The sequence below is a fragment of the Clostridium beijerinckii genome (assembly GCF_008705175.1).
GTDB lineage: Bacteria > Bacillota > Clostridia > Clostridiales > Clostridiaceae > Clostridium > Clostridium beijerinckii.
Genome location: NZ_CP043998.1, coordinates 477,672 through 535,342, shown reverse-complemented (window position 1 = coordinate 535,342; position 57,671 = coordinate 477,672). Strand labels below are relative to the sequence as shown.

Genomic DNA, 57,671 nt, shown 5'->3' with positions numbered 1-57,671 from the left:
ATAAGCCTTGATATATTTCTTATCATCTCATTAAAAGAGTTTGATAAATCCATAAATTCATCTTTTGTATATGTGACCATAGATACTGTTAAATCTCCCTTAGAAGCCTTTTCAAATACTCCTTTTAGTTTTTTTATATTTTCCGCTATACCTCTACTTAATAATAAGGATAAAATTATTGAAATTAGACTTATAACTAAAGTTATAATTGATGTGGTAGTTAATATGGAATTCGTATCATTAATTATTTCTTTTTCATCTAATGTAGCTACTAATTTCCAGCCTGTAGCCTTATTGGTTTCATAAACTCCAAACCTCTTTACATTATTATCTTCATAAGTTACAAATCCCTTATCTTGAGTTTTTACATCTTGCCAAAATGGTTGTTTAGATGCATTATCACTACCGATTAAATCTTTATTAGGATTAACTATCATATTTTTTCCTTCAATGTCAGAAATAAAAATATATCCTGTATTTCCTATTTTCTTTGTTCCTATCTTTTCTAAAAGAGTATCAACTGAAACACTCATTGCGCAGACACCTATTACATTTCCATCCCTTTCTACGGCTTTTGCTATAGCTACAACATTTTTTCCCGTTTGAGCATCTTGAAATGGTAAAGTTATTATTACTTGATGATTACTCTCAAGCGCTTTCTTATACCAATTTTTCTCTTTTGGATTATAACCATAGGGCATTTTTTCATTGGGGTATATTTCAAATTTTCCATCTTCTGTTGCAAAATATACACTATAAATATCTCTATTACTTTCTTTTACATTCTGTAACATTGCTGCTGTAAATGAATATGCTTCCTCCTTATCAGAATTAATAAAGTTATAATTACTTGATAACATGTTAGTCATGCTGCTAAAACCATTAAAATAATTATTAATTCCATCATTCATCTCTAAAAGTGTTTGCTGACTTGTTGTCTTTAATTTTTCGGTGAGAATTAACTTAGCTTGTTTATTAGAACCATATCCAAGAATAATTAATGGTATTATACATATTCCGAACAAACTAATAACCAGCTTAGTTCTAATACTATTTAATTTTAACTTATGTAACTTCATTTTTAACCTCCTTGTATAATCTAGTTGTAACATTTGATAGAAAACTATTTATCTTTCTAACGAACATTACACCTCTTATTATTTTTAATATTCTAATTTATTACTTTGCCTACGCCCCGATAGGGAATATGCATTTCATATCTTAAATAGTTTTTTATTTAAATTCCTTAAAGGAATCTAACCAAGTTTTATATAGTCTAGTATAATACTCCTGAATAGAAGATAGATGTAAACCTCCTGGGAGGTCTTTTAGAACCTATACCCGTAAAAAAGCGTATCATTTCATCAGGTAGAATTCTATGTTTAGCTGGTTGGGTTTCCCTTCGGGAATTACCCGTGTCACAAACAAGGTTATAAGCTATCTGACAGAGTGGAAGTTCTATTCTATATCTAAAATTTAATTTAAGGAGATATATACAATGTCTAATTTTTTTTATAGTCCTGTAATAGGAATTGATGTTTCAGCTGATTTTTCATATACTGCAATACTCGCACCGAATGGTGATATTTATAAGAAGTCATTTAAAATAAAGCATGATCTCAATGGCTTCAACCACTTAGTTAATGAAATAAAAAAAGTGGAAGAAGAGTTTAACATGAAAACTGCAATTTTCATGGAGTCCACTGGCGTGTACCATTTATCTCTTTTCCACTATCTTAATAAATATTTCGATAACACATTTGTTATCAATCCACTCGTTACTAAGTCTAACAAAAATGGTGACATAAGAAAAGTGAAAAATGATAAAAAAGACGCTTTATCTATTGCAACAATAGGAAAATTTCAAAACATTAAGTTATCACAACAACTTAGCCTTGATATTTTTCTTCTGAAAAATCTTTTAAGAGAGTATTACAAAACTTACAGATACTAGCTCTACTTTTAAGAAAAAATTATCCGCTGATTTAAGAGTTATTTTTCCTGGCTATAATACTATATTTTCAGATTCAACATCTAAAAGTTCAATTGAGCTTTTAAGTCAATATCCAACGCCACAATCAATTTTAGATGCACCTAAGGAAAATATAATTAAGATTTTCCTTAATAGCTCTAAAAAGGGCATTATCTGGTCGGAAAATACATATTCCAAATTATTTAAGGTTGCTAATGAAGCTAAAATAATTGGCTTACCGTTAGACGGTTTAGCCGTCAAAATAGCCAGCTCTATAACATTAATAAAAACTATTCAATCAGAGATTGATACATTGCTACAGAAAATTAACAATTTTATACAGTCTGAAACTTTTCCTGAATCTATTAGAGCTAATATTGAACTAATTGATTCAATTCCTGGCATAGGGCAATTAACTGCTATTACTATAATAGCTGAAATAGGTGATATTGATGGTTTTCTTAAGCCCAAACATCTTGTAGCTTTCTTTGGTATTGATAGCTCAGTTAATCAATCAGGTAATTTTAAAGGCGATGATAATAAAATTTCAAAAAGAGGAACTCGAATCGGTCGAAGAGCATTATATTCTGTTGCACTAGCTTCAATCCGTAACAATCGTAATGGAGTTCCTATAAATAAAGTCCTATTAGATTATTATCAAATAAACCTTAAAGGCAAAAAGCCTAAAATCGCCTTAGTCGCTATAATGCATAAAATTATAAACTACATTTTTGCTGTTCTCCGAAATCAAACTCCGTTTGAGCAAAGAGATCCCAAAATACATAAGCAAATGTTCCTAGAAAATAACTCTTTAAACAAAGTCGCTTAATTTTATTCCAATTTCTGTAACCGTTCGTGTTTTGAAACGGTTTGTTTGCCATACTCTTTTTCCAAAAACTATTTTTTTGAAAATTAACTTGACTATTATTAGCTGGTCTTGATCTAAGTAAATTCTATATGATAAAAAAACCTCCGAGAAAACGGAGGCTTTTCATTTTTTAATTATTTTTTAATAAAGGTACCAGCCTTAATCTTATCAACTATCTCCAAATATTTACTCTTAATGTCTTGTGGCACTTTATCACTTAATGTACCAACACTTAAAGATCCATTTTCAATATTTCCATATATAGTTTTATTACCAAACTTGCCGTTTATAATATCATCCATACAAAGTTTTATCATAGCTGCATTATCTGTCACTACACTAGAAATTATTATGCCAGATTTATCATCCTTTACAAGATCACTTGGCTGACCAATATCATATGTATTTGATTTATTAGCTAATGCTTGGCGTGCTCCTGAATCAACAGCACTTGCGTCACCAAACATTACGTCTACATTCTTAGATGTTATCATAGAATTTGCAATTTCCATCCCCTTTGCAGTGTCACTAAATGAACCTGCATAAGCTGATGCAACTTGGATATTTGGATTAACAGCTTTTGCTGCTGCTTCATAGCTTTCAAGTTTAGTTTTTGTAGTATCTAATTCCATACCTCCAATAAAACCAATATTATTAGTTTTGCTCATAAGACCTGCAAGAGCACCTGCCATTTGACCTATTTGCTCTGCATCTGGTAAAAGAGAAACTATATTATCTGTTTCGACTGTACCATTTAATAATGCAAAATGTACATCCGGATAATCTTTGGCTACTTCCTTTACTGCATCTGAATATTGATTACCTGGTGCAAAAATCAAGTCATATCCTAAATCTGCATATGAACGTATGCTTTGAGCAAAATCCGCTGTCTTAAGGCCATCCGTATATTGAGTTTCAAAGCCCTTTTCTTTTGCAGCAGTAACCATCGCATTATAACATGCAGCTCCCCATCCCCCATCAGAAATTGAAGTATCAGAAATCATTGCAACTTTATAGGTTTTATTTTTTGCATCCTTTGAATCTTTTGTTGAAGTTTCAGTAGTTTTTGAACCTCCACACCCAGCTAGTAATGCAACTAATGTGCACATTGTTAATACTAATGATAATAATTTTTTCATATATTACCCCTCCATTTGTTTATTGCTTTTATCTATAATTATTGTAGGTAAAACCTATAATTTAGATTTCTTTTATTAACGTTCTTCTCTGAAATATGGTTTTCCATTTGCCTTTGGACCTACCTTTTTTATTCCAAAGAATGCCAATGCAAATAGTGTACAAAGATATGGAATCATTGCAAGCAGCTGATAAGGAGTATCTGCGCTAGCTACCTGCATCCTTAATTGAAGAGCATCGGCAAATCCAAATAATAATGCTGCTAACAATACTCCGCCTGGCATCCATCTTCCAAATATTACTGCTGACAATGCAATAAAGCCTCTTCCTGACACTACTCCATCGGAATATGTGTTAATATAACAAGTTGTAAGATAAGATCCTCCAATACCAGCTAAAGCTCCACATATAATGCTTGCAATATATTTCTGTCTAACCACATGAATTCCTAGTGATTCTGCCGCCTTAGGATATTCCCCTACAGCTTTAAAATTTAAACCTGCCTTTGTCTTATTTAAAAATATTGCAGTTATAGGCACCATTAAATATGTGAAGTATACTATAGGTGTATGATCAAATAATACTGTACCTATAACAGGTATATCACTTAACAAAGGAATAGACACCGCTTCCATTAAAGGGCCTTGTATTAATGATGAATTTATTCCAAAATATATCTTATAAATAAATGATGCTATAGCAGGTGCAAATATGTTAATCGCCATACCATAAACTATTTGTTCTGCACAAAGATGTATTACACAAAAAGCATAAATCATATTAACAAGTATTCCTCCAACTGCCCCTGCTAAAACTCCAATGTAAGGATTCCCTGTAGCATATCCTACTAAAAATCCAATAAGTGCACCAAAAGCCATAATTCCGTCAAGTCCAATGTTCACCAGTCCAGCACGTTCTGAATAAAGTTCAGCAATTGCTACCATTAAAATAGGAGTTGCCATACGCACTGTAGATAAAAGCAATTCTTGAATGAACGTTGCATTTAAAATGTCCCCCATTATCCTTCCACCACCTTTGTTTGTTTCTTTGAAGTTATATTAATAAAGAACTGTTTAACTTTTGGAAGATTAACAAGCGCACTTCCTGCAACTGCAAATACAATAACCAACGCTTGAATGATATCTATTACTGAAGTTGGCATACCAGTACCAACCTGCATTGTATTTGCTCCAGTACGTAATATTGCAAAAAGATACGCTACAAGCACAGTCCCTATAGGATTTAATTGGCCAATGAGTGCGATCGCCACACCGTCAAAGCCATATCCAGTTCCAAATCCAGACATTAGACGATATTGTACTCCGTGAAGTTCAACACTTCCACCTAGTCCAGCTATTGCTCCTGAAACTATAAATGACATTAACATAAATTTTTTAACAGAAAATCCATTATACATGGATGCTACTTCATTCATTCCCACTGCACGAAGTTTAAATCCTTTTGATGTGTAAAATAAAAAATAATATATTACAAGAGCTAAAACTATAGCAATTATAAAACCAGTATGTACGTTAGATCCAAACACTCGTCCAAGTTTTAAAGCATCACTGACAGCCTCTGTCTGAGGAACATTTCCTTCTCTTAAAGGACCTGTATAGAGATATCCCATAAAAAGTACGGCCACATAGTTGAGCATAATGCTAACTATCATTTCGTTTAATCCCCTTGTAATTTTCAATATTCCCGGAATAGCACCCCAAATTCCACCAGCTGCTGCTCCTAGCACTAAACTTAATATAATAAGCCAAACTCCTGATACACCTTTTAAAGTTACTGAAATCCATATACTAGTTACAGCACCAATAATAAATTGACCCTCTGCTCCTAAATTAAAGACACCGCATCTATATGCAAAGGTTGCTGCAAGTCCCGTAAAAATTAAAGGTATTGCTTTAACTAATGTCTTCCCAAAACTTGTTAAATTTCCAAATGCACCTTTAAATAAATACAAGAAAGCCTCTCCTGGATTTCCTCCAATAGTTGTAATCAATATTGCACCCACTATAAAAGCACATATTATTGAAATGATAGGTATAAACATTTTAATTAAGACATTTTTTAATTTCATACTAATACTTCCTCCATATTTTCATTAGTTTTTCCAGCCATGGCAAGGGAAATTTCGTTAATTGGAGGATTTTCGCCTGAAAATATACCAACAATTTTTCCTTCAAACATTACTAAAATTCTATCTGACAATTTTAATACTTCTTCAAAATCTGCACTTATAAGTAAAACTCCACAGCCTTTATCTCTAGAGGCTATCATCTTATCATGAACATATCTTGTAGCTCCTACATCTAACCCTCTTGTTGGATGTACTGCTACTAAAAGTTCTGGATTTTCTTCCATTTCACGTGCTAAAATAATTTTCTGCTGATTACCACCAGAAAGGTTTCTTGTTTCCTGTTCTACTGAATCACATCTAATATCATATTTTTCTTTCATCTTGTTCGCATATTTTGTAATTTCTTTTTTCTTTAAAAACCATCCTTTACCCAGAGAAAATTGTGATTTTTCTATATCTTTAAGTACCATATTCTCCTTAATGGTCATATTTCCAATAAGTCCCATCTTATTCCTGTCTTCAGGTATATGTGAAACACTTGAATTTATAAAATTTTCCGGTAAGAATTTTGAAATCCTCTTTGATTTCAGCAAAACTTGTCCATTATCTGGTGAAATAACTCCTGTTACCAGTTGAGCTAATTGAGATTGCCCATTGCCATCAACACCTGCAATGCCAACTATTTCCCCTTTACCAATAGTTAATGAAATATCAAATAATCCATTATGTTTTGATTTCTTATTATAATCTACATGTTCTATTGAAATAATATTTTCTTTTGTACTTTTAACTTTCTTATATTTACTCTGAACTAACTCTCGTCCTATCATGAGATTTGCAAGTTCTTCTGAGTTTGTATTATTTTTATCTAATGTTTTAATTGTTTCTCCTTGTCTAAGAATAGTTATTTTATCGCTAATTTCTAAAACTTCTCTCATCTTATGAGATATAAAAATAACAGACTTCTTTTCACTTATAAGCTTTCTAATAATTCCAAATAAGCCAACAACTTCAAGATCAGTTAATGCTGCTGTCGGCTCATCTAAAATTAATAACTCCGCTCCTCTGTATAATGCCTTAAGTATCTCAACCTTTTGCTGTTCACCTAATGATATTTCTGTTATTTGTTTATCAAGTTCTACCTTTAGTTCATACTTCTTCGCAAGTTCCATTATTTCTTTCCTAATAATGTCTTTTTTAATAAAAATAGATTTATCTTTTGTTATTCCTAATATTATATTTTCAAAAACAGTCATAGCCTCCACAAGCATAAAATGCTGATGTACCATACCAATTCCCATTTTAACTGCCTTTGCAGGAGAATCTATTTTTACTATATTGCCATTAATGTATATATTTCCTTTTGTTGGTTGATACAATCCCACAATAATATTCATAAGTGTACTCTTTCCTGCCCCATTTTCACCTAAAAGAGTATGAACTTCACCTTTGTGTATTATTAAATTAATATTATTATTTGCAAAAACATTGTTAAATTTCTTTGTCATGTTTTCTATTCTAAGAAATTCCACTCTATAATTCCTCCTATATAAATATTTTTCTAGTAAAATAAAAAAGTCTTATTCCATAAATTACGGAATAAGACTTCTCTGTCTAAATTAAATTATATTAATTTTTTTTACTTATACTAAACTATATCCACATTATATATTCTTTATTTTTTATTGTCAACATTTTTCAAATTAATTATTTTTTAATTATTTTAGTTATACTATTGATTTATAGCAACATCTTATATCAACTTTTGTGCTACAAATTCTTATAATATAGAAATGCACAAAATATGCTTAGTTAATACATCTTTAATTAATTTATGAAAATCAGGCCCCTCCGTGAAAACGGGTGGCTTACTCTGCGCCTATAAGGCTTTGTTGCTGGCCGTGCTACTCGCACGTTGAAAAATTCAACTTACAAGTTTGTTCATTTTAATGCTCTACGCGTCTCAAATGAATTTATTCTATTTACAAAGTTAGTTTTTTTCTACGCATAGCTAGAAACTTTCCGGAAGCACCGGTCTAACCGGTGGTATTCTTTATACAAAAAAATCGTAGTACAATGTACTACGATTTTTGTGGCAGGGGCAGTAGGATTTGAACCCACAACCAATGGTTTTGGAGACCACTACTCTACCGTTGAGCCATACCCCTAAGACAATAATGATTATATAACATATCTATAAAGAAAGCAACATATTTTTATAATTAATTATCGTGAAAATAAAACTACACTAAATATAAAATACTTTATATTTATATTCAAAATTTGCAGATTCTTTAGTGCAGTATATAATCACATCTAATAACAAAAGGATATATAACTCCAAAATAAGTAATTCTATTTTGCATTACTAGAATTTACGACTTCATTTGGTTTAGCCCATTTTGATAATTCTTTTATATTGTATAAAATCAAATCATCAAAGGACATATCTCCATAATATTTCCACAACTTTATAGTATTATAACCTGACAAATCCAATTTCGTTCCTTTTTCACCATCAACTATTATTATTATCTTTTTAGGATCTAAATTATTAATTTTTATGAACTCACTTAACTCATGATTATCAAGCTGAATAGTGTTTAAATTTAAAGACTTAGTTAAGTAATCAAAATCATTATTTAATGTAATAAATTTATATTCACTTAAGGATTTTATTTTCTCACTATATTCCTTTATGCTAGTATCAAAACTTTTGATAGCTTCATTATAATTTTCCTCATAATAATCTCTATTTTGAGGGTCTCTATCTTGAATAGCTGCCTTTACATTGTATAATGCTATTTTATACTCTTCTATACCTTCAAAATAGTAAGGATTTTCTTTAGTGTCATTATCATGCCCATAATTTAATAATTTTATGCCTCTAGCTAAATTTATTATCCCAAGGCTTCCTTTCTTCAATTCACTAATTAGTGAATCACTCCATGGTTCAAAAGATGTGCCAGAATATATAAATAAATCCATATTGGATATATTATTTAAAACATCTTCACTATATTTAAATTCACTAATATCTTTCTCATTAGTGAACATATACTCCGCATTATTCTTTTCCTTTATAATTTTTTTAACCATATAATATTGTGGTTTATTAACTGTCATTATATTTAGATATTTATCTCTGCTTTCAGTTCTATTATTCTCAGTATTAGCTAATAAAGGATTTGAAAAAAAACTCATACCAAAAGACAATGCTATGGTTATTATCACCATGGCAAAGGTAATTTTCTTCAAAGACAAGTCACCTCCAAAATTTAACTGACTTCATTTATAACTTTCTTTTTAATATGTACTGTAATTAATTTCTTAAGTTAATTATTAATTAACATTTATTAGGTTAAACATAAAATAATTCACTTTATATATATTGAGTTACATATGTTACCTCAGTAATTACTCTGTTAATTAAATTTTAGCATATACCTGTTCTTATTATACCAACTAATTTAAAATAAATATATACAAATTTATTACATTTTTTTGAATGCTTATTTCCTGTTTTATATAATTAAATTAGTTAATACATTATTAATTTGCTTTTATGCAATTTTGAGATAAAATAAAAAGATGAGAGTTTGTAGATTTAACAATTATTAGGTTCTATACATAATAACTATATGTAAGTTATTGATATAAAATTCTAATTAATAAGAATTAATTCTCACTTAAAGGAGGCACTTCATGGAATTTGAAATTTATAATGTAGATGATACTGCTAAATTAGGAATAAATTTAGGCAAATTATTAAATGCCGGTGATATAATCTGCTTAACTGGTGATTTAGGTGTAGGTAAGACTCATATTACAAAGGGCATAGCTAAAGGATTAGGCATTAACGATAATATTACTAGTCCAACATTTACTATAGTGAACGAATATGATAGCGGTCGATTAAAGCTCAATCATTTCGATGTTTATAGAGTAAGTGATCCTGATGAAATATATGCAATTGGATTTGATGATTATATATTTTCAGATGCAGTATCAATAATAGAGTGGGCAAATTATATAGAAGAAATTCTACCAAATGATTTACTTCATATAGATATAAAGAAAGATTACAGCAAAGGTGAAGATTATAGAAAAATCACGCTAAATGCTTATGGAAAAAGATATGATTATATAAAGGAGTTGAAAATATGATTATTCTTGCCGTAGATTCATCTTCTAAAGTGGCAACTGCTGCTTTGATGAAAGATGATAAACTACTTGGAGAAATTACATTAAACGATAAGAAAGAACACTCTATAATACTAATGTCTATAATTCAAGAGTTGCTAAACAATAACAACTTAAGTATTGATGATATTGATGGCTATGTTATTTCAAAGGGTCCCGGTTCATTTACTGGACTTAGAATAGGCATGGCAACAATAAAAGGTCTTAGCTTGGGAAGTAACAAGCCTTACATTAGTGTTTCTAGTTTAGATGCACTTGCATTTAGCGTATCTAATTTCAATGGTATAATATGCCCTATAATGGACGCTTTAAGAAATAGTGTTTATACTTCACTATATAAAGGAGAATATACTTGCTGCAATAACAATAATGCTTCAAATTTACCTATAAAATTGGAACGTCTATTAGATTATTCAGCATTGGATATTGATGAACTTATAGAAATAATTAAATCCAAAAATGAAAAAGTTATTTTTATAGGCGATGGTGTTGATAAATATAAAGATTATTTGATTGATAATTGTCCAAATTCATATTTTCCTCCTAATCACCTTAATTTAATTCGTGCCTCTTCATTAGGTGAAATAGGCAGTGCACTATTAAAGAACGGAGAATATGACGATCCAAATTCTGCTCCGGTTTATCTTAAAAAATCTCAGGCTGAAAGAGAATACGAGCAAAGGATGAGATTATAGTGAATATAGCTATAAATTTAATGAAAGAAGAAGATATAGATGAAATTTTAGATATAAGCTCGTTGAGCTTTTCTATATGCTGGAGCAAAAATTCTTATATGCAGGAACTAACCAATCCTGTTGCTAAATATTTTGTTGCTAAAGTTGATAATAAAGTTGTAGGCTTTGCTGGAACATGGATAGTATTGGATGAGGCTCATATAACAAACATAGCAACACATCCAAACTATCGAAAACAAGGGATAGCCTCTAAACTCCTAGAAGAATTACTATCTTATTGTAAATCTCAAGGGTGTGTAGCATATACTCTCGAAGTTAGAAAAAGTAATGCCGCTGCCAAAGCCCTTTATGAAAAATATAACTTTAAACAAGAGGGAATTCGAAAAGGGTACTATGAAGATAACAAGGAAGATGCTATTTTAATGTGGTTAAAGGAGTAATATCTTAATTACAAATTTCTGTGCTTAGGTAAACATATCAAAGAGACAATTCATGCAATCATTATGTTAAAATTGCATAAATTGTCTCTTTATACTTATCATCAATTTATATTTAGCCAAAAACTATCTCTAATAATTGATTTACTTATATTCTATATTAATTCAATTTCATTACTTTCTAACACATCTATAATTTGTTGATTAGGCTTTTCATCCGTTATTATAGCATTTATATCATCAATCATTGCAAATTTATAATTACCATCTACAAAAAATTTCTTGTTCTCCATAACTAAAAATGTCTTTTTACTAGATTGTATTATTGTGGCCTTAGTAATTCCATCCTCAATTTCAAAAGTAGTTATACTTTTGTCAAAGGCATCAATTCCACAACTTCCTATAAAAGATTTATCAAATTTATATTTTTTAATAAAATCATTAGTTGAAGATCCAATAAAACCATTAAGAGATTTATTTAAAACCCCAGCCGCAACTACAACAGTAATATTATTGGCTGCCTTTGCTAAAATATTTGCTATCTCCAACATATTGGTTACTACAGTTATTCTTTTTTGAGTTGTTAAAATAGATTTAGCTATAAGAATATTAATTGTTGATAAATCTAAAAATATAGTTTCCCTATCTTGTATTAGCTCTAAGGCTTTCTTAGCAATTATGCTTTTAGTTGAAATATCTATCTTCTCTCTTTCTGAAATGTCATACAACTGCGATGATTCCCTTATTTGAATCGCACCTCCATACGTCCTTTTCAGCTTTCCTGCATGCTCCAGTTGTTTTAAATCTTTTCTAATACAATCTTCTGTCACATTAAACTTTTTGCTTAAATCCTTAACTTTAACTTTTCCATATGTATTTAGGATATTTAATATTTCGTTTAGTCTCTCTTCTGTAAACATATCTATGCATTCTCCCATTTTTTATTATTTAGGACCTTGTGGTAAATAATTAATCTAAATATATTATAAGGGACTTTCAAAATATAATAAAATTATTTTGATAGCCCCTTATATCTATTGTTTTTAAATATTTTATTCTTATTTATAAATTTTCTAAAATAATTATATAGTCAAATTTAAATTAAAACAATATCTACTATTGTTCTTTTTCAAAATCTGATTTTGGAACTCCACATAATGGGCAAACCCAATCGTCTGGGATATCTTCAAATTTTGTTCCTGGTGCAACTCCATTATCTGGATCACCTGCTGCCTCATCATAAATATAACCACATACTGTACAAATATATTTTTCCATAAAAAAACCTCCCTTAGATTTGATAATTAAATATTAATAAATACATATCTTACTATGTTAATTTATCATCTTGTAAAATATATATCAATTAAGCGCTTCTGCATTTATTGCGATGAGCTAATTAGAACGATCTTTAGTTTAAAAGTTTCTATAATTATATCATTTTTGTGACTTCTTGCAGAGTTAATAATTTAACTACTACCTCTCTCTATTATTACTTGTTATTCCTTATGATATACATTTAGCCATCTATCTTGTTGCATTTCACATACTATCATAAGTTATTGTAATCTCATTTTTTTATATTCACTTGATCATTAAATATCTTTTTTAGTGTTTAAATATTTTCTATATATATAATACCAAATAATTCATTATTAATCAATAATTATTATTAATTAATTTTAATTTTCTATCATATGAATTTATTTTATAACCTTTTGAACAATAAATATTAATACATATAAAAACTATAATATATCTATCTGTTTAACGTTAATTATTTATATATTATTATAACCATTATGCCAAATTAAATCTAAATTATAAAATTTAAAAGGAGAAAGCACTCGTCTTTATGTGAATAGTTGCTATTAAAATTTGATCTGATATTAAATGAGTAATCATCTTTAGCTTATTTAATAATCATGTTAAAAATCAATTTAATATTAATGTTTATATATAACATTAAATTTATATACCAACCAATATACAATAAAAAGCTGTAACAAAATTCGAATTATTTTGTTACAGCTTTTTCTGCTTATATTATTTTAAAATTATACAATTTTTGTCTTATTTTCTGGACTGCCAAAGTTTGGTTCAACCTTAAAAATTGAAACAGATACTTTTTTGTATAGAATATATGTTAATACCGACACCATAACCGCCTTTACTCCATTGAAAGCTAGTAATGCCCAAACATAATTCTGTAACATATCCGCTGGCATCTTCATCCCATAAGCTGGCAATAATAAATATATGTTACCCACGATTCCCATTGCCTCCATTGCAATTCCACCTATTATCATTCCTAATATTGCATTTTTCTTATTCTTATTTCTATAGTAGATAAATGATGCTGGTAAAATTAATGCTGCTCCAAACAAGAAGTTTGCTGTCTCTCCAACAAAACCTGTTTGACTTCCTCTGATTAATGGAACCAAAAGATTTTTTATTAATTCTATTATCACCCCTGCTACAGGACCAAATCCAAAAGCACCCAACAATGCTGGTACATCACTTAGATCTATCTTAAGCCATGGAAACGCAGGTATTATTGGAAAATCAAAATACATAAGTATAATTGCAATTGCTGATAATAAAGAGATTTTGATTAATTTACTTGTTTTTTCATTCATATTCTTTGCCTCCCAAAAGATTATCTTCTTGGTGTAGCTTATTAGGAATTTAGTGTCAAAGTATTCTTAGTACATTAGTTACTCCTGAACTATTTGCAATACTTAATAAAAAAACAAAAAGCCCTGATGTAAAATACATCAGGGCATACATTCAGCAAGTAATAATAGATCAACTTTCAATTCCTAATAGGTTACCTTCTTTCATCCAGACTATACTGTCGGCCTCGGAGTTACACCGAATCTGCTTTCTTAAAAGCTCGCGGGCTATACCGCCGGTAGGGATTTACACCCTGCCCTGAAGATATATATTTTATTTTCTTTATTATATAACTTTAATCAATACTTTGCAACATCTATTTGAGCACTTTTTACATTTCTAAATTTTTAATAAAAAAAGAGTAAGATTTCTATATCTCACCCTCACCGCAAAATAATTATAATAAAAATTTAACCGTTTTATTATAATTATATTATTCTCCTATAAGCTTATCGGTTTTTAATATATGCTCTGTTAACCAATCATTTAAAAAATTCAAAAGTTTTATTAAACTTTCATCTTGATTTTCATCAATATTTTTATAATCGATTTCTTCAAGACTTTTAATAAATTTATCATGCTCAATCTTTTGAGTAAAGAGTCTTTTATAGTTTATACTTTTCATATATTCTTCTTCTGATTTAAAATGAAAAATTGTATAATCCTTCAGTTCGTCCATAATATGTATTATCTTATCATACTTATCAATTGCAAATTCATCTTTTAACAGCGTATAAGCTTGATCTGCTAATTCAAAAAGCTTTTTGTGTTGCTCATCAATCTGATCAATTCCGATTTTGTATTCTTCCTTCATTTCATACATGTATAATACCTTCTTTCTACTCATTATTTTAATCATACTCGGTTCATTTTTTATTAATATATCATTTTTTTAATATAAAGTCACTACACTTAGCCTTTTATTCAATAGATAAATTTCTAAATATAAATTGCAAATTGATATTATTTAACCCTACATTTTAAATAATATTAATAGTATCTGTTGCTTTCTAAAACAATCTGCCTTTTAACATAACTATTTTATAAATAGCTCAGAAAATCATTAATAAAAAAAGATTTAAAGCACTTAATCAATAAAATTAAGTGCTTTAAATCTTTACTGAAAATTATAAATTTTTAACTTTACTTATAACATCTGCGCAATATTCTTTTACACCTGTAACACCGTTGCTTTTATAAACTTTATTTAAATCACTACCTATACCGCTACAATCTGCTCCTGCTTGTATCCATTCACTTATATTATCTTTGTTTACTCCTCCAGTAGGCATAACGCTAAGGTCTGGGAATATTGATTTTGCTGCCCCTATAAATGCCTTTCCAACAACATTGCCTGGGAATACTTTGATAAATCTTAAACCTAATTTGTAAGCCTTATTTAACTCTGACATTGTCATTAATCCTGGAATTATTAATGCTTTTCTTTGATTTGCATAAGCAATTACATCTTCATCTATACAAGGAGAAACAATAAAATCAGAATTATTTTCGATACATGCATCTACAGCATCTTTTGTTAACACAGTTCCTGCACCAACACAAGCATTTTTATATTCTTCTTTCAATTCTTTTATTAACTTTGGCGCATTTGGCACACTCATAGTTACCTCTATAATTTTCATTCCGCCTTCGATTGCTGCTATACTTATTTCTTTTGCTTCTTCATATGTTTTAGTTCTAATAACAGCTACTGCCTTTTCTTCTTTTAATGTATTATAAATTTTTTCAAACATTATTTATTACACCTCATCTTTAATTTATTTTATTTAAAATTAATCTACATCATTCATAAAATACTTTATTAAATACAAATATATATTTCTTAACGTTCTATTTTCTTTGCTTGTCCTAAATGTACTAAAACATCATCATAGTAAGGTAGTCCCTCATTATCGCCTTCGACACCTACAACTAATGATCCAACTGCATTTGCAAATCTAACACAATCTTCTAGTGACTTACCTTTTAATAAGGCCGTTAAAAATCCTGCTGCAAATCCATCTCCTGCACCTACTGTATCAACTAAAGCTTTTGGCTTAATAGCTTCAATATCATAAATATTTTTACCATCTGAACCTATAGCTCCCTTGGCTCCTTTTTTAACTATCACTTTTTCTATTCCTTTGTTATGGAAAACTTTTATTGCTTCTTCTATATTTGTATCTCCCAATAATATCTCTATTTCTTCATCACCTATTAAAAGAATATCAACATAAGGTAAAAGTTTTTCTATATAGTCTTTTGCTTCTTCCTTAGTCCACATCTTTAATCTAATATTTGGGTCAAATGATATTATAAGATTATTCTTTTTAGCTAATTTTACTGCTTCTAATATAACTTCTCTATTATTTTCAGTTATTGAAGGAAAAACTCCTGTAATATGAAGAACTTTTGCATTTTTTATATATTCTTCATTCAATTTCTTTGCATCCATTGTACTAGTTGGAGATTTTTCTCTATAATAAAATGATCTACTTGATCCATCAGATAAAACTTCTCTAAAATATACTGAAGTTGGATATCCATCAACAAGTTGTGCCTCTGATGTATCTATCCCCTCACCTCTTACAATCTTTAGTATATATTTTCCGAAATCATCATTTCCCAATCTACTTATCCATCCAGATTTTAACCCTAATCTTGCACATCCCATTGCAACATTTAATTCTGCTCCACCTACTTTTCTTTTGAATGTGTCACAAAATATTATTGGTCCCTTTTCTTGAGGGCACATTGCAATCATTGCATCTCCTATAGTAATTACGTCCATAAATAAATACACCACTTTCACTATATATTTGTTTTTAACCTTACCAAATAAGTTAGAGATAGATTTCTATATTCATACTTTTGATAAGGCCATTTTTAAATTTTAGTCAATATTTATATATAATTTTGAATACTGATTATCTTACTAACCATCCTCCATCAACTGCTAGAATATGACCATTAACATAATCAGATGCTCTGCTTGCTAAAAACACTACCGCTCCCATTAAGTCAGATGGTTCTGCCCATCTATCTGCTGGTATTCTTCCCTGTATTTCTGCATTTCTTTCTTTATCTGCCCTTATTGGTTCAGTATTTGCTGTCTTTATGTATCCAGGTGCTATCGCATTTATTTGAATATTTTTACTCGCTAATTCATTAGCAAATGCCTTTGTTATACCTGCAACTCCATGTTTACTTGCTGTATATGGAGGCACGAACTTTCCACCCTGAAATGATAACATAGACGCTATATTTATTATTTTACCAGATCCTTGTTTAACCATTATTTTAGCAACTTCTTGGCTTAAGAAATATACAGCATTTAAATTAATATCCATAACTGCGTTCCAGTCTTCTTCTTTATAATCAAGAAGAGGTGTTCTTCTTATGGTTCCAGCGTTATTTACTAATATATCTACCTTCCCATAAAATTTCATCGCAGAATCAATCACATCTTTCCTTCCTTCTTTTTGTGTTAAATCTGCTTTCACGAATACCGCTTTTCTACCTTCTTTTTCTATCAATTCTCGTGTATCATCCCAATTATCACCGTGGGTAGAAATAACTAAATCTGCTCCTGCCTTAGCTAATGCAACTGCATATCCTTGTCCAAGACCTGTATTTCCTCCAGTAACTATTGCCACTTTTCCATCTAATCTAAAAAAGTCCATTGAAAACTGATTCAAAATGTTTTCCATTATCTATTCTCTCCTTTCCATATAAATATTTCCATCCTTACATGTATTATTAAATTTTTTCAATACACGCCATCGTTCCGTATTGTGGAACTCCGTTTCATTTATTATCTTAATTCTAATATCATCACTTACAATTGTCAATGATACTGGTATAAAAATAAAATTTTTAACTTTTTATTTGTTAAAATTAAAATTAAACATTACAATGTAGTATAAAGATAAAACTATTTAGGAGGATTTTATATGTCAGAGGATTTAAGCAATCCAAACTTAGTTCAATCGGTGGAACGTGCTCTTGATATACTTGATTGCTTAGCCGAATATCCAAAAGGATGTGGAATTGCTGAATTGTCAAAAAATTTAGGTTTAAGCAAGAGTACCATACATAGAATAATTACAACTTTAAAATATAAAGAATATGTTACGCAAAATGCAGAAAACGATAAATATCAATTAGGAATTAAGCTTCTTAACTTATCTTCTTCTATAACAAATAGTATGGATTTAATAAATGTCGCTAGGCCTCATATATATGACTTTGCTAATAAGTTTGATGAAGTCATACATCTTTGTATTCCTGACGAGTCATTTACTAACATAATTTATGTAGATAAGGTATCTTCCGAAAATACTAGTAGAAATATAGTAATGTCTTCTAGTATAGGAAAAAAAGCGCCTATTTATTGTACTGCTTCTGGTAAATTGATATTATCTCAATATTCTGATGATAAAATAAGAGAATTATTAAAAGATACAGAATTCATAAAATATGCAGAGAACACAATAACTGATATAAATGTTCTTATAGAAGAAATTCATGTTATAAGAAAGAACCTATATGCATTAGACAATATCGAATACGATACGGGTGTTATATGCATAGCTGTTCCTATTTTTGATAGAACCAATAAAATTATTGCTGCAACCAGTCTCTCATCCGTAACACTCTTTAATACTATGGATGATTTACTAAAATACAAAGAGGAATTTATGAATGTCGCTAAAAATATTAGTAGACTTATGGGATATGCATATTATACAGATATAAAATAAATTTTTTAAATAAAAAACTAATAAATTTCAAATATAAAAAGGCTGGAATTGAAATAAATTACATACATTTGCTTAAGTTTATAAATAAACATTACACAAATATATGTAATTCATTTCTATTTCACATAAATTAAATAACATGAGTTAAACTTAAATTTTTTTATACTTATTATCTATGCTTATTCATCTCTAAAAAAAGAATTTTATGAAAGTTCTAAATAAAACGGCTGTAAAACATTTTCTTTATTTCTTGTTGATAACATATTTTATCAGTGCTTCTGCTACCCCATCTTCATCATTAGTTAAGGTTACATCATCAGCATGTCTCTTCACGTCTTCCGGAGCATTTCCCATCGCTATTCCAACTCCTGCATACTCTAACATATCAATGTCGTTATAATTGTCTCCCATTGCTATTATTTCTGATTTATCTATACCGAATTTCTTTTGTAGACAGGTGATTGCAGATGTTTTTGATGCTTTTATAGGCATAATTTCTAAGTATGTCGACTTTGAAGGATATATATTTAAATCATTACCATAAATATTTTCTTTTAAGAAGTTTATTTCCTTTGGATTAGACATACATAAAATCTTACTTGGTCCTACTCCTTCTCTTTTCCATTGTTCTATTAATTTATTAAAATCAATAATATTAGGAATGATGTTAGTTATTTCACTTTCTTGTTTAGCCCAATAATCTAATTTTTCTATATACCATTCATCATCCTTATATAAACTCATATGAATGTTATTTTCACTTGTTAACTTATATATTTTCTCAAAATTAGAAACATCAATTGCCTCACTAGCCAATACACTATTATCCTTATCTAAGATTAAAGCACCGCTATAGCATATAATTGGTTCCTCTATTCCAAGTTCTTCTTGAAGAAACCTTATTCCTTTTGGCATTCTAGCTGAAACTAAAATTACAGGTATTTTCTTATTATTTGCAACTTTATTTATAGTACTTTTCACCTTTTCAGTTACTTCATGATTTGAATTTAACAAGGTTCCATCAATATCTAAACATATCATTCCAAATTTATCCATAGACTCATCCCCTAACTATTTATAATAAAACGTCAAATTACTTATAATTGCTTATTGAATTCAATATTTATAAGCAAATAAAACTCAATTTTATTCTCCTAAATAACACTACTTAAATTAATATGTTTTCTTTATATAATCACTAGACTTTTAGGATTAATTTTAATATTATGCAATTCCATAATGTTACTAAAAGAAGAAACCGATATTGGATCAACAATAATAATATCTGCCCGATCTAGGTTTAATCCTTTATAAAAGGCATCTTTTTCATACTTTTGATGTTCGGCAAGTAAAATAACCTTCTTAGCTCTTTTCACAATCTCCCCTTTAATATAAGCATCTTCTTCATTTTCATAATAAATACCATTACCTTTTATAGCTCCAGCTCCTATAAATGCCGCCTCAAACTCAATTTTGCTCAAATACTCATCATAATTCCTTCTATAGAAAAAGCGATTTTTCTTGTTAAATTTTCCATCAATCAAGTTTACTACAATACCATTCTTTTCCGAAAGTATATTAAAATTATCTATGGAATGAGTAAATATGGTCGCTTTTTTATCTAAAGATCTTGAAAGAAATTCAACACTAGTAGAAACATCAAAAAAATACGTTTTATTGTTATGAATAAATTTCATTGCCTTTTCAACAATCTTAGTTTTTTCATTAACATTTAATTTCAACCTCTCCTTATATGAAAATATATTGTCTTTATTAAAATTTTCATACCCTTCTTTCCCAATCATAAAATCACCCCTCATAAGTAATTATAAGTATATTTAATTATTTTTTCAATACTTATAAGCACTTTAATCATCATTCACCTAAAATACCTTATATAATAATTATTTAAAGAACTGAAACTTTACTTGAAACAATGTTATTTATTTGTCGTAAGTAAAAAAAGCAAATCTCTACAAATAGTTTACTATTTATAAAGACTCGCTCACCTATATTATTAAATCATATTATTTTTTAAGTCATCTTTTATAATCCTTCTCAATTTTAAGAAGCTTTTCCTTTATATTAAGACCACCAGCATATCCGACCAATTTACCATTAGCACCAATTACTCTATGACAAGGTATTATAATTGGAATTGGATTTTTATTATTAGCCATACCAACAGCTCTCGCCGCTTTCTCATTACCTACTATTTGGGCAATTTCACCATAACTCCTTGTTTCTCCAAAAGGAATCTCTTGTAGAGCACTCCATACTTTTCTTTGGAACTCCGTCCCCTTAGGTGCTAATGGTAAATCAAAACAATTCCGCTCTCCTTCAAAAAACTCTTCCAATTGTTTTATAGCTTTCCGTAATAACTCTGTTTCATTTCCTTCAACATTAAGTTCATCTTTGTTTACAAAACAAATTTTTGTAATTGCTGCCCCATTTTCCACTATACTGATTTTCCCAATTTTAGTGTTATAGTAATATACATTTTCCATAATACTCTTCCTTTTCTCAATATTATTTTTTTATATTACAATTAGAATAGGTGCTTCTTCACTCCTATTTTGCAAAAATTCTTTAATTATATAGTGAGAAATCCTGCTTATGTCACTAACATACCTGAACATACTTTTCATCTCTATATAAAAACTAATATCTTTTGATCAGACTAGAAACTTTTTTACTTAATATATTACCATAAAATTAAATTCAAAATAACATAATTAATTTTATAAAAAATTAATTATGTTATTTTGAACTTATATACCTTAATAATATATCTTCTATGAATAAAACCATATCAGAATAATTTTTTTAATTATAATTCTTATATTAAAATTAGTAAAAATATAATATAAACATTTAAATTTCTACTAATTTTTTACTGCAAAAAATCGGATTTTTGTATTGTACAACCTATAACAATATAGTATAATTATTATAGAAAATACTTAAGACTATGGTAGTCTTAGCAGTGTTATATATTAACTATGTTTAATTTATTAATTGAATAAGATTTTAGCAAAGGAGCTAGAGAATATTAAAATAATTCTTTAGCTTTTTATTTTTTTAATATGAATTTTTTGCCATATATGAATTTATATGGCAAAAAATTCTATGTGGCAATTTCTTATTTCTTGTTGACAATTTATCATTTATACTCTAAAATTTTTTTTAAATTATTAATGTTTTTAATTAGTTAATATTAATTTAAATAAATGTTGTGTATTCTGAAAGGGGATCTTATTAATGAACAAAATCAATGAAATTTTTGCTTCAAATGTATTCAGCGATGCTGTAATGAAAGAACGTCTTCCTAAAGCTACTTATAAAGCTTTAAAAAAGACAATTGAAAAAGGAACTACTCTTGAACCAGATGTAGCAGATGTTGTTGCAGCTGCAATGAAAGATTGGGCTGTTGAAAAAGGTGCTACTCACTTTACTCACTGGTTCCAACCTATGACTGGAATTACTGCTGAAAAGCATGATTCTTTTATAAATCCAACTTCTGACGGAAAAGTTATATTAGAATTCTCAGGAAAAGAATTAATCAAAGGTGAACCAGATGCATCTTCATTCCCTTCAGGAGGACTTAGAGCTACTTTTGAAGCTAGAGGATATACTGCATGGGATTGTACTTCACCAGCATTCCTAAAAGATGGTTCTTTATGTATACCAACTGCATTCTGTTCTTATAACGGAGAAGCTTTAGATAAGAAAACTCCATTATTACGTTCAATGGAAGCTTTAAACAAACAAGCTCTACGTGTTTTAAAAGCATTAGGTAATACTACTACTAAAAGAGTAATTACAACTGTTGGTCCTGAACAAGAATACTTCCTAATCGATAAGTCAATGTATGATGCTCGTAAAGACCTTATCTTAACAGGAAGAACATTATTCGGAGCAAAACCTTCAAAGGGTCAAGAACTTGAAGATCATTACTTTGGAACAATCAAACAAAGAATTTCTGATTTCATGAAAGAAGTAGATGAAGAACTTTGGAAGCTTGGAATATTAGCTAAAACTAAGCATAACGAAGTTGCTCCTGCTCAACATGAGTTAGCTCCTATATTTAGCACAACAAATATATCGACTGACCATAACCAACTTACAATGGAAATAATGAAGAAAGTTGCTGCAAAACATGATTTATATTGCTTGCTTCATGAAAAACCATTCGCTGGCGTAAACGGATCAGGTAAGCATAATAACTGGTCAATGGGTACTGATGATGGAATGAATCTTCTTGAACCAGGTAAATCTCCACACGAAAATCAACAATTCCTTTTATTCCTTTGTGCTGTAATAAAAGCTGTTGATGAATATCCAAGCTTATTAAGAGTATCAGCTGCTAATGCTGGAAATGATCATAGATTAGGTGCTAACGAAGCTCCTCCTGCTATAATCTCTATCTTCTTAGGCGATCAATTAGAGGATGTATTAGAACAAATTGAAAAGGGTCCAGCTACAAGTTCTAAGTCTGCAAGTGAATTAACTATTGGAGTAAATACATTACCTCCACTTCCAAAGGATGCAACTGATAGAAACAGAACTTCTCCATTTGCGTTTACTGGAAATAAATTCGAATTTAGAATGGTTCCATCTTCTGCTTCAATTGCTGGATGTAACTTTGTATTAAATACTATAGTTGCTGAAACTTTATCTGAAATTGCAGATAAACTTGAAAAGGCTACTGATTTAGATGCTGAAATCCAAGCAATCTTAACTGATATTGTTAAGAACCATAAGAAAATTATATTTAATGGTAATGGATATTCAGATGAATGGGTTGCTGAAGCAGAAAGAAGAGGTCTTCCAAATATTCACTCAACTGTAGAAGCTGCTAAAGCTATGATAGATGAGAAGAATCAAGCTGTATTAGAAAAGCATAGAGTTTTAACTAGAGTAGAATCAACATCTCGTTATGAAATCACTTTAGAAAACTACAATAAAATTATAAATATTGAAGCTTTAACAACACTTGAAATGGCAAAACGTCAAATTATACCTGCTGTAATTCAATATACTACAAGTCTTGCTGAATCAATAAACACAATAAAGGCTACAGGTATAAATGTAGATATTTCAGTTCAAACTGAATCATTAACTGAAATTTCAACTTTATTAGCTTCATTAAATAAAAATGTTTCACTTCTTGAAAAAGCAGTTGAAAAGGCTGATAACTTCGAAGGTGATATATTCGATTTAGGAATGATGTACAGATATGAAGTATTTGAACAAATGAATACTTTAAGAGCTGATGCTGATAAGCTTGAAACTCTAGTAGACGAAGAGTTCTGGCCACTTCCAACTTATAGCGATATGTTATTCAACGTTTAATATAAAATCTTTATATTAAATGGAGCGATTCTTTTTAGAATCACTCCATTTTATATATTATTACTAAGTTAATTTATATAATGTTATTATTAGAAAAGCTAAATGCTAATGACATTCTTCCATAAAATGCCGCCAACATTTAATACAATCATATTTCATTTGCTAGTTATAAAATTGTATAGTGCTCCTATGAGATTAGCATCATTTCTAAACTTACAGCCAACTACATTAGGTAGTGGTAAATCATCAATTTCAAAACTCTTGTGATACTTGTCCACATTCCTCTTAATATATTGTATCAATATCTCTTGACTACTTATCCCTCCACCGATTGCAAATATTTCCGGATCTAATATACACTGTAAATTAAAAATTTGTACTGCTAGCTTATAAGTGAAATCATCTAAAATTTCAAGAATATCTGGATCGTTGTTATTTGCATATTCAAATATTTTATACCCATCTAATTCATCTGGCTGAAGACTTTTTACCTTTGCAACTTCATTTATCAATGCTTTAGAACCACTTATAGATCCCCAACACTCATCCGTGTTCTCAGTATTATTTACATTTGTATTTATAAAACTAAACTCACCTGCAAAGAAGTTTTTTCCTTTATGGATTTTCTTATTTCGAACTATTCCTCCACCTACACCTGTTCCTAGTACTATTACAACTCCATCATCGAAATCTTTTAAACTTCCTTTCCAAACCTCTGCTAAAGCTGCACATTTTCCATCATTCTCTATTGTAATCTTTGTCGGACATCTTTCTTTAAGAATTTTTACAATCTCTTTACCTTCATTATATGATAGTGCACCACCTGTATAAGCATAGCCTTTTTCACTATCTAATACTCCTGGCATACTTATAGCCATTCCTTCTATATCATCTTTATATATATCATAGATTTCGCCTATTACATCTATAAAACTTTCAATTTTATCAAGTGGTGTTGGTTTTTTACCCCTTTCAATAAACTCCAAATCCTCTGTCATCAGTGCATACTTAATAGAACTTCCACCTACATCTAACACTAAATATCTCATCTCTACACCTCTCATTATTATACTTAAAATTTAATTCACCCAAACTCTATGTCCTAATACTTACCAAAATAACGTTTACTAAAATAATCATAGCATAATGTTAAACCTCTTTCAATTCAAAGTAAGTAACCTCAAATCATCTCAATTACCAATAAAAAAGCTCTCTCAACTTTTCATTAAGATAGCTTCTTCATTCAATTATGCATTATATATGTTTTAAAAGAGATTAACCCATTAAAATTTATTCTAAACTATAGCACTGCTGAATAAATAATCTTTAAATATAAATTAAATTATTTAAAAGTTATATATTCCTTTCATTTCAACTTAGAAACTTTTCTAATTTAAGTAAATCTAAAATTGTTAATTCTGTTCATTTTATATTCTCTAGGCGTCATTCCAAATTTTTTCTTGAATATCTTGTAAAAGTATGTTGGATTCTCATATCCTACAAACTCAATTATTTCAATAATCGAATACTCAGTTAATTTGATTAATTCAACTGCTTTGCTTAACTTTTTTTCTTTCAATAATTCTTTAAAAGTCATTTTAGTATGTATCTTTATAAATTTGCTAAATTTATAATCTGGTTGATTTAATTTTTCTGAGAGTTCTAGCAGAGTAGCTGTACTATAGAATTCCTCTATGTATTTAAGACTCTGAATTATCAACATCTTCTCATAGTTATCCACAGAATATGTCTCTATATCCTGTGAATTTTTTACTAACTCCACTAATAAAAGCCCTACTAGCAATTTTATTGTCGCTTTTTCATTATCGAATTAGTATACAGCTCAATTATTATTTTTTCTAATAACTCTTGAATATTTTTTCTTTCAGAAGCTTTAAAATATAGATATTCTCCTTCATCATAATCTGTATAAATACTTCTATCTACAGAATTCTCTCCATTTAAAATTCTTAATTCTTCATCTGTCAGAGCAATCAGTTTATCATGAATTTCTTTTAACATATGTTAATTCTTTTTTTCATTATCTCAAGCTTCATCAAAGTATTCTCTTTTCCATCTTCATTTACTTGAGGAAGGATATACACTTCATGGAAATCGCCACTTATCTTAATATTATTCTTATTTATATAATCAATAATTTTATTATAATATTTCTTATTTTCAAAACATCCACCTTCAAAATATATTGTTATATACTCTCCCTCTGGTAAGACAATTGCCCTTCCTTCATTTTTTAACATTCTTACATAATTATTTGTCATTATATTCTTATAAACCATCTTTTCTTTTAACTCATCATAGGAAACCATTGAAGATAATTCATAACTTAATTTTTCTAGCTGATTTTCACTATTAGGCATTACTTTTCTATAATTAATTTCCAATTCATCAATAGTGGCTGAAACGCAATCATAACTTATATATTCTCTTTTTTCATTATATTTAATAAATATTTTATCAGTTTCATATTCAATAATTGAAGAAACTGTGTTTTTCATATACTCTAAGTGATTTTTTATTATTTCCATTTCTAATAGTTTATTTTCCAAAACCTCTTGCTGAAAATTTATCATATCAAGTTTTTCTTCCATAGAAGTGCTTCTACCCATTAATTTTTTTATTTCATCTAGGGATAATCCCAATGTCTTATAATATTTAATCACATCCATTTGAAAAAATTGTTCTATACTATAATACCTATATTGGCTTTTTTCACTAATCACCTTTGGTTTTAGCAAGCCTATTTTGTCATAATATCTCAGTGTCTGAATTGATATGTTATTCAATTTTGACATTTCCCCAATAGAAAAATTACTCAATATTTATCCCCCTTGCCACCTTATACTGATATAGCTTTTTTTGTATTAGTTTTTGTATTAGTAACAATGTTTACTGCTAAAAACGTTAATATTTCTGAAAAAATCATACTAGCCCATATTCCATTTGTACCATAATAATGTGCAGCTAAAAATAAAATTACTGGCAAAAATACAAAAGATCTAAAAGCACAAATTAAGTTAGAGAACTTTGGCATTTCTATAGATTGATAGTACATCGATGTGCTTAAATTTAATCCTGTGAAAAAATAAGCTAAATTAGTCATATTAAGTCCAATATACGCTATATTTATTAATTCCTTATCTGTTGTAAACAAACATATAAGATTTTTTCCAAATATAAAGCATACTAAGGTAAACAATAAGTTTACCGAGACTGACGCTATTAGTGCAAACTTATAAAATGTAAACATCTTTTTTGTCTCCCTAGCTCCAAAATAGTAACTTATTAATGGTTGGGCTCCTAAACTCACACCTAGAAGCATCATATAAATATTTGTAGTTATATAATTTATTATACTATATGACGCAATTCCTTCCTCTCTCATATAGATTCCTAAAACTATATTATAGAAGAATATTATTATCGAAAAGGCTGCTTCTGCAAAAAACGATGGGAAACCTATGGTAATAATCTCTTTAACCACTTTCATTTCCAGCTTCACATTTCCAAAAGTTAATTGACCTTTCTTCTTTAAAAAATGAGGCAGTATTATAGCTATTGTCGCTACTTGCCCAAGTCCAGTAGCAATAGCGGCGCCCCTAACACCCATATTTAAAGGAAATATAAATATATAATCTAATAATATATTTACCACTGTACCAGCTATCGTTGATATCATAGCTAACTTAGGACCTCCATCATTTCTAATGAATCCATTCAAAGTTATTCCTAACAAACTAGGTATACAAAACAATGAATAGTATCTCAAAAATTCTGCCGATAACTCCTTCAAATTTTCAGTCGCCCCCAAAAGAACTACTATGTACTCCGAAAAAACTATAAATACAAAACTAATAATACTACTTAATATTATAATTGATTTAAATGCTTGGCGAAAAATATATACTGCCCTTTCTTTATCTTTAGCTCCAAAGTTTTTAGAAACTAGAGCACCTCCGCCAACTGCAAACATTGTAGCTATTCCAAATAAAACTATTGTAGCTGGCATTGCAATTGCAACTGCTGCTAACCCCAAATCTCCTACACCTCGACCTACAAAAATACCATCTATAACTGTATATAATGACGATACAAACATAGCCGATGCTGATGGAATAGAGTATTTTAAAAACTTTTTAAACATATTTTTATCTTCCCTTTACAAACATATTTCCTAATATAAATTATAAAGTCTATAGTTGGAATAGAGTCAACCTCTTTATAAAAGAAGACTTGCCTAAAAGCAAGTCCTCTTTTATAAAATCACATCCATAATAATCTTATATCAATCCCAAATCAATATCTCCTTATTTAGAATTTAATTATGCATCCATTCTCATAAGTTAAAAGATTTCCTTACAAAAATTGAGCTTTCTAAATATATGTTATACACAATATCCCAATTCTACTTTTCTTTCTTAACTCTATAAACTAGAAATATTCCATAACAAACTAAAATAAGCGCTATTAATATCTTAATATCAAATATATTTTCTCCTAATATTAATGCTGATAACAATGTTCCAAATACCGGTATTAAAAAATTAAATACTGATATTAATCCTACTTTGTTATATTTTAATAATTGCGTCCAAACAGCAAAGGCTATTGATGATAGTAATGCCATATATATAAGTAGTAATGTTGATTTCGCTGTAAATCCTTCTAAGCTACCTCCTAATGCAAATCCTAATGCAGTAAGAAGAATTCCTCCTATAAATAGCTGAAAACCAGTTACTATCGAAGGTTCTTGAGTTTGCGTTATCTTCTTCCCATATATTGCAGACACAGCAAATATTATTGCAGCAATCATTATAAACCCCTCACCTTTAAAAGTGACAGATGTTCCTCCTAATGATTCTCCATTTAAATTAACAATTACTACTCCTATAAATCCAATAACGCATCCTATTATCTTATTTAAATTTAACCTATCATTCTTATATATAAAATGAGCTAGAATTATACTTACAAAAGTTCCTGTTCCATTTATTATAGATCCTCTAACCCCTGTAGTATATGACATTCCCACATAGAAGAATATATATTGAAGTGCAGTTTGAGTTAAACCTAATAAAGTTATCTGACCAAATTGCTTTCTAGTAAATTTAAATATAACTCTTTTTGATATAAGCTCAAATATGAGTATAAAAATACCTGCAAGTGTAAACCTATATCCGGCAAAAATTAATTTAGAGCCTACATCACTTATATTAAATAGTGAATATCCAACTTTTATAGCCGGATATGCACTTCCCCATAAAAAGCAACACAATGTTGCTAAAAGTACAATATTTTTTCTGTTAGTATAAACTTTTACTTCATCCATTTTATATGTTTCTCTCTCCCGCCTAATCATTGTAAGTAGTTCATCCAATCACTTTTTATTCCGCATTCATTCTAATTCTATCTAATACTTCCATAACTCGAATTGATTCATTTAAAGTTAAATAATCACTTTCAAGCTTCGACTCTTTTAAACAGTTATGAACTTCTTTAATCTCTGCATACATGTCATCAAATTCTATATCTTTTTCAATTGTATACGACTTGCCCGAATTTAGATTAACAACAGCTTTGTTTGGTCTATTATACATCGGAATCTCCATCCATCCCTTTGTTCCTCTAATAATAGCTGTCCTTTCTTTATTTCTATCAATTGCCCCTTCTACAGTTCCTATTACTCCATCTTCAAAAGAAAGTATTACTTTAAAATAGGAATCGACTCCTGATTCATTTATATCCATGTAAGATTTGACACTTTTAACCTCTGAATCGATCATATCCATTACAAATGACAATGGATAAATTCCTACATCTAGTAACGCCCCACCTTGGTCTTTATCTAATAAATACGATCCCGGTTTAATGTTTTCTACATTATTGCAAAAATTAGCTTCTATAGCCGTTATATCTCCAATCTCTTTATTTCTTATCATTCTCTTAATATCACTAATTATCGGAACAAACCTTGTCTTCATTGCTTCCATAAAGAATGTATTATTTAACACAGCTTCTTTTTTTATTTCCTTCATTTCTTCCGAATTTATCCCTACAGGCTTCTCACAAAGCACAGCCTTTTTATGCTTTAAAGCTTCGATGGACCAGTGTTTATGAAAGCCGTGAGGCAATGCTATATATACAGCATCCACTTCTTCATCTCTTAATAATTCATTATAATTTTCATAAACTTTCTCGCAATTATACTTATCATAAAATTCATCACGTTTTTCCTTAGTTCTAGATGCTATAGCATATAGTTTACCTTCATTAGAATATGATAAACTCTTTGCAAATCTCAAAGCTATATTTCCAAGTCCTATAATTCCCCATCTAATCATTACTTTTCCTCCTTATTATAAACCTACAATTTTATTCATCTTTATTTATTAAAAATACTATTCTATATTACTATATCATACTCTCCATTCATACACGCTAATCGCTAGTACAAAAATATCCACAATACTTAGAACATATTAAATAATTATTAGTATGCAATCATATATTTCTTCCTATAAAAAATTTGTAAGCAGAAAAGTCTTAAGAATGAACATATTCATACTCTTAAGACTTTAAATTTAATTTATTATGTTAGCTATACTTCTGCTGATTCATCAATATCTTTCATAGTTAATGATATTCTCTTTCTCTTTTCATCAACTTCCAATATCGCTACCTTTACTATATCTCCAACTTTAACTATATCTAAAGGATGCTTTACAAATCTATTTGCCATTTGACTTTTGTGAACTAATCCATCTTGATGCACTCCTATATCTACAAATGCTCCAAAATCAGATACATTCCTAACAGTTCCAGCTAAAACCATACCAGGTTTTAAGTCCTTAAGTTCTATTATTCCCGTTTTTAGTATTGGCTTTGGCATTTCTTCTCTAGGATCTCTGCCTGGCTTCTTTAATTCTTTTATTATATCCTTTAGAGTCATCTCTCCAACTTCTAATGTTTCACTTAATTTTTTTAATCCTTGAGATTGAGCTCTTTCATCAATGTCACCTAATTTATTATTCTTAAGGTCTTCTTTATTGTAACCAAGTAATTCTATTAACTTCTTAGCTATAGCATAAGACTCTGGATGCACAGATGTATTATCCAAAGGTTCTTTGCTATCATCAACTCTTAAAAATCCAGCACATTGCTCATAAGCCTTTTGACCTAATCTCTTAACTTTTAATAGTTCTTTTCTTGAAGTGAATCTTCCTACTTCTTCTCTATAGTCAACAATATTTTTAGCGATAGATGCATTTATTCCGGAAATATGTGTTAAAAGCGATGGTGTTGCTATATTTAAGTCAACTCCAACAGTGTTAACTGAGTCTTCTACTACACCTGCTAAGGATTCTTCTAACTTTTTAGGAGTGACATCGTGCTGATATTGTCCTACTCCTATAGCCTTAGGATCTATCTTAACTAGTTCCGCAAGTGGATCTTGCAACCTTCTTCCTATTGAAATTGCTCCTCTTACTGTAACATCTAAATCTGGATATTCCTTAGTTGCAAGTTCTGATGCTGAATAAACTGACGCTCCTGCTTCAGATACTATTACATATGCTAATTCTTTTCCAGTTTCATTTTTTATTTCCGTAATCATTCCTGCAATAACTTCTTCTGATTCTCTTGATGCTGTACCATTTCCAAGGGATATAACATCAACATTATGTTTAGCAATAAGAGCTTTTAAAGTTCTCTTTGTTCCTTCGATATCTCTTTTAGGCACTGTAGGATATACTGCTGTATTTTCTAAAAACTTTCCTGTTGCATCTAGAATCGCTATTTTACAACCAGTTCTAAATCCTGGATCATATCCCATTACTACTTTTCCTTTAATAGGCGCTTGTAATAACAATGCTTTCAAGTTTTCTTTAAATATCTTAATAGCACCTTCTTCACCTATATCAGTTAATTCACTTCTTATTTCTCTTTCTATGGATGGATAAATTAATCTTTTTAACGAATCTCTAATTGCAAGTTTTAATTTTTCATCTAAAGTTTCATTGCCTTTTAATACTTGATTTTCTAAGTATTGAATTATATTATCTTCATTAACAGTTATCTTAACATTTAGGATTTTTTCTTTTTCTCCTCTGTTTATAGCTAATATTCTATGAGGTGGTATCTTATTTACTGCTTCAGAATATTCATAATACATTTCATATGGAGTTGGTTCATCTGAACTTCCCTTTGATTCTATATTACCTTCTCTAATAACAAATTCTCTTATATACTTTCTGTACTTAGCTTCATCAGAAATGCTTTCAGCTATTATATCTAAAGCTCCTTGGATAGCTTCTTGACTATTTGTAACTCCCTTTTCTTCACTTATATACTTAGCTGCCTCTTCATCTAGGTCCCCACTTAATTTTCCTTCCAAAATTAGTTCTGCAAGAGGCTTTAATCCCTTTTCTACTGCTATTGTTGCTTTTGTTCTCTTTTTAGGTTTAAAAGGTCTATATATATCTTCAACTTCTGTTAAGGTCGTTGCATTCTCTAAAGCTTTTCCTATTTCATCAGTATATTTTTCTTGTTCTTGTATAAGCCTTGTAACATCAGCTTTTCTTTCCTCTAAATTTCTTAGATACGTAAGTCTTTCAGATAATTTTCTTAAGACTTCATCTGAAAGTCCTCCTGTTGCTTCTTTTCTATATCTTGAAATAAATGGAACTGTATTTCCATCATCTAAAAGTCCAATAACATTTTGAACCTGACTTAACTTTATTTCTAATTCTTTTGCGATTCTTTCTTCAATTGAATTCATAATTTCCTCCTGCTTATATTAAATTACCTAAATAGTCATTGCCACAACAATACTATTTTACCATATAAATCATTATTGCCATTACTATTTTTAGTAATGGCAATAATCCTATATCACTATTAATATTATAAACTTATTTTAATTGAAAGCAATAATTATATATATTTTTCTTCTACAGTTGTCCTCACTTTCAGTTTCCCATTTTCCTTACTAATCTCAAGAATTAATTTTCTTAAATCTTTTTTGCTCAATTCATTATATACTACGATTTCTTGTTTTTGCCCATCGTTATAATAGCAGAGTTTAAGCTCTGTTACTCCATTCAAATAACTTAAAACTAAAGTCTTAACTACTTGCCCATCCTTTCTTATATTCGATATTTTTAATGGATGTTTTTCTATTCCCTCAAAGCTTAAATATATATCCTTTAAGTCTTCACCGGTCAAGTTTTTAATAAGAATATCTTTTGTTCCTGGTATATTAAAATACATATTTACCCCTCCAATTTTTATTGAATAATTACAGAAGAATGAATCCCATGGATATATGTTATTCCAAGTCCCAAAAGTAACATTAATCCGAAATAACTTAATGCAAACATACACCTAATAGATGTCTTTACTTCATAATACGATTTATCTGAATTTCTATATTGTTCAATAACTTTTGCAATTCCAAGTATAAGTAATAATACAATAATTGGATTGAAAGCCTTGAAGAGAGCAATTATACCAATTGGTATTCCTATGAGCCATAACTTTGGTGATATAGCCGAAACCACTCTTCCACCATCAAGTGGATGAACAGGTATAAGATTAAATAGATTTAACATAAAACCTACATAGGCTAGTGCTGCCAAAAAGTCTTCTCCAGATATAAAGTAAAACAATAAACAAATTAGTGCACCTATACTTCCTAACACAGGCCCTCCTATAGCAACTTTCGCTTCTGTTGCTGCATCTTTAGGTTCTTCTTTCATGCTAATAAAAGCACCTACAAAAGGAATGAAAACTGGAAGGCTTACATCCAATTTAATTAATTTAGCCGTAAGATAATGTCCCATTTCATGAATCAAAAGCAGTAATACAAAGCCAACTCCAAATGCCACTCCATACATCTTAGCGTATATGACGATCATTAGTATCATAGATATAAAGGTAGATGCAAATTTACCAATCTTTAATAATATTATTAAGAATTTTAATTTTCCTAGCACTAAAAATAAAATAGCTTTAAATTTCAAAAGTACTAATAGAAAAGCTCCTACTACTCCTAAAATTCCTTTTTTATCTTTTAATTTTGCAACTAAACCATTTTCTTCAAAGTGTTCTTCCGTATTAATGGTATCAGTTTCTTCTTTCAAATTATCATAATCTATGTTTGAATCAATATTTTCTAATTCATTTTTATCGTTGTCCATAAATTTTCCTTCTCTTTCTTATACATGATATTAAAGCATTAAGCTAAAGTTACTTTTAATAAACTATACTAAGAATAATGTATAATGCCTGCTCAAACTCCTCCTCCACTATACTTAGTATAAATGCATTTTATTAAAAGATGCTTACAACAATATTAAATTAACCTAAAAAATAAATTGCTAATCCAAGCTTTAAATTTAGATTTTATTCTTAAACACAACAAGTGGCAACATGATCTCAAAAGTTGTCCCTATTCCACTATCTATAATTCTAATATCACCATTATGTTTATTTAATATTTTCTTTGTGATAGATAATCCAAGTCCTGTTCCTCCAGTTTTTGAGTTTCTTGATTTATCAACTCTAACAAATGGGTTAAATATATTTTCTCTGTATTTTTGAGGAATACATTCGCCGTTATCTGATAATATAATGTAGAAATAATTCTCTCTCACTTCTGTCTTTACTCCTATTCTACTTCCTACAGGATTGTATTTAACTTTATTGTCTAAAACATTATTTATAGCTCTAGATAACTTTTCTTCATTTATCATTACATAATAGGGCTCTTCAATTATTTCAAAATCATATTCGAATTTTTTATGATCAAATTCTAGAATATAGTTTGCTATTATTTGCCTAACAAATTCAGCTATATCTGCTTTTACTGTAATCATTTTATAATCAGAATTATCATATAATGAAAATTCAAACAGGTCTGTTATTAATTTATTTGCTCTTTGTGAATTCTTATTTATTATGTTTAAGTATTCTAACTTTTCCTTTTCATCTAAATCATTATTATTAATTAAAATCTCACTATATCCTAAAATCGATGAAAGAGGGTTTTTTAAATCATGCGATATATCTAATATTAAATCCTCTTTTATCTTCTGTAATTTTTCATTTTGACTTTTTTCATTTTGTATAGTTCCTGCCATCATATTAAATCCATTTGCTAATTCAAGAAATTCATTCTTTTTATCTATATCTAAACGTATATTATAATTGCCATGAGATATCTCTATTACTCCAGCCAATAATGTCTTTATTGGTTTTATAAATGCGCTAGAAGTTGCTTTAGCTAAAATATACACTATTGAGAGAATTAATAGAACATTGAACGCACCCATTATTTTTATTATTAGATTATGAGGAATTACTTTGGTGATTCTATTCGGCTTTGTAATCTCTGAATACGGGAATCCAACTACCACTAAAGAATCTTCTTCTTTTAGATACTTGCTATATAGTGAATATTTAACATTATCTTTTGTTTCAATTATTGAATTATTGAAATCTGATAATGCAAACATTGTTCTAATATCATCATTTAGTGATTCTTCATTATCCTTTGTTAATCCAAATAAATACATATAGCTTTGCAAATTTATATTTTTAAATTCCTCGATAACATGTCCCCTCATGTAAAGAACTTTATTATCATTATTTATTTTTACCATAAAACCATCTATATCAGACAAATCCCCATCAGTTATACTCGTATAATCTTTTACAAGCTTATTTTGTAGCCCTCCAAAATAAGAATTATATGTATTAGGTCCGCATAAAGTTCCATAAACAACAATTGAGCCAATAATCGCTATTAATAGTATTATGTTTATAGCTATATATCCCAAAAAATATATAAAAAATAACTCTGTTGTAACACTCCTTTTTATTCTTTTAGCTTTCATGCATTGCAACCCTCTCAATTTTATAACCTATCCCTCTTATGGTTTTTATGTAGATTGGATTCTTAGGATCATCTTCTATTTTCTCTCTAATATGACTTAAATGAACCATTATATTATTAGAGTCTCCGAAATAAGCTTCCTCCCATACTTCTTCATATATTTGTTTCTTAGTAAATACTTTCCCTAAATTTGAAACTAATAACTTTAAAATCTTGAATTCCTTTGGATTTAGATCAATCTTTCTGTTCCCCTTATAAACTTCAAAAGTCTCAGTAAATAGCTTTAACTCTCCTGTCGAATAAATTACATCCTTATGCTCAGCATATTTGTAGCATCTTCTGAGATTAGATGCCACTCTTGCAGATAACTCTATCGGACTTATAGGCTTTACTAAATAATCGTCAGCTCCAAGTCCTAAAGCCAAAACTTTATCAGAATCCTTCCCCATCGCTGTAATACAGATTATAGGAATAGTAGAGATGGCTCGTACCTTTTGTATCACTGAAATCCCATCAACATTTGGCATCATTATATCTAATAAAATTAAATCTATTTTTTTATTTTCAAATATATTTAAAGCTTCTCGTCCATCGGAAGCTTCATAAACTTCATAGTCTTCCTTTCTCATATGCAATGAAATAAGATTTCTAATATCCTTTTCATCCTCAACTATTAGAATATTCATAAATTCAACTCCTCCACTAATATGAATATATTTTATCATATTTATATACCATTTTAGGAATTAATTTCAATTATTAATTCTGATATTATATGCCAATCATATAAGAATACTTATTTTATATAAATTTGTTATTGATTGAATAAAGATCTAACGGTATAATTATTATGTAAATAATTACCAGAGGTGATGGGTTTATGGTTAAAAATATTAGTAGAATTTGCTCTTTCTCATTATTATTTTTACTCTCAATACTTGCTTTAAACGAATTTCAAATAATGAGTTACTCAGTTAACTTAAAAAATATATTTTACTTTCTAGTATTAATTTTGATTATGTTTTCGTCTGTTACAACTCTTCTAACAAACAAATCAGGCTTTTTTAAATTTGTTAGTGTAGTAATAATGACAGCATTGGTAGTTGGGGGAATCATGTCTATACTAAAACCTGGACTTAATATTTCCCTATATGTGTGCATAATTCTTATTGCCGTCTATTCTTTAATCGATATATTCTATAAAGCTGCTTAGCTATACAGATATGCCAGTTTATTTTTACTATTTATTTTATATAAACTTTACTTTTAGAATTTCTCTTAACAAAAAGACTTCTATCATAAAATCATTTGATAGAAGCCTTTTTCATTAAGAGAATATATATTCTTTTATTGTTGCTTTAGATATGCATTTATAAACATATCGATCTCACCATCCATTACTGATGTAACATTTGATGTTTCGACATTAGTTCTATGATCTTTGACCATACTGTATGGATGAAATACGTATGATCTTATTTGACTTCCCCATCCCATATCTTTTAATTCTCCGGTTAAATCCTCAATTTTTTCTTTATGTGCTCTTTCTTTCAGCTCGACTAGTTTAGACTTCAACATTTCCATAGCTGTATCCCTGTTAGAAAATTGACTTCTTTCATTTTGGCACTGTACAACTATTCCAGTTGGAATATGAGTTATCCTAACTGCTGAGTCCGTTTTATTAACATGCTGGCCTCCGGCTCCTCCTGATCTATAAGTATCTATCTTTAAATCATCAGATCTTATCTCTATATCTTGTTCCTTTGTAAGTTCCGGAAGAACTTCCATAGATGCAAATGATGTTTGTCTTTTACCATTGGCGTTATATGGGGATATTCTAACCAGCCTGTGAATACCTTTCTCCGCTTTTAAGTAACCATATGCATATTCCCCAGTAACTTTTAAAGTAACGCTTTTAATTCCAGCTTCATCTCCAGGAAGTAAATCTAGAGTTTCAATACTATAGCCTTGTTTTTCACACCATCTTGTATACATTCTTAAAAGCATTTCTGTCCAATCATTAGCATCAGTACCTCCAACACCAACGTGAAGCGTCAAGATGGCATTGTTTTTATCATATTCTCCGCATAGTAGTACTTTCATATTATAGTCATCAATCTGTGCTTCTATATCTCTTAAAGTTTGTATTATTTCATTAGCAGATTCTTCATCATCATCTTCCATGATTTCTTTTAGTACTTCTATATCCTCAATCTGAGACTTCAGCTTATCAAAATTTTCAATTTTGTCTTTTATCAACTTACTCTTTTTTGTAACTTCTTCTGCCTTTTTTATATTATCCCAGAAACCTGATTCTTGCATTTGATATTCTAACTCATTGAGCTCCTTTTCTAACCTATCTCGGTCAAAGTGAAGCCCCCATTTCTTCTATAGATTTTTTTATACCTGGAAGTTTAACCAATTCCTTTTCAAGTTCAATTATCATCTATTATTCACCTCTTTCAAAAAATCCAGTATTAATAAGAATTCCGCAGAAGCCTTCTTAAAACTGTATTTAATTCTAAATAACAATTCTTCAAACCTCTACGGAATTTATTATATCATATTTATCATTTTTCAAACTCTTTAGAGCTTATTACAAAGTTTCAAACTTGTTTATGCTTCTCTTCCACAACAATTTTTAAATTTCTTACCGCTACCACAAGGGCACAATTCATTTCTTCCATGCTTATCTAGATTTCTAACTGGAGCTACTGGCCCTGCACTAGGTCCACCTGGTTGATTTTGTCCTGGCCCTGGAGCAGCAGCACTTGAAGATTCCTCATGAATTGCTGCAGTTTCTTGAGCAACCCTTACTCTTTCTGGTGCAACTTCTATTCTAACATGGAATAATAGTCTAACTGTTTCTTCTTTGATTGCTTTAATCATATCATTAAACATTTCGCTACCTTCCATTTGGTACGCTTGAACTGGATCAATTTGTTTGAATGATTGAAGCCCTATACCTTGTTTTAAATGATCCATATTATCTATATGATTCATCCATTTAGTATCAACAGCTCTTAAAAGAACAACTCTTTCAACTTCTCTTAATCTTTCTGCACCAAACTCTTCTTCCTTTTGTTCATAGAACTTACGTGCTGATTCAAATAAGCTTTCGATTATTTCCTCATTTGACAGATTTTCAAGACTAGGTAAATTAACTGTACCTGGCGCTATACATATATCTTGTAAAGCAACCATTAGATGCAAGAATTCTTCTCTATAATCTTCTGATTCACCTGTAACATAAGTATTAACAGCATCAGCAATAATATCCTTTGTCATTGATAATATTTCTTCTTTTACATCTTCGCCTTCAAGAACTTCTGATCTTTGTTTGTAGATAACTTCTCTTTGGATATTCATTACATCGTCATAACCCAATAATTGTTTTCTAATATCGAAGTTATTACCTTCAACCTTCTTTTGAGCATTCTCAATAGCTTTTGAAACCATTTTGCTTTCAATTGCTTCTTCTTCTTGAAGTCCTAATTTTTCAACAACACCTTGAATTTTTTCTGATCCGAATATTCTCATTAGATCATCTTCTAAGGAAATAAAGAATGTTGATTCACCTGGATCTCCTTGTCTTCCTGAACGTCCTCTTAACTGGTTATCTATTCTTCTTGATTCATGTCTTTCAGTACCTATTATTTTAAGACCACCAAGTTCAACTACACCTTCGCCAAGCTTGATATCAGTACCTCTACCTGCCATATTAGTAGCTATGGTAACCATACCCTTTTCACCAGCATGACTTATTATTTCAGCTTCTTGTTCATGGAATTTAGCATTTAATACTTGATGTGGTACTCCTTTTTTCTTAAGCATACTTGATACAAGTTCAGACTTTTCAATACTTACTGTACCAACTAACACTGGTTGCCCTTTAGCATGAGCTTTTTCAACCTCTGAAGCAACTGCCTTTATTTTTCCAAGCTCTGTGCTAAATACTAAGTCTGGATTATCTTTTCTTGCTATTGGTCTATGTGTTGGTATAACAATAACATCTAACCCGTAAATTTCTCTAAATTCATTTTCTTCTGTTAATGCAGTACCAGTCATACCTGATAACTTTTTATACATTCTAAAATAGTTTTGGAATGTTATAGTAGCCAAAGTTTTTGATTCTCTAGCGATTTTAACTCCTTCTTTAGCTTCTATCGCTTGATGAAGACCATCTGAATACCTTCTTCCCTCCATAAGTCTTCCTGTAAATTCATCAACAATTATTACTTCGCCATCTTTAACCATGTAATCTTTGTCTCTTCTCATAGCAAAGTTTGCTTTTAACGCTTGAGTTACATAGTGTTGTAATTCAATATTTTCAGCATCTGCATAATTGGCTACTTTAAATGTTACTTCTGCTTTTCTAACACCTTCATCAGTTAACATTACTGCATTTGCTTTTTCATCTCTAGTAAAATCTTTCTCTGCAACTAACTTCTTTGCAAAATAGTCTGCAACTTTATAAAATTCAGTAGATTTTTCACCTTGACCTGAAATTATAAGCGGAGTTCTAGCTTCATCTATTAATATTGAGTCAACTTCATCGACTACAGCAAAATTTAATGGTCTTTGAACTCTTTCCTCTTTGTAAATAACCATGTTATCTCTTAAGTAGTCAAATCCAAATTCATTATTAGTTCCATAAGTGATATCTGACGCATATGATTCTCTTCTTTGATCATTATTTAATTCATGTACAATAACACCTGTAGTTAATCCTAAGAAACCATATAACTCACCCATCTGCTCAGCATCTCTTTTTGCAAGATAGTCGTTAACTGTTACTATGTGAACACCATTTCCACTTAACCCATTTAAGTACGCTGGTAAAGTAGCAACTAGAGTTTTACCTTCACCTGTTTTCATTTCTGATATTCTACCTTGATGAAGTATCATACCACCCATAAGTTGTTCATCATAGTGCTTCATTCCTAAAACTCTTTTTGAAGCTTCTCTTACAACTGCGAATGCTTCTGGTAAAATATCATCTAATGTTTCACCATTTGCTAATCTTTCTTTAAATGCTGGAGTTTTTGCCTTTAACTCCTCATCAGAAAGCTTTTGCAGCTCTTCATCTAGATCATTTATTTTTTGTATAGTAGGTTTGAGCCTTTTAACTTCTCTTTCACTATATGTTCCAAATACGGCATTTAATAGTCCCATAATGTCATCCTTTCGAAATTATATATTTCACGTTAATTTCCAATATATTTTAACTATCCATAATTCATAATCTGTAATTTATTTTATAAATCACGTATTTTATAATTATAACATTTTACTTATCTTATTTTCAATAAAACTCATGATTTTTGTATTAAATCCTATATAAAGCACCCAATTTTAACTTTTTTTTAATATTTTAATCACAAATTATTAATATTAATTGAAAATTTTATGTAAAAATATTGTCATTATCTGTTCAATCATTTGATATGAAAAATAACTGTCCAATGATGCAAATTAAATAAGCACATTGGACAGCCATTATTAAAATCTCTTATATGTTATATGAATTCTGGTTCTAACAAACCATAATCCCCATCTTTTCTCTTATAAATTACATTTACTTTACTACTATCTGCATCTTGATATACAAAGAAATTATGTCCTAATAAATCCATTTGAAGAATTGCCTCTTCAGAATTCATTGGTTTTACCCCAAATTTCTTTACCTTAACCAATTTACCATCGTCCTCTTCTGATGGCTTAATATCTATATTATTTATTTCTCCAAATCTCAATGACCCACTATGTTTTCTAGATAATCTAGTTTTTTGTTTTCTAATTTGTCTTTCTAATTTATCTTCCACTAAGTCAAGAGATTTATACATATCGGAAGTTGATTCTTCGCCTCTTAATACTACTCCATTAAAAGGAATCATAACTTCTATTTTATGTCTATTTTTTTGAACACTTAGTGTAGCCTTAGCTTCTACATTCACTTCAAAATACTTTTCCAATTTGCTTATCTTTTTTTGCACTATTTCTTTTAGCGCATCTGTTAGTTCCATATTTTTTGCTATAACTGTGACTTTCATAAATTCCAGCCCCTCTCATATGAAAAAGTTTTTAAACTTAATATCTTTAAGTTATTAATATTTTATCACTTTTTTATTAACTTAACAAGAGAATTATCAGTAAATTCTGAAAACTAAAGACAAAAAATAAATCTAATCGCAAACTTTAGATTAGATTCCTCACATTTCCTATTAATGATAATTTTAAAATAAATAGAGGTAAAGCTAGTTGACCTGGTTTTTGACCCCACACTCGCCTGCTGGAGCTTTTGCTAATAGAATTTAATCCCTCACTACTAACCCTCTCAGAATACAATCTGGCAGGACTTACTTCTATACCGCACCATGCTCCTTAGACATTTTATCTAAATTACGTGGATCGTTTTGCCTGCGACTAGCTTCGACTTTCAACCACAAACCTAGCTTTACATTAATATTATATATGACTTTTAGCTAAGGTCAAGAGTTTTATGTCTTTTACTTGATATTTTCTTAATAATTTATAAGCTTCTTTAAGAGTTGCACCTGTAGTTGTTACATCATCTACCAGTATAATATTATATTTTCCAATTTCTAATCCCTTTTTTATTTTGAAAGCATCTTTTATATTTTCATATCTTTCATCCTTCTTTAATTTTTTCTGTTCTTTTGTTTCTTTATCCTTTATCAAAACTTCTAGAGCTTCAATTGATAAATCATTAGCTATTTTCTTTGCTATATACTCACACTGATTAAATCCCCTAATCTTTTTAGATTTTTTTGATAGTGGTATATAGGTTATTACATACTCCTGATATTTCAAGTTTCTTATAATATATTCTTCTAAAAATTCTGCTAATATATCTCCTGCTGTAAAATTGCTTTTATATTTAAATTTAAGTATTAAATCTTTTAATACTCCTCCATAATACCCATAACTTATTATTTCATCTTGATACGAATCTGCTATTGTTTTTATACTTTTCATACAATGCTCGCATATACCAAAGCAGTTATCTTCTTTACATATAATGCAATAATTTTCTCTTGGATATATTACTTCAATTAATCCTTCTAATATACTTTTTATAATTCTATTAAACGCTTTTCCCATACCTTTTTATTGAAATCTCTTGCCATATTCTTTGCCTTCTCAATATCTTCTGATATATCGTTTGATACCAAAAGAACCTCTGGTAATTTTAGATTTACATTTCTTATTTGTCCACATATATACAAAAGCTTTTTATAAGTATATCTTTCATTATCAGCAAAAAGTACTACTGCATCATCCATATAGCAATATTCAAGTAACTCCTCTATTTTATTAGTTATTATAAATATTGCCTTATCCTTGTATTTTGATACTTTTTCACTCTTTTTTATATCATCATTTCCTGAAACTTTTATTACTTTTACATTTGAAAGTTTTAGTTTATTACAAAAATAATCATATACTATGTCAAGCTTCTCTTTATTGGGTACATAAATAGCCACCTTATGGCTATTTTCCCTGAACCATTTAAGATAGTCATATAGAGAAAATGGAATATCTGAATTCAAATCTATTCGTGTAGTTAATACCCTAGGCTCCACAAACGGTTTTTTATAATTATATGCTGCAAGTTCGAACTTTTCGCCTACTAAAGTCGTCTTTTCTATGCTATATAGCAAAACTCTTTCTCCTATGTTTGAACACATTTCTAACATCTCTCTTATATTTACATTACTTAGATTGGAGAAGTATGTTATATCATCAAAAATAACCAAATCATAGTTCTGCTTAATCTTCATTAAGTTATTGTAGTGCGTAAAAGTAAGTTTAGCATTTGAAATTTCTTTTACAATATACGAATGAGTTATATCAGAATACATTTCTCTTGTTATATTTACTAATTCTTTGTTTTCACCTTCTTTTCCCCATACATATAAGACCCTCCCATTATTTTGTGAAACTTTACTTATTATCTTTGAAAAAACACACGATGTATTAAATGGAACTGTTATTACTGTTAAAAATTTGATATTTTTCTTATACCAATAATCTATCTTATCAAATGCATACTTTAAATCTTCTAAAGTTACTTTACATAAATTCCTCATACACCTATCTCCTTTCCCTTATTCTTCGAATTCATCTTTGGTTATTATCTCTCTTATTCTATATCTCAAAGATGAGTATCTTTCTATACTATTTGTATTATTAATCATATACATTAATGCTTTTTGGAACCCAACAACTACTACTAATTGTTTTGCCCTCGTAATGCCTGTATAAAGTAAATTACGATTCATAAGAAATGGCGATCCCATAAATACCGGAATTATTACAACCTTAAATTCACTTCCTTGGCTTTTATGTATTGTAGTAGCATAAGCCAAATCCAACTCATCTAAAAAATTAAAATCATATATAACTTTTCTTTCTTCATCAAATATGATTGTGAGTGTTTTTCTTTCTTCATCGATGCTTTCTATGAATCCCAGATCACCATTAAAAACTCCCACTCCTTCATTTTCGCCATAACCACTAACCCTAATCCACTTTAATGTATAATTGTTTTTTGTTTGCATTACCTTATCACCTTCTCTGAAAATTATATCTCGAGAAGTCTTTTCCTTTTTATCTTTTGATGATGCATTAAACATTTCTTGAAGCTTCGTATTTAAATTTGTGACTCCAAGCACACCTTTTCTCATAGGAGTTAAAACCTGCATATCCTTCAGTTTATTCCAAGACTTATTAAACTTAGGGAGTCTTCTATTTATTAGATCCATTATAGTATTTGCAATTCTTTCTTGATTATCTTCGCTAATAAAGAAAAAATCTCTATCTTTTTGATTTAGCAAAGGCATCTGTCCCTCATTTATTCTATGAGCATTTACTACAATTAAACTTTCTGATCCTTGCCTAAATATCTCTTTTAATCTTACCACCTTTATATAATCGCTTTCTATAAGATCTTTTAGCACATTTCCTGGTCCAACAGAAGGTAATTGATCAACATCTCCCACAATTATCAACCTAGTTCCTAAATTAATTGCTTTTAGTAGATTCTGCATTAAGATAATGTCAATCATAGACGCCTCATCAATTATTATTACATCACAATCTAGAGGCGATGATTCTCCTTTTTCAAATACTGATTCATCATCCTCAGAAATTCCCATTTCTAATAGTCTATGTATTGTTTTAGCTTCTCTCCCTGTTGATTCAGTCATCCTCTTTGCAGCTCTTCCTGTTGGTGCCCCAAGTATTACTTTCATTCCATTATTCTCATATATATGTATTATTGCCTTTATAATTGTAGTCTTCCCTGTTCCTGGCCCACCGGTAATTATTTCTATACCATTATTAAATGCGCCAATAATTGCTTCTCTTTGTGATTCTGCAAATTTTATATTTTGTTCCTTTTCAAAAACGTTAATTTCGAAATCAACATCCGAGTTTATAGTCTGAATTTGCTGCAAACCTAAAGTTATTATTTTACTAGTAACACCTAGCTCGCAATAATAATATTGAAGCAAAAATCCGACTTCAGTACCGTTTATGTTTTCAACAATAATTTTTTGTTGCGCAGCCATGTCATATATATTTTTTTCAATTAATTCCTTAGATATTAACAAATTATTTTCGCATTCTTCTATTATATTATTTTTAGGCATAAATGTGTTTCCTGCAGAGCAAAATTGATTCATAACATATTTAATGCCACTTTGAATTCTAAACTCTGAATTCTTTTCAATGCCAATGCTCATAGCAATTCTGTCAGCTGTTTTAAACCCAATTCCTGATATTTCATCGCATAATATATATGGATTATCAGATACTATCTGCCTCGCATTTGGACCAAATTTCTTATATATTTTTACACACTGATTATTAGTGACTCCATGTTTATGAAAATATAAGATTATATCTTTTAAACCTTGTTGCTCTATATAGGATTCATATATTATTTGAAATTTCTTTTCCCCTATACCCTCTATCTCCATAAGCCTCTCAATATGGTTTTCCATTATGTCTAGAGTTTCTTCACCAAATCTCTCTATTATTTTCTTAGCCGTAACTGGTCCAATTCCATGTATTATTCCTGCACTTAAATATTTTTCTATGCCATCTAATGAATTTGGAAGAAGTTCTTCATAATCCTGAATATTAAATTGATTACCAAATTGTTTGTGTACTGTCCAGTATCCTGTTAACTTTACATTTTGTCCTTCTCTCAAGAAAGGAACTGTTCCTACAGCACTAATTAATGTCTTTTCGTTTCTAATTCTACAAACTACATAACCAGTATCTTCACTTTTAAAAACAATATTCTCAACAAATCCATTTAGAACTTCCATATAGAATCTCTCCAAATCTTTATATATTTACCTTAAACTTTCTAAAATTAAAATTTAGCGTCAAATTTAACTTTGATTTTTTCTTATAATTATATCATAAATATTTATACCAATTTAAAACTAATCACTTATAACTCATAATCTTTTCTTATTCTTCCCTACATAAAATAACTTTTAAATGGAGTATACAAAATAAAACTATAAATATTTAATAAATTCTAAAGTGCTCAGATTTTAAGTGCTTTTAAATGCTTATCTGTTTTGCAATTAAAGTTATAAATTTTAATCTTAGTTGAGCACTCAATCTATTAAATTTCTATATATACTATTCAAATATATAATTATAAATTTCTCCATAATAAAAAGCCGTCTAGATTTAAGACGACTTTTTACCATTCTACAAAAACTTCTATTATATATATTGATAATAAAAATTCACTTAAGAATTATGCTATAGATTTTTTCTTATTTCATCTACTTTATTTAGTTGTTCCCATGGTAAGTTAAGATCATTTCTTCCAAAATGTCCATATGCAGCAGTTTGCTTATAGATAGGTCTTCTTAAGTCAAGATCTCTGATTATAGCTCCTGGTCTTAAATCAAATACCTTCTCTACTACTTCAACAATCTTATCTTCATCTACTTTTCCTGTCCCAAATGTTTCAACTTCAATTGAAACTGGCTTTGCAACACCAATTGCATATGCTAATTGAATTTCTAGCTTATCTGCAGCACCAGCTGCAACTAAATTCTTAGCAACCCATCTTGCAGCATATGCAGCTGATCTATCAACTTTAGTTGGATCTTTACCTGAGAAAGCTCCGCCGCCATGTCTGCCATATCCACCATAAGTATCAACTATTATCTTTCTACCTGTTAATCCTGAATCCCCTTGAGGTCCTCCAACAACGAATCTTCCAGTTGGATTTATGAAATATCTTGTCTCACTGTCCAATAATTCTGCTGGTACAACAGCCTCTATAACAAACTTCTTAAGGTCTTCCTGAATTTGCTCTAAAGTAACCTTCTCATCATGTTGTGTTGATATAACTATAGTATCAATTCTCTTTGGCACATTATCTTCATATTCAACTGTTACTTGAGTTTTACCATCTGGTCTTAAGTAACTTAATGTACCATTCTTTCTTACCTCTGTAAGTCTTCTTGATAATTTATGAGCCATATATACTGGAAGCGGCATAAAATCTTCAGTTTCATTAGTTGCAAAACCGAACATCATTCCTTGGTCTCCAGCACCAACTGCTTCAACTTCATCTTTTTCACCTTTCTTTGACTCAAATGCTTCATCTACTCCCATAGCTATATCTGCAGATTGTTCATCTATCGATGTAAGAACTGAACATGTATCACAGTCAAATCCAAATTTTGCTCTATCATATCCAATTTCTCTTACTGTTTCTCTAACTACCTTAGGAATGTCAACATAACAATTTGTTGTTATCTCTCCCATTACCATAACCATACCTGTTGTTGTGCAAGTTTCACAAGCAACTCTAGCCATTGGATCTTTAGATAGAATAGCATCTAGTATAGCATCTGAAATTTGGTCACACATTTTATCAGGATGTCCTTCTGTAACTGATTCTGAAGTAAATAATCTTCTCATATCTTTTCTCTCCTTAGATTTAAATATTATAACTATCTTCACGAATAAAATTATTTTATTAAAAACTATACATAGCTTTATAGAATAATAATCGTTTATAAAAACTTCACCTTATTTAAATACAATAAATAATAGTCAAACTATTTTATTAATTGTTTCTTTTATAATTTAAGCATGCGCAAACTTAAAAAAATAAAAAAGCTCTTCGATAAGAAGAGCGCAATTTAGCAATCATTTTCTTATCTTGTAGAAAACTCTACAGGAATTGGCACCTTATATAATACAGGTTGCCGGGTTTCACAGGGCCCTTTCCCTCCACCTCTCTTGATAAGAGTAACATAATTCAATTTTCAAAAGTATTTTATCATATGCTGTATAATTAGTCAATATTATCAATCAATTTTTATATAAGATAAAAAATAAAAAAGAATAAACTTAAGTTTATTCTTTTTGGTGGAGGAAGATGGATTCGAACCATCGAAACGAAACGTAACAGATTTACAGTCTGCCCCCTTTGGCCACTCGGGAATTCCTCCATATTATTTTATTGGAGCTGGCAATAGGAATCGAACCTACAACCTGCTGATTACAAGTCAGCTGCTCTACCGTTGAGCCATGCCAGCATATAATTATTAGATTTAGTAATTTTATAATGGTGGGCACAACAGGGCTCGAACCTGTGACCCCCTGCTTGTAAGGCAGGTGCTCTCCCAGCTGAGCTATGCGCCCATTATAAATTGGTGGAGGAAGATGGATTCGAACCATCGAAACGAAACGTAACAGATTTACAGTCTGCCCCCTTTGGCCACTCGGGAATTCCTCCATATTATTTTATTGGAGCTGGCAATAGGAATCGAACCTACAACCTGCTGATTACAAGTCAGCTGCTCTACCGTTGAGCCATGCCAGCATATATATTAGATTAGTAATTTTATAATGGTGGGCACAACAGGGCTCGAACCTGTGACCCCCTGCTTGTAAGGCAGGTGCTCTCCCAGCTGAGCTATGCGCCCATTATAAATTGGTGGAGGAAGATGGATTCGAACCATCGAAACGAAACGTAACAGATTTACAGTCTGCCCCCTTTGGCCACTCGGGAATTCCTCCATATTTATTTTTTATACCTTGTTGCCTCATTTGCCGGTCAACAATGATTAGTATATCGGTAAAGCGATTTTATTTCAACTCCAATATACACCCATATAAATAATTTAAATTCATATTACTCTCTATTTCTACAATATGCTCTCATTTAATATGTTAATCCTAATTATTTTTTATTCTTTTGTTAATCTCTTGTATATCTAAAAAAGAAGATGATATTTCTTGAATTTTCTTATAATCTTCTGTTGTTAATCTCCTTTTTAAGATTTTAAATATTTCTATTAGGCTTTCATTATCATTCGTATCTTCATAATATTCTTTTATTTTACCTATATCAAATGCAGATAATTTTTTTATTATTTTTTCAAGTTCCTTTTTATTATCTGTAGATAATTGACTTAACGCTTTTTCTTTATTTATTTTATATAATGGCTTCGAATACGAAACAGTTTCTTGTACAACAACTTCTTTTGCAGAATTTTCATCTTGCGGTTGCCAATATAACAGAAAATACATGTTTATTATTATTGTAGGAACTAAAACCAAATACATTAAAACTTTTTTCATATGCACCTCCTTATTTACTATTAATTTCCAAAAAACATTTTTTTATACTATCTTCTGTTAATTACTCATATATATATTTTATAAAGGAGGTATATGTCCCTTGAGCAAGCCAGATATTAAACTTGATCCTAAATTTTATTATAATTTAGCTTTAGAAGTTAAAAAATTTATATCAAAAGACACCATAATAGTTTGTATTGGTACTGACAAATGTATTGGGGATTGTTTAGGTCCTCTAGTTGGATCTATACTCACAGAAAACTTTTTTCCTTTACCTGTTTATGGAACTTTATCTTCTCCAATTCATGCTTTGAACATAGATGAACGATTAAATGAAATATATAGTAATCACCCTAATGCATCAATAATTGGTGTTGATGCCTGCTTAGGTGACGAAGATGATATTGGTGAAATTCGTATAAGGGACTATGCAATACATCCTGGTAAAGGAGTCGGAAAAGAACTTCCCGAGGTAGGAATTGCATCAGTTATAGGCATTGTGGACTCTAGTGATAATGCTGAATTCTTTTTTTCGCGAAGCATAAGACTCTCATTCATTATGGATATGGCTAAAATTATATCCAAAATATTTATTGATGCCTATAGTTTAAGTCACTGGAAATATCCTAAAATTTAGGTATTTTATATTTAACTAAATAAATAGCAGTCAATAGTGAAATTACTAATGACTGCTATTTATAAAGCTATTCTATAAGAACTATTTGCTGAGAATTAACTTGACTATCTAATTTATCTATATAATTAAGCACTTTGCCTGTACCGTTCGCAACACATTCAACTGAGTTCTCGGCTATAGTTGCTACTACGCCAGTCTTAAACTCTATAAGTTTATCTAACCCATGTATTAAAGCTCCCCCACCAGTCATTAATATTCCTCTTTCTATTATATCCGAGGCTAATTCAGGCGGTGTTCTTTCTAATACCTTTTTTACAGTATCAACTATTATTTCCACAGGTTCCTTTATTGCATTTCGTATTTCTTCTGTTGTAATTTCTATTTCATCTGGTAATCCTGTAATGAGGTTTCTACCTTTCATCATACAAGTTAGATTTCTAGAGTTTTTAAATGCTGATCCAATATTTATTTTTAAATCTTCAGCTGTTTTCTCACCTATCATTAATTTATATTCATTACGTACATATTTTATTATGGCTTCATCGAACTTGTCTCCCGCTACTTTTATTGACTCTCTTTCTACCACTCCACCTAATGAGATAACAGCGATATCACAAGTACCTCCGCCAATATCCACTACCATACATCCATTCGGCTTAGTAATATCTAATCCTGCTCCAATGGCTGCTGCTAGCGGCTCCTCAATTAAATGGACCGTTTTTGCTCCTGAATTCATAGCTGCATCAATAACAGCTCTCTTTTCTACTTCTGTAGCTTGAGATGGTACACAAACAATTACTTTAGGTGCACTTATACTTCTTTTCCCGCACGCTTTTTTTATAAATTCCTTTAGCATTTTTTGTGTTATATCGTAATCAGAAATCACTCCATCTCTTAATGGCCTTACTGCAACAATATTTCCTGGGGTTCTTCCTATCATTTTTCTTGCTTCTTCCCCTATAGCCAACAATTTATTATTATTTTTATTTATGGCTACAACAGAAGGTTCTTTTAATATTACCCCTTTACCTTTTACGTAAACTAGTACAGTTGCCGTTCCTAAGTCAATTGCGAGGTCTATCCCCGTTCTCCAAAAGCACATTTTTTATTCACTCCTATAATACATATTAATACCTATATTTACATAATTCTACTAATAATATATTATAGACTTAATCCTACTAAGATTCAATAATTTTATACTTCATTTGTGTAGCTTTTCCACCTCTAATATGTCGTTCAGCTTTATTTAATTCTAAAATAGAATGAGTTTCTTGAGCAATTTCTGGGTTAATTTTTAACAATCTCTCTGTCATATCTTTATGAATTGTGCTCTTGCTAACACCAAAAACCTTAGCTGTTTTTCTTATTGTAGCTTTTGAATCTATGATATATCTTGCAACATCTAAAACTCTTTCTTCAATATAGTCTTTCAAAATACCACTTCCTTGATTTTATCATTTTATTATCATTTATTTTTTGATTTATTAGTCATTTATTTTAATGAAAAAAACAAATGACTAATATATATTTTCATAAAATTTTATTTAGATTTTAAATTAAAATATTTTTCTGGATTAACTTGTTCTCCATTAGCATTAATTACTTGTAAATTTAAAAATTCACCAAATACATCTTTACTAAATACCTTTGCGCTATCTCCTACTTTTGCAATAACTTGATTTGCTTTAACCTTATCTCCTTTTTTTACTGATAAGTTTGCATCAAGATTTCCGTATCTTGTCTTTAGGCCATTAGCATGTTTAATTTCTACTACAACCCCTTCTTCAACACCAGTATTTTCTGCAACTTCCACAACACCATCTGCTGCTGCCTTTACTTCTGATCCTACTGTTGATTGTAGATTAATACCTCTAATAGTTCTGAAAACTCCTTCTTCCATCTTAACTGGCGCAGGATAAGTATATTTTCTACTTTCTACTCCATCTATAGGATTTACAAATGTTACCGTATTATTTGTAGATACTGATGCAGCCTTTTCTATTTTTGTTTTATCTGCATTGTCTTTATTACTATTATTTTGAGCATTCTCTACTCTTTCAGCATTTTGAACTGAATTATTAGAATTTCCTTCATTTCCAGAATTCATTGTTAGATCTTTATTTACGTCTTCTGTTTTATTAACTTGGTTTTTGCTGTTGAGCATTTTATAAGAGATAGTTCCAACAGTTACTACAATACAGAGACATAGGAATAAGGCGATATAAAATCCCTCCTTCCTAAATAAGTTTTTAAGTTTTTCTTTTAAATTTTTGTCCAATATGAACACCTCCAATTGTTATAGTTCCCTTTTTATGAAAAATAATACATAAATTTGCTTTTTTATCATGTATTATTTACATTTAAAGGTATTTTAAAATTATTGTTATAAGTGTATATCTAGTGTTAAAAAGTACATATAATTTAATTATTAAACAATAGATATATCCATTAGGGATTTAGGCCCTAATTTAAGAAGTTCTACTTTATAATTTCTGTTTTAAGTAGTGATGTTCTAAATTATGTCCATCTCCACTTTTTTTAAACATACATATACAAAAATTCAATTAATTGGAGGATATACCCCATGCTAATTTATAGTCAAAAATAGAAAAGGATACTTGCTATAAAAAAATAAACAAGTATCCTCTTTAAATTTATTCAATTATTCATATGAAGTTATGCCAACCCTATGTCTAAGTTAACGTAAATACTCTCTCCTTAGTTGTAATTTATTTCTTGGATTTCGACTCCGCTATAGTAATGTTTAAGAATTTCATCATACTTCGATCCACTCTTTGCCATCGCATTAGCCCCCCATTGGCTCATCCCTACACCGTGGCCATAACCCTTGCAGTTAACTTCTACAGAATCTTGTTGAAAGTCTAATGTGAAATTGGTCGAATTCAAATTGAACAATGTCCTAAATTCAGTTCCTTTAACAATCTCATTGCCTATTTTTATTTCTTTTACACTTCCAGCTTCTGTAAAACTTAATATCTTAATTAGTGATGACAAATTACTTTTATTAGCATTAACACCTTTATATTTAGAATTAATTTTATTTATAAAATCGTTTATAGGAATTTGTGTGCTCGTCTTATATTTAGGTGCAATTTCTTCACCCTTACTGTCTTCTGATTTTAAATATGGTACATCCATAGAAAATACATCTTTTGCATCTTCTGTTTTTCCAGAGCTGGTTGCAAAAAATTGAGGATATTCCAACACTGAACCGTCATAAGTAAGAACTTGCCCTTTTGTATCTAGAACTGCCTTTTGTATCTTCTCCCAATTACTTTCAGCTTCACTTTTACTCCATTTAGAGATTCTCTCATCCTTACTCATATATACTTGGCAGTGGGTTGTATCACAAATTTCAGCTCCTTTCTCTTTTTCTTCTTTATTAGGGTTATTTCTTTTACTCATATAAAATGTTCTTGCTGCAACAGCTTGAGCTTTCAAAGCTTCTTCCTCAAAATTAGCTGGTACTTCACTCGCAACTACTCCCATTACATACTCTTCCAAATCTATTTCCTCAACTCTATCTTCTGACCTATGATATAGCTTAACTTTACCATTAGACGGAAATGTTATTTTTGAACTCTTCATTATATCTTTGTCACTCAAGTTAAACGAATCAATTTTCCCTTTACCATTTTCTAAGAAAGCTATTGGTAATGCTATTAATATAGTAAAAATGATCAAAGTCATAGCTGCAATTATTTTCACATTATTGCTAATCTTTATACTTGTAGTCCTAGCATTAATTATCTTCATACTCTACCTCCTAAAGCCTGCACTCTAAAGTATATTGTCTTAGCCTAATAATTATGTTAATTATGTTAACTTTAAGCTACCCAAATTTAGATAAACCATAACTTTCTTAATTAGTCTCTCCTATAACTTACGCATAGATTTAACTTAAATATAAGCTATTAGAGATAAAAAAATCCCAAGCGACTGTGGTTAGGCTCCGTATTGTGCTTCGCACTCTTTTCATTTAAGTTCCGTATTGTGCTTCGCACTCTTTTCATTTAAGTTCCGTATTGTGCTTCGCACTCTTTTCATATGTGTAGATTTTTTTCACGCATCTAGCTTTTCGAACGCATGTGAGAAAAGTCAGGCGAATAAGATTTCTTTTTTATTCTTTTTAAAATACCCAAACTATTTAATCAACCTTTTTTAATTTATCCCCTCAAGGAGTACCTCGTCCACAGATTTTACTAAAATATAAATTCCCAAAGAATAAAAAAGCATAATTAGGGATAGGTAACTAAATTTCATGTAAATTCCTTTATAAAACTTACATGAAAAATTTGTATACCTTGTTCATAACTATGAACCCTAATTATGCATACACACAATTCATATCTTAATCTACATATTTATTCTATATATTTCTGCTCCTAAATTCCTAAACTTTTCTTCAATTCTTACATATCCTCTATCAATATGATAAACATCATTTACCACTGTTTCACCATCTGCTACTAATCCACTTAGTATCATTGCTGCCCCAGCCCTTAAATCAGTTGCTTTAACTTCGCAGCCTGTGAGTCTTGGATTGCCTTCAATTATAGCAGTTCTTCCATCAATCTTGATGTTGGCTCCCATCCTTTGCAATTCAGCAACATGCATAAATCTATTTTCGAAAACTGTTTCTGTAATAACACTAACACCTTCAACAATAGATAATAAACTCATCATTTGAGCTTGCATATCGGTTGGAAATCCTGGATAAGGAAGTGTTTTGATATCCAATGGCCTCTTACTTCCCCGTCCATCTACTACAATGGAATGATCTTTGTAATTGCTAAAACCTATTCCACATTCTCTTAACTTTTCTATTACAGGTCTTAAATGCTCTTCATTCACTCCATTTATCTTTATTTTACTATTTGTAATAGCTGCTGCTATCATAAATGTCCCTGCTTCTATTCTATCATATATAGGTGTATAACTAATTCCTTTTAGATTTTTAACACCAGTTATAGTTATCTTTCCAAATCCTGCTCCTTCTATTTTAGCCCCCATCTTATTTAAGAATTGCGCTAAATCCCAGATTTCTGGTTCTTCTGCTGCATTCTCTATTATAGTTGTTCCTTCAGCAAAGACAGATGCCATCATAATATTTTCAGTAGCGCCAACAGATGGAAAATCAAGGTAAATTCTGTTGCCCACTATTTTCTTTGCTCTCACCTCTACAAACCCATGACCTATTACAACCTCTGCTCCAAGTAATTTAAATCCTTTAAGATGCAAATCAATTGGTCTACTTCCTATGTTACATCCGCCTGGTAATGATAATTTACAATATCCAAATCTAGCAAGCATAGGTCCCATAATTAAAAATGATGCTCTCATTTTCCTCATAAGCTCTTCATTAGCATCCATTTCTACTATATTTTTCGTATTTATTGTTAATCTATCGTTTACGTTTGAAATATTAACGTCACAGTTTAGTTCGCTTAATAACTTACAAATAACCTCAACATCTTCTAACCTAGGTGCATTATCAATAATTATAGGCTCTGGGCACAATATAGTTGCTGCAATTATTGGTAAAATTGAATTTTTTGCACAACTTATATTAACTTCCCCTCTCAGTTCTTTTACACCTTTAACCACTATTTTCTCCATATTATCCTCCATAATGAATTGTTAAGCATATGAAAAATAACTGTCCAAAATATTACATATACTCTACTTTAGATAAATCCAATAAGGCTTTGCTAATAAGCAAATCTATACTCTACCCAAAGCAAAATAAAGGTTATATTGAAAAGCTTTTTCAATATGTCTTAATATGTTGTAAATATTATTGGCGTACCAATTATTATATGTGAACCAGTATCATAATCAACTAATGCAAAATTAATTTTTTCTCCATCGTTCAAATAACCTGTTCCTGAGTATCCATTACTGATTTTCATAAGTTGTGCCTTTCTTATGTTATATTCACTGACTAATCCATTTGTAAAATAATCACTATCTAATCCTTTTTCTTTACCTTCATAGTAAAGAAAATATTGCATATTTTCTAATTTTGAATTTTCAATATTCTTAAGTATGTTTTTCAAATACTTTGTCCCATATTTAGGATTCTTGTTTGTTAATATAATTTCAACATAACTATATACATCTTCACGCCATATTTTTATATCAATATTAAAATCACTATTAAACGCTTCAAACTCATCATTTCCACCATCTTTATAAGAAAGAGCCATATTTCTAGGTAAATTTTCTTTTATTCTATAAGCTTCATTTGCGATATTATTTTTCGTCCTATACTGAAGTTTTACACCATTTTCTTGAAACTCACTTATATCTTTCACTTTCATTTCTAAAGTATTGAATGAATTTTGAGCGCTGACTATATCGCTGGAAATAGCACCTATATTAAAAAAAGATAATAATATAAAAATTACTATACTCATTTTTATATTCATATTAAGACCCCCTTAATTTATCTTCTTAATTATGGCCATCTCCTTTAACTTTTATTCTCTTTTCTATCCAGCTATATAATATATAATATAAATTTCTTAAAATTTTGTGATAGATTGTCAATATCTAGAATAAAAAATAATAAAAAATAAAGTGTAGCATCTTTATACGGATATTTCCTATATAAAAGATGGTACACTTTAATTTATAGTAACATTATCTATTAGATTTTTTTAGAGCTAATCTTTGCTTTGCCCTAAAGAATGCTGCCTCTGCTCTTCCTCTATTGTAGTTTTCGGAGTTTTTTAATCTATCTTCTGCTCTTCTAAAAGCTCGTTCTGCTCTTTCTTCATCAATATCTTCTTCAAACTCAGCAGCATCACTACTTATAACCATTTCGTTATTATTAATCTGAACAAGTGACTTAGAAATAAATAACTCTTCATCATTTCCCTTAGCATCTTTGAATTTCGCGATGCAAGGTATAGTAGTAGATATTAGACTTTGATGATTTGCAAGTACTTGAAATTCTCCATCTGCACTTTTTAAAGTTACTTTTTCTACTTGATCATTATACACTTCACGACCAGGTGTTATAATTTTTAGTAAAAAGGTATTAGCCATAATTGCTCATCCCCTTTATCCTAATTTTTTTGCTTTTTCTATAACATCATCTATAGTTCCTGCAAATAAGAAAGCTGATTCTGGCAATTCATCGTATTTACCTTCAAGAATTTCTTTAAATCCTCTTACTGTTTCTTTTACTGGAACATACTTACCTTTTAATCCTGTAAATTGTTCACCAACTGTAAA

51 protein-coding genes, 8 tRNA genes, 1 pseudogene and 2 riboswitches (2 of these 62 cut by a window edge) are annotated in these 57,671 nt (G+C 29.7%); of the genes and pseudogenes, 8 read left to right on the top strand and 52 right to left on the bottom strand.

The features are described from left to right. Nucleotides 1-1,079, bottom strand: partial view of a methyl-accepting chemotaxis protein gene (locus F3K33_RS02685; protein ID WP_039768187.1) — the 5' portion only. Its footprint begins 925 nt before the window's first position; only the first 1,079 of its 2,004 coding nucleotides appear in the window; the start codon lies at nucleotides 1,077-1,079; its stop codon lies off the left edge, out of view. Between the two features lie 419 nt (nucleotides 1,080-1,498). On the opposite strand from F3K33_RS02685, the pseudogene F3K33_RS02680 reads away from it, so the two are divergent. After that, nucleotides 1,499-2,801 (top strand): annotated as a pseudogene (locus F3K33_RS02680) (IS110 family RNA-guided transposase). A gap of 173 nt (nucleotides 2,802-2,974) precedes the next feature. Here F3K33_RS02680 and F3K33_RS02675 read toward each other — a convergent pair. The 6 genes from F3K33_RS02675 to F3K33_RS02650 form a co-directional block, all read right to left on the bottom strand. Next, nucleotides 2,975-3,979 (bottom strand): BMP family protein, encoded by a 1,005-nt coding sequence (locus F3K33_RS02675; protein ID WP_039773869.1) that lies wholly within the window; start codon nucleotides 3,977-3,979, stop codon nucleotides 2,975-2,977. Between the two features lie 75 nt (nucleotides 3,980-4,054). Next, nucleotides 4,055-4,996, bottom strand: coding sequence for an ABC transporter permease (locus F3K33_RS02670; RefSeq protein WP_039773870.1), 942 nt, complete (start codon nucleotides 4,994-4,996; stop codon nucleotides 4,055-4,057). After that, nucleotides 4,996-6,066, bottom strand: a complete 1,071-nt coding sequence (locus F3K33_RS02665) for an ABC transporter permease (protein WP_039773871.1) — start codon at nucleotides 6,064-6,066, stop codon at nucleotides 4,996-4,998. The genes F3K33_RS02670 and F3K33_RS02665 overlap by 1 nt, the downstream gene beginning before the upstream one ends. Continuing rightward, nucleotides 6,063-7,598, bottom strand: a complete 1,536-nt coding sequence (locus F3K33_RS02660) for an ABC transporter ATP-binding protein (protein WP_243141337.1) — start codon at nucleotides 7,596-7,598, stop codon at nucleotides 6,063-6,065. Before F3K33_RS02660 ends, F3K33_RS02665 begins: the two co-directional genes overlap by 4 nt. Nucleotides 7,599-8,159: 561 nt before the next feature. Beyond that, a tRNA-Trp gene (locus F3K33_RS02655) sits at nucleotides 8,160-8,234 on the bottom strand. A gap of 187 nt (nucleotides 8,235-8,421) precedes the next feature. Beyond that, nucleotides 8,422-9,324 (bottom strand): metal ABC transporter substrate-binding protein, encoded by a 903-nt coding sequence (locus F3K33_RS02650; protein ID WP_039773872.1) that lies wholly within the window; start codon nucleotides 9,322-9,324, stop codon nucleotides 8,422-8,424. 447 nt (nucleotides 9,325-9,771) lie between these two features. Here F3K33_RS02650 and tsaE point away from each other — a divergent pair, with 447 nt between their 5' ends. The 3 genes from tsaE to rimI are packed head-to-tail and all read left to right on the top strand — an operon-like array spanning nucleotide 9,772 to nucleotide 11,404. Next, entirely contained in the window at nucleotides 9,772-10,233 is a 462-nt protein-coding gene (gene tsaE, locus F3K33_RS02645; protein WP_011967818.1) for a tRNA (adenosine(37)-N6)-threonylcarbamoyltransferase complex ATPase subunit type 1 TsaE, read from the top strand. Continuing rightward, entirely contained in the window at nucleotides 10,230-10,964 is a 735-nt protein-coding gene (tsaB, locus tag F3K33_RS02640; RefSeq protein ID WP_039773873.1) for a tRNA (adenosine(37)-N6)-threonylcarbamoyltransferase complex dimerization subunit type 1 TsaB, read from the top strand. The genes tsaE and tsaB overlap by 4 nt, the downstream gene beginning before the upstream one ends. Beyond that, on the top strand, nucleotides 10,964-11,404 hold the full coding sequence (gene rimI / locus F3K33_RS02635; RefSeq protein ID WP_023974878.1) for a ribosomal protein S18-alanine N-acetyltransferase: 441 nt from the start codon (nucleotides 10,964-10,966) through the stop codon (nucleotides 11,402-11,404). Before tsaB ends, rimI begins: the two co-directional genes overlap by 1 nt. A gap of 152 nt (nucleotides 11,405-11,556) precedes the next feature. Here rimI and F3K33_RS02630 read toward each other — a convergent pair whose 3' ends face one another. From F3K33_RS02630 to kduD, 7 genes are all read right to left on the bottom strand, one after another. Beyond that, nucleotides 11,557-12,321: a DeoR/GlpR family DNA-binding transcription regulator gene (locus F3K33_RS02630; protein ID WP_039773874.1), complete on the bottom strand. Its 765-nt coding sequence runs from the start codon at nucleotides 12,319-12,321 to the stop codon at nucleotides 11,557-11,559. Nucleotides 12,322-12,517: 196 nt separating this feature from the next. Then, nucleotides 12,518-12,679 (bottom strand): rubredoxin, encoded by a 162-nt coding sequence (rd, locus tag F3K33_RS02625; protein ID WP_023974876.1) that lies wholly within the window; start codon nucleotides 12,677-12,679, stop codon nucleotides 12,518-12,520. 779 nt (nucleotides 12,680-13,458) lie between these two features. Continuing rightward, nucleotides 13,459-14,040, bottom strand: coding sequence for an ECF transporter S component (locus F3K33_RS02620; RefSeq protein WP_011967813.1), 582 nt, complete (start codon nucleotides 14,038-14,040; stop codon nucleotides 13,459-13,461). A 189-nt stretch (nucleotides 14,041-14,229) separates the two neighbouring features. Continuing rightward, nucleotides 14,230-14,347: riboswitch (FMN riboswitch) on the bottom strand. Between the two features lie 163 nt (nucleotides 14,348-14,510). After that, nucleotides 14,511-14,900, bottom strand: coding sequence for a bacteriohemerythrin (locus F3K33_RS02615; RefSeq protein WP_011967812.1), 390 nt, complete (start codon nucleotides 14,898-14,900; stop codon nucleotides 14,511-14,513). 304 nt (nucleotides 14,901-15,204) lie between these two features. Further along, complete coding sequence (locus F3K33_RS02610; RefSeq protein ID WP_039773875.1) at nucleotides 15,205-15,831, bottom strand: bifunctional 4-hydroxy-2-oxoglutarate aldolase/2-dehydro-3-deoxy-phosphogluconate aldolase; 627 nt, start codon at nucleotides 15,829-15,831, stop codon at nucleotides 15,205-15,207. Between the two features lie 89 nt (nucleotides 15,832-15,920). Beyond that, on the bottom strand, nucleotides 15,921-16,868 hold the full coding sequence (locus F3K33_RS02605; RefSeq protein ID WP_039773876.1) for a sugar kinase: 948 nt from the start codon (nucleotides 16,866-16,868) through the stop codon (nucleotides 15,921-15,923). A 136-nt stretch (nucleotides 16,869-17,004) separates the two neighbouring features. Then, nucleotides 17,005-17,787, bottom strand: coding sequence for a 2-dehydro-3-deoxy-D-gluconate 5-dehydrogenase KduD (kduD, locus tag F3K33_RS02600; RefSeq protein ID WP_039773877.1), 783 nt, complete (start codon nucleotides 17,785-17,787; stop codon nucleotides 17,005-17,007). Nucleotides 17,788-18,030: 243 nt separating this feature from the next. On the opposite strand from kduD, the gene F3K33_RS02595 reads away from it, so the two are divergent. Beyond that, entirely contained in the window at nucleotides 18,031-18,840 is an 810-nt protein-coding gene (locus F3K33_RS02595; RefSeq protein ID WP_039773878.1) for an IclR family transcriptional regulator, read from the top strand. Between the two features lie 243 nt (nucleotides 18,841-19,083). On the opposite strand, the gene F3K33_RS02590 is transcribed toward F3K33_RS02595, so the two are convergent. The 3 genes from F3K33_RS02590 to F3K33_RS02580 form a co-directional block, all read right to left on the bottom strand. Then, complete coding sequence (locus F3K33_RS02590) at nucleotides 19,084-19,896, bottom strand: Cof-type HAD-IIB family hydrolase (RefSeq protein ID WP_023974872.1); 813 nt, start codon at nucleotides 19,894-19,896, stop codon at nucleotides 19,084-19,086. A 131-nt stretch (nucleotides 19,897-20,027) separates the two neighbouring features. Then, nucleotides 20,028-20,645 carry a sugar phosphate isomerase family gene (locus tag F3K33_RS02585; RefSeq protein ID WP_023974871.1) on the bottom strand — a complete coding sequence of 206 codons (618 nt, stop codon included), beginning with the start codon at nucleotides 20,643-20,645 and terminating at the stop codon, nucleotides 20,028-20,030. A gap of 234 nt (nucleotides 20,646-20,879) precedes the next feature. Then, a complete protein-coding gene (locus F3K33_RS02580) occupies nucleotides 20,880-21,347 on the bottom strand; it encodes a methylated-DNA--[protein]-cysteine S-methyltransferase (RefSeq protein WP_023974870.1) in 468 nt (155 codons plus the stop codon). A 754-nt stretch (nucleotides 21,348-22,101) separates the two neighbouring features. Between F3K33_RS02580 and F3K33_RS02575 the strand changes: the two genes are divergently transcribed. Next, nucleotides 22,102-24,195, top strand: coding sequence for a glutamine synthetase III family protein (locus F3K33_RS02575; protein ID WP_039768492.1), 2,094 nt, complete (start codon nucleotides 22,102-22,104; stop codon nucleotides 24,193-24,195). 155 nt (nucleotides 24,196-24,350) lie between these two features. Here the strand turns inward: F3K33_RS02575 and F3K33_RS02570 are convergent, their stop codons facing one another. From F3K33_RS02570 to F3K33_RS02520, 12 genes are all read right to left on the bottom strand, one after another. Beyond that, nucleotides 24,351-25,244, bottom strand: a complete 894-nt coding sequence (locus F3K33_RS02570) for an ROK family protein (protein ID WP_023974868.1) — start codon at nucleotides 25,242-25,244, stop codon at nucleotides 24,351-24,353. A gap of 344 nt (nucleotides 25,245-25,588) precedes the next feature. Further along, nucleotides 25,589-25,978, bottom strand: coding sequence for a helix-turn-helix domain-containing protein (locus tag F3K33_RS26680; protein ID WP_236892102.1), 390 nt, complete (start codon nucleotides 25,976-25,978; stop codon nucleotides 25,589-25,591). A 23-nt stretch (nucleotides 25,979-26,001) separates the two neighbouring features. Continuing rightward, nucleotides 26,002-26,217, bottom strand: a complete 216-nt coding sequence (locus tag F3K33_RS26675; RefSeq protein ID WP_236892100.1) for a hypothetical protein — start codon at nucleotides 26,215-26,217, stop codon at nucleotides 26,002-26,004. Next, on the bottom strand, nucleotides 26,211-27,035 hold the full coding sequence (locus tag F3K33_RS02560; protein WP_039768495.1) for a MerR family transcriptional regulator: 825 nt from the start codon (nucleotides 27,033-27,035) through the stop codon (nucleotides 26,211-26,213). The genes F3K33_RS26675 and F3K33_RS02560 overlap by 7 nt, the downstream gene beginning before the upstream one ends. 20 nt (nucleotides 27,036-27,055) lie before the next feature. Next, nucleotides 27,056-28,360 carry an MATE family efflux transporter gene (locus F3K33_RS02555; protein WP_039768497.1) on the bottom strand — a complete coding sequence of 435 codons (1,305 nt, stop codon included), beginning with the start codon at nucleotides 28,358-28,360 and terminating at the stop codon, nucleotides 27,056-27,058. 261 nt (nucleotides 28,361-28,621) lie between these two features. Further along, nucleotides 28,622-29,545: a DMT family transporter gene (locus F3K33_RS02550; RefSeq protein WP_023974865.1), complete on the bottom strand. Its 924-nt coding sequence runs from the start codon at nucleotides 29,543-29,545 to the stop codon at nucleotides 28,622-28,624. A 55-nt stretch (nucleotides 29,546-29,600) separates the two neighbouring features. Beyond that, nucleotides 29,601-30,557, bottom strand: a complete 957-nt coding sequence (locus F3K33_RS02545; RefSeq protein WP_039768499.1) for a Gfo/Idh/MocA family protein — start codon at nucleotides 30,555-30,557, stop codon at nucleotides 29,601-29,603. Nucleotides 30,558-30,814: 257 nt separating this feature from the next. After that, a complete protein-coding gene (locus F3K33_RS02540) occupies nucleotides 30,815-32,992 on the bottom strand; it encodes a Tex family protein (RefSeq protein WP_039768501.1) in 2,178 nt (725 codons plus the stop codon). A gap of 155 nt (nucleotides 32,993-33,147) precedes the next feature. Continuing rightward, nucleotides 33,148-33,483 carry a hypothetical protein gene (locus F3K33_RS02535; RefSeq protein ID WP_039768503.1) on the bottom strand — a complete coding sequence of 112 codons (336 nt, stop codon included), beginning with the start codon at nucleotides 33,481-33,483 and terminating at the stop codon, nucleotides 33,148-33,150. Nucleotides 33,484-33,500: 17 nt separating this feature from the next. Further along, nucleotides 33,501-34,412: a site-2 protease family protein gene (locus F3K33_RS02530; protein WP_039768505.1), complete on the bottom strand. Its 912-nt coding sequence runs from the start codon at nucleotides 34,410-34,412 to the stop codon at nucleotides 33,501-33,503. Between the two features lie 198 nt (nucleotides 34,413-34,610). Next, nucleotides 34,611-36,110, bottom strand: coding sequence for a sensor histidine kinase (locus F3K33_RS02525; protein WP_023974860.1), 1,500 nt, complete (start codon nucleotides 36,108-36,110; stop codon nucleotides 34,611-34,613). Continuing rightward, nucleotides 36,100-36,795 carry a response regulator transcription factor gene (locus F3K33_RS02520; protein ID WP_039768507.1) on the bottom strand — a complete coding sequence of 232 codons (696 nt, stop codon included), beginning with the start codon at nucleotides 36,793-36,795 and terminating at the stop codon, nucleotides 36,100-36,102. Before F3K33_RS02520 ends, F3K33_RS02525 begins: the two co-directional genes overlap by 11 nt. 194 nt (nucleotides 36,796-36,989) lie before the next feature. On the opposite strand from F3K33_RS02520, the gene F3K33_RS02515 reads away from it, so the two are divergent. Beyond that, entirely contained in the window at nucleotides 36,990-37,322 is a 333-nt protein-coding gene (locus F3K33_RS02515) for a hypothetical protein (RefSeq protein WP_017213034.1), read from the top strand. A 134-nt stretch (nucleotides 37,323-37,456) separates the two neighbouring features. Here F3K33_RS02515 and prfB read toward each other — a convergent pair. From prfB to F3K33_RS02440, 15 genes are all read right to left on the bottom strand, one after another. Further along, nucleotides 37,457-38,555, bottom strand: a protein-coding gene (prfB, locus tag F3K33_RS02510) for a peptide chain release factor 2 (RefSeq protein WP_373866804.1) whose coding sequence is annotated in 2 segments (ribosomal slippage) — nucleotides 37,457-38,482 and nucleotides 38,484-38,555 — 1,098 coding nt in all. Because the reading frame shifts where the segments join, the coding sequence is not laid out codon by codon here. A 170-nt stretch (nucleotides 38,556-38,725) separates the two neighbouring features. Continuing rightward, entirely contained in the window at nucleotides 38,726-41,284 is a 2,559-nt protein-coding gene (gene secA / locus F3K33_RS02505; protein WP_023974858.1) for a preprotein translocase subunit SecA, read from the bottom strand. A gap of 344 nt (nucleotides 41,285-41,628) precedes the next feature. After that, entirely contained in the window at nucleotides 41,629-42,162 is a 534-nt protein-coding gene (hpf, locus tag F3K33_RS02500; protein WP_011967781.1) for a ribosome hibernation-promoting factor, HPF/YfiA family, read from the bottom strand. 415 nt (nucleotides 42,163-42,577) lie between these two features. Then, nucleotides 42,578-43,234, bottom strand: coding sequence for a ComF family protein (locus tag F3K33_RS02495; protein WP_011967780.1), 657 nt, complete (start codon nucleotides 43,232-43,234; stop codon nucleotides 42,578-42,580). Continuing rightward, nucleotides 43,207-44,223, bottom strand: coding sequence for a hypothetical protein (locus F3K33_RS02490; protein WP_023974857.1), 1,017 nt, complete (start codon nucleotides 44,221-44,223; stop codon nucleotides 43,207-43,209). The genes F3K33_RS02495 and F3K33_RS02490 overlap by 28 nt, the downstream gene beginning before the upstream one ends. Before the next feature lie 18 nt (nucleotides 44,224-44,241). Further along, nucleotides 44,242-46,470 carry an SF1B family DNA helicase RecD2 gene (gene recD2, locus F3K33_RS02485; protein WP_039768516.1) on the bottom strand — a complete coding sequence of 743 codons (2,229 nt, stop codon included), beginning with the start codon at nucleotides 46,468-46,470 and terminating at the stop codon, nucleotides 44,242-44,244. A gap of 451 nt (nucleotides 46,471-46,921) precedes the next feature. Next, nucleotides 46,922-48,097 (bottom strand): methionine adenosyltransferase, encoded by a 1,176-nt coding sequence (gene metK / locus F3K33_RS02480; protein ID WP_011967777.1) that lies wholly within the window; start codon nucleotides 48,095-48,097, stop codon nucleotides 46,922-46,924. Between the two features lie 236 nt (nucleotides 48,098-48,333). Further along, nucleotides 48,334-48,431: riboswitch (SAM riboswitch) on the bottom strand. Between the two features lie 117 nt (nucleotides 48,432-48,548). Then, nucleotides 48,549-48,633, bottom strand: a tRNA-Tyr gene (locus tag F3K33_RS02475). Nucleotides 48,634-48,645: 12 nt separating this feature from the next. Next, nucleotides 48,646-48,720, bottom strand: a tRNA-Thr gene (locus F3K33_RS02470). A 30-nt stretch (nucleotides 48,721-48,750) separates the two neighbouring features. Then, nucleotides 48,751-48,826: transfer RNA gene (locus tag F3K33_RS02465), tRNA-Val, on the bottom strand. A gap of 9 nt (nucleotides 48,827-48,835) precedes the next feature. Next, nucleotides 48,836-48,920, bottom strand: a tRNA-Tyr gene (locus tag F3K33_RS02460). A 12-nt stretch (nucleotides 48,921-48,932) separates the two neighbouring features. Beyond that, nucleotides 48,933-49,007, bottom strand: a tRNA-Thr gene (locus tag F3K33_RS02455). 27 nt (nucleotides 49,008-49,034) lie between these two features. Next, a tRNA-Val gene (locus F3K33_RS02450) sits at nucleotides 49,035-49,110 on the bottom strand. A 9-nt stretch (nucleotides 49,111-49,119) separates the two neighbouring features. Continuing rightward, nucleotides 49,120-49,204: transfer RNA gene (locus tag F3K33_RS02445), tRNA-Tyr, on the bottom strand. A 159-nt stretch (nucleotides 49,205-49,363) separates the two neighbouring features. After that, nucleotides 49,364-49,768, bottom strand: a complete 405-nt coding sequence (locus F3K33_RS02440) for a hypothetical protein (protein ID WP_011967776.1) — start codon at nucleotides 49,766-49,768, stop codon at nucleotides 49,364-49,366. 100 nt (nucleotides 49,769-49,868) lie between these two features. On the opposite strand from F3K33_RS02440, the gene yyaC reads away from it, so the two are divergent. Next, nucleotides 49,869-50,405, top strand: coding sequence for a spore protease YyaC (yyaC, locus tag F3K33_RS02435; RefSeq protein WP_023974855.1), 537 nt, complete (start codon nucleotides 49,869-49,871; stop codon nucleotides 50,403-50,405). 67 nt (nucleotides 50,406-50,472) lie between these two features. On the opposite strand, the gene mreB is transcribed toward yyaC, so the two are convergent. The 8 genes from mreB to atpD form a co-directional block, all read right to left on the bottom strand. Next, nucleotides 50,473-51,507 (bottom strand): rod shape-determining protein, encoded by a 1,035-nt coding sequence (mreB, locus tag F3K33_RS02430; RefSeq protein WP_011967774.1) that lies wholly within the window; start codon nucleotides 51,505-51,507, stop codon nucleotides 50,473-50,475. A gap of 79 nt (nucleotides 51,508-51,586) precedes the next feature. Then, entirely contained in the window at nucleotides 51,587-51,841 is a 255-nt protein-coding gene (gene spoIIID / locus F3K33_RS02425) for a sporulation transcriptional regulator SpoIIID (protein WP_011967773.1), read from the bottom strand. A gap of 107 nt (nucleotides 51,842-51,948) precedes the next feature. Next, nucleotides 51,949-52,686, bottom strand: a complete 738-nt coding sequence (locus F3K33_RS02420; RefSeq protein ID WP_023974854.1) for a M23 family metallopeptidase — start codon at nucleotides 52,684-52,686, stop codon at nucleotides 51,949-51,951. Nucleotides 52,687-53,126: 440 nt separating this feature from the next. Further along, nucleotides 53,127-54,185, bottom strand: a complete 1,059-nt coding sequence (spoIID, locus tag F3K33_RS02415) for a stage II sporulation protein D (protein WP_011967771.1) — start codon at nucleotides 54,183-54,185, stop codon at nucleotides 53,127-53,129. A gap of 600 nt (nucleotides 54,186-54,785) precedes the next feature. Then, nucleotides 54,786-56,048, bottom strand: a complete 1,263-nt coding sequence (gene murA / locus F3K33_RS02410; RefSeq protein WP_023974853.1) for a UDP-N-acetylglucosamine 1-carboxyvinyltransferase — start codon at nucleotides 56,046-56,048, stop codon at nucleotides 54,786-54,788. 161 nt (nucleotides 56,049-56,209) lie between these two features. Further along, nucleotides 56,210-56,860: a hypothetical protein gene (locus tag F3K33_RS02405; RefSeq protein ID WP_011967769.1), complete on the bottom strand. Its 651-nt coding sequence runs from the start codon at nucleotides 56,858-56,860 to the stop codon at nucleotides 56,210-56,212. Between the two features lie 214 nt (nucleotides 56,861-57,074). Continuing rightward, the gene (atpC, locus tag F3K33_RS02400) at nucleotides 57,075-57,482 is read right to left on the bottom strand and encodes an ATP synthase F1 subunit epsilon (RefSeq protein ID WP_011967768.1); all 408 of its coding nucleotides are present in this window, start codon (nucleotides 57,480-57,482) and stop codon (nucleotides 57,075-57,077) included. 15 nt (nucleotides 57,483-57,497) lie between these two features. Then, nucleotides 57,498-57,671, bottom strand: partial view of a F0F1 ATP synthase subunit beta gene (atpD, locus tag F3K33_RS02395; RefSeq protein WP_011967767.1) — the 3' portion only. It continues 1,218 nt past the right edge of the window; only the last 174 of its 1,392 coding nucleotides appear in the window; its start codon lies beyond the right edge, outside the window; its stop codon occupies nucleotides 57,498-57,500.

What these genes read in the sequence shown, in the direction of transcription:
- F3K33_RS02675 (WP_039773869.1), bottom strand. Translation starts at nt 3,979, where the DNA reads ATGAAAAAATTATTATCATTAGTATTAACAATGTGCACATTAGTTGCA.
- F3K33_RS02670 (WP_039773870.1), bottom strand. Translation starts at nt 4,996, where the DNA reads ATGGGGGACATTTTAAATGCAACGTTCATTCAAGAATTGCTTTTATCT.
- F3K33_RS02665 (WP_039773871.1), bottom strand. Translation starts at nt 6,066, where the DNA reads ATGAAATTAAAAAATGTCTTAATTAAAATGTTTATACCTATCATTTCA.
- tsaE (WP_011967818.1), top strand. Translation starts at nt 9,772, where the DNA reads ATGGAATTTGAAATTTATAATGTAGATGATACTGCTAAATTAGGAATA.
- tsaB (WP_039773873.1), top strand. Translation starts at nt 10,230, where the DNA reads ATGATTATTCTTGCCGTAGATTCATCTTCTAAAGTGGCAACTGCTGCT.
- F3K33_RS02630 (WP_039773874.1), bottom strand. Translation starts at nt 12,321, where the DNA reads ATGTTTACAGAAGAGAGACTAAACGAAATATTAAATATCCTAAATACA.
- rd (WP_023974876.1), bottom strand. Translation starts at nt 12,679, where the DNA reads ATGGAAAAATATATTTGTACAGTATGTGGTTATATTTATGATGAGGCA.
- F3K33_RS02620 (WP_011967813.1), bottom strand. Translation starts at nt 14,040, where the DNA reads ATGAATGAAAAAACAAGTAAATTAATCAAAATCTCTTTATTATCAGCA.
- F3K33_RS02615 (WP_011967812.1), bottom strand. Translation starts at nt 14,900, where the DNA reads ATGTATGAAATGAAGGAAGAATACAAAATCGGAATTGATCAGATTGAT.
- F3K33_RS02610 (WP_039773875.1), bottom strand. Translation starts at nt 15,831, where the DNA reads ATGTTTGAAAAAATTTATAATACATTAAAAGAAGAAAAGGCAGTAGCT.
- F3K33_RS02605 (WP_039773876.1), bottom strand. Translation starts at nt 16,868, where the DNA reads ATGGACGTAATTACTATAGGAGATGCAATGATTGCAATGTGCCCTCAA.
- kduD (WP_039773877.1), bottom strand. Translation starts at nt 17,787, where the DNA reads ATGGAAAACATTTTGAATCAGTTTTCAATGGACTTTTTTAGATTAGAT.
- F3K33_RS02595 (WP_039773878.1), top strand. Translation starts at nt 18,031, where the DNA reads ATGTCAGAGGATTTAAGCAATCCAAACTTAGTTCAATCGGTGGAACGT.
- F3K33_RS02590 (WP_023974872.1), bottom strand. Translation starts at nt 19,896, where the DNA reads ATGGATAAATTTGGAATGATATGTTTAGATATTGATGGAACCTTGTTA.
- F3K33_RS02585 (WP_023974871.1), bottom strand. Translation starts at nt 20,645, where the DNA reads ATGATTGGGAAAGAAGGGTATGAAAATTTTAATAAAGACAATATATTT.
- F3K33_RS02580 (WP_023974870.1), bottom strand. Translation starts at nt 21,347, where the DNA reads ATGGAAAATGTATATTACTATAACACTAAAATTGGGAAAATCAGTATA.
- F3K33_RS02575 (WP_039768492.1), top strand. Translation starts at nt 22,102, where the DNA reads ATGAACAAAATCAATGAAATTTTTGCTTCAAATGTATTCAGCGATGCT.
- F3K33_RS02570 (WP_023974868.1), bottom strand. Translation starts at nt 25,244, where the DNA reads ATGAGATATTTAGTGTTAGATGTAGGTGGAAGTTCTATTAAGTATGCA.
- F3K33_RS26675 (WP_236892100.1), bottom strand. Translation starts at nt 26,217, where the DNA reads ATGTTAAAAGAAATTCATGATAAACTGATTGCTCTGACAGATGAAGAA.
- F3K33_RS02555 (WP_039768497.1), bottom strand. Translation starts at nt 28,360, where the DNA reads ATGTTTAAAAAGTTTTTAAAATACTCTATTCCATCAGCATCGGCTATG.
- F3K33_RS02550 (WP_023974865.1), bottom strand. Translation starts at nt 29,545, where the DNA reads ATGGATGAAGTAAAAGTTTATACTAACAGAAAAAATATTGTACTTTTA.
- F3K33_RS02545 (WP_039768499.1), bottom strand. Translation starts at nt 30,557, where the DNA reads ATGATTAGATGGGGAATTATAGGACTTGGAAATATAGCTTTGAGATTT.
- F3K33_RS02540 (WP_039768501.1), bottom strand. Translation starts at nt 32,992, where the DNA reads ATGAATTCAATTGAAGAAAGAATCGCAAAAGAATTAGAAATAAAGTTA.
- F3K33_RS02535 (WP_039768503.1), bottom strand. Translation starts at nt 33,483, where the DNA reads ATGTATTTTAATATACCAGGAACAAAAGATATTCTTATTAAAAACTTG.
- F3K33_RS02530 (WP_039768505.1), bottom strand. Translation starts at nt 34,412, where the DNA reads ATGGACAACGATAAAAATGAATTAGAAAATATTGATTCAAACATAGAT.
- F3K33_RS02525 (WP_023974860.1), bottom strand. Translation starts at nt 36,110, where the DNA reads ATGAAAGCTAAAAGAATAAAAAGGAGTGTTACAACAGAGTTATTTTTT.
- F3K33_RS02520 (WP_039768507.1), bottom strand. Translation starts at nt 36,795, where the DNA reads ATGAATATTCTAATAGTTGAGGATGAAAAGGATATTAGAAATCTTATT.
- F3K33_RS02515 (WP_017213034.1), top strand. Translation starts at nt 36,990, where the DNA reads ATGGTTAAAAATATTAGTAGAATTTGCTCTTTCTCATTATTATTTTTA.
- secA (WP_023974858.1), bottom strand. Translation starts at nt 41,284, where the DNA reads ATGGGACTATTAAATGCCGTATTTGGAACATATAGTGAAAGAGAAGTT.
- hpf (WP_011967781.1), bottom strand. Translation starts at nt 42,162, where the DNA reads ATGAAAGTCACAGTTATAGCAAAAAATATGGAACTAACAGATGCGCTA.
- F3K33_RS02495 (WP_011967780.1), bottom strand. Translation starts at nt 43,234, where the DNA reads ATGGGAAAAGCGTTTAATAGAATTATAAAAAGTATATTAGAAGGATTA.
- F3K33_RS02490 (WP_023974857.1), bottom strand. Translation starts at nt 44,223, where the DNA reads ATGAGGAATTTATGTAAAGTAACTTTAGAAGATTTAAAGTATGCATTT.
- recD2 (WP_039768516.1), bottom strand. Translation starts at nt 46,470, where the DNA reads ATGGAAGTTCTAAATGGATTTGTTGAGAATATTGTTTTTAAAAGTGAA.
- metK (WP_011967777.1), bottom strand. Translation starts at nt 48,097, where the DNA reads ATGAGAAGATTATTTACTTCAGAATCAGTTACAGAAGGACATCCTGAT.
- F3K33_RS02440 (WP_011967776.1), bottom strand. Translation starts at nt 49,768, where the DNA reads ATGAAAAAAGTTTTAATGTATTTGGTTTTAGTTCCTACAATAATAATA.
- mreB (WP_011967774.1), bottom strand. Translation starts at nt 51,507, where the DNA reads ATGTGCTTTTGGAGAACGGGGATAGACCTCGCAATTGACTTAGGAACG.
- spoIID (WP_011967771.1), bottom strand. Translation starts at nt 54,185, where the DNA reads ATGAAGATAATTAATGCTAGGACTACAAGTATAAAGATTAGCAATAAT.
- murA (WP_023974853.1), bottom strand. Translation starts at nt 56,048, where the DNA reads ATGGAGAAAATAGTGGTTAAAGGTGTAAAAGAACTGAGAGGGGAAGTT.
- F3K33_RS02405 (WP_011967769.1), bottom strand. Translation starts at nt 56,860, where the DNA reads ATGAATATAAAAATGAGTATAGTAATTTTTATATTATTATCTTTTTTT.
- atpC (WP_011967768.1), bottom strand. Translation starts at nt 57,482, where the DNA reads ATGGCTAATACCTTTTTACTAAAAATTATAACACCTGGTCGTGAAGTG.